At 62.6% G+C, this 56,815-nt stretch carries 52 protein-coding genes and 2 tRNA genes (2 of these 54 cut by a window edge); 32 read left to right on the top strand and 22 right to left on the bottom strand.

The window, feature by feature from the left end; translation table 11 throughout:
• The 4 genes from FQV27_RS03850 to alaS form a co-directional block, all read left to right on the top strand.
• Window positions 1–42, top strand: the 3' portion of a protein-coding gene (locus FQV27_RS03850; protein WP_147096472.1) for a DUF6446 family protein. 432 nt of this gene lie to the left of the window's left edge; 42 of the gene's 474 nt are visible here — the last part of the coding sequence; the start codon falls outside the window, past its left edge; its stop codon occupies window positions 40–42.
• A gap of 1 nt (window position 43) precedes the next feature.
• Window positions 44–2,338 carry a glycine--tRNA ligase subunit beta gene (glyS, locus tag FQV27_RS03845; protein WP_147096471.1) on the top strand — a complete coding sequence of 765 codons (2,295 nt, stop codon included), beginning with the start codon at window positions 44–46 and terminating at the stop codon, window positions 2,336–2,338.
• A gap of 62 nt (window positions 2,339–2,400) precedes the next feature.
• Entirely contained in the window at window positions 2,401–2,832 is a 432-nt protein-coding gene (locus FQV27_RS03840; protein WP_186827206.1) for a DUF4174 domain-containing protein, read from the top strand.
• A gap of 90 nt (window positions 2,833–2,922) precedes the next feature.
• Window positions 2,923–5,577: an alanine--tRNA ligase gene (gene alaS / locus FQV27_RS03835; RefSeq protein ID WP_147096469.1), complete on the top strand. Its 2,655-nt coding sequence runs from the start codon at window positions 2,923–2,925 to the stop codon at window positions 5,575–5,577.
• 111 nt (window positions 5,578–5,688) lie between these two features.
• Here alaS and FQV27_RS03830 read toward each other — a convergent pair whose 3' ends face one another.
• Window positions 5,689–5,907 carry a hypothetical protein gene (locus FQV27_RS03830; protein WP_147096468.1) on the bottom strand — a complete coding sequence of 73 codons (219 nt, stop codon included), beginning with the start codon at window positions 5,905–5,907 and terminating at the stop codon, window positions 5,689–5,691.
• Window positions 5,908–6,124: 217 nt separating this feature from the next.
• Between FQV27_RS03830 and FQV27_RS03825 the strand changes: the two genes are divergently transcribed.
• The 3 genes from FQV27_RS03825 to FQV27_RS03815 are packed head-to-tail and all read left to right on the top strand — an operon-like array spanning window position 6,125 to window position 8,297.
• On the top strand, window positions 6,125–7,417 hold the full coding sequence (locus FQV27_RS03825) for an adenylosuccinate synthase (protein WP_147096467.1): 1,293 nt from the start codon (window positions 6,125–6,127) through the stop codon (window positions 7,415–7,417).
• A 5-nt stretch (window positions 7,418–7,422) separates the two neighbouring features.
• Window positions 7,423–7,638, top strand: a complete 216-nt coding sequence (locus FQV27_RS03820) for a DUF2842 domain-containing protein (protein ID WP_147096466.1) — start codon at window positions 7,423–7,425, stop codon at window positions 7,636–7,638.
• Window positions 7,635–8,297 (top strand): thiamine diphosphokinase, encoded by a 663-nt coding sequence (locus FQV27_RS03815; protein ID WP_186827229.1) that lies wholly within the window; start codon window positions 7,635–7,637, stop codon window positions 8,295–8,297. The genes FQV27_RS03820 and FQV27_RS03815 overlap by 4 nt, the downstream gene beginning before the upstream one ends.
• Here FQV27_RS03815 and FQV27_RS03810 read toward each other — a convergent pair.
• Window positions 8,275–9,324, bottom strand: coding sequence for a dipeptidase (locus FQV27_RS03810; RefSeq protein ID WP_147096464.1), 1,050 nt, complete (start codon window positions 9,322–9,324; stop codon window positions 8,275–8,277). The genes FQV27_RS03815 and FQV27_RS03810 overlap by 23 nt on opposite strands.
• 117 nt (window positions 9,325–9,441) lie before the next feature.
• Between FQV27_RS03810 and FQV27_RS03805 the strand changes: the two genes are divergently transcribed.
• The 3 genes from FQV27_RS03805 (at window position 9,442) to FQV27_RS03795 (ending at window position 10,886) form a co-directional block, all read left to right on the top strand.
• Window positions 9,442–9,765, top strand: coding sequence for an antibiotic biosynthesis monooxygenase family protein (locus FQV27_RS03805; RefSeq protein ID WP_147096463.1), 324 nt, complete (start codon window positions 9,442–9,444; stop codon window positions 9,763–9,765).
• 76 nt (window positions 9,766–9,841) lie between these two features.
• Window positions 9,842–10,477: a ParA family partition ATPase gene (parA, locus tag FQV27_RS03800; protein WP_147096462.1), complete on the top strand. Its 636-nt coding sequence runs from the start codon at window positions 9,842–9,844 to the stop codon at window positions 10,475–10,477.
• A 106-nt stretch (window positions 10,478–10,583) separates the two neighbouring features.
• Window positions 10,584–10,886, top strand: a complete 303-nt coding sequence (locus tag FQV27_RS03795; RefSeq protein ID WP_186827205.1) for an I78 family peptidase inhibitor — start codon at window positions 10,584–10,586, stop codon at window positions 10,884–10,886.
• Window positions 10,887–10,917: 31 nt separating this feature from the next.
• Here FQV27_RS03795 and FQV27_RS03790 read toward each other — a convergent pair whose 3' ends face one another.
• The gene (locus tag FQV27_RS03790; RefSeq protein ID WP_147096460.1) at window positions 10,918–11,229 is read right to left on the bottom strand and encodes a hypothetical protein; all 312 of its coding nucleotides are present in this window, start codon (window positions 11,227–11,229) and stop codon (window positions 10,918–10,920) included.
• Between the two features lie 123 nt (window positions 11,230–11,352).
• On the opposite strand from FQV27_RS03790, the gene FQV27_RS03785 reads away from it, so the two are divergent.
• Complete coding sequence (locus FQV27_RS03785) at window positions 11,353–11,625, top strand: I78 family peptidase inhibitor (protein ID WP_186827204.1); 273 nt, start codon at window positions 11,353–11,355, stop codon at window positions 11,623–11,625.
• A 7-nt stretch (window positions 11,626–11,632) separates the two neighbouring features.
• Here the strand turns inward: FQV27_RS03785 and uvrB are convergent, their stop codons facing one another.
• On the bottom strand, window positions 11,633–13,819 hold the full coding sequence (gene uvrB / locus FQV27_RS03780; RefSeq protein WP_147096458.1) for an excinuclease ABC subunit UvrB: 2,187 nt from the start codon (window positions 13,817–13,819) through the stop codon (window positions 11,633–11,635).
• Window positions 13,820–14,047: 228 nt separating this feature from the next.
• On the opposite strand from uvrB, the gene FQV27_RS03775 reads away from it, so the two are divergent.
• From FQV27_RS03775 to FQV27_RS03760, 4 genes are all read left to right on the top strand, one after another.
• Entirely contained in the window at window positions 14,048–14,359 is a 312-nt protein-coding gene (locus FQV27_RS03775; protein WP_147096457.1) for an ETC complex I subunit, read from the top strand.
• Window positions 14,347–14,817, top strand: a complete 471-nt coding sequence (locus FQV27_RS03770) for a GNAT family N-acetyltransferase (RefSeq protein WP_147096456.1) — start codon at window positions 14,347–14,349, stop codon at window positions 14,815–14,817. The genes FQV27_RS03775 and FQV27_RS03770 overlap by 13 nt, the downstream gene beginning before the upstream one ends.
• A gap of 273 nt (window positions 14,818–15,090) precedes the next feature.
• On the top strand, window positions 15,091–18,186 hold the full coding sequence (locus tag FQV27_RS03765) for a Hint domain-containing protein (protein WP_147096455.1): 3,096 nt from the start codon (window positions 15,091–15,093) through the stop codon (window positions 18,184–18,186).
• Between the two features lie 88 nt (window positions 18,187–18,274).
• A tRNA-Arg gene (locus tag FQV27_RS03760) sits at window positions 18,275–18,351 on the top strand.
• Window positions 18,352–18,357: 6 nt separating this feature from the next.
• On the opposite strand, the gene FQV27_RS03755 is transcribed toward FQV27_RS03760, so the two are convergent.
• From FQV27_RS03755 to FQV27_RS03735, 5 genes are read right to left on the bottom strand one after another with little or no spacing between them, the layout of a single operon-like run.
• Window positions 18,358–19,059, bottom strand: a complete 702-nt coding sequence (locus tag FQV27_RS03755; protein WP_147096454.1) for an ABC transporter ATP-binding protein — start codon at window positions 19,057–19,059, stop codon at window positions 18,358–18,360.
• Window positions 19,052–19,834 carry an ABC transporter ATP-binding protein gene (locus tag FQV27_RS03750; RefSeq protein ID WP_147096453.1) on the bottom strand — a complete coding sequence of 261 codons (783 nt, stop codon included), beginning with the start codon at window positions 19,832–19,834 and terminating at the stop codon, window positions 19,052–19,054. The genes FQV27_RS03755 and FQV27_RS03750 overlap by 8 nt, the downstream gene beginning before the upstream one ends.
• Window positions 19,831–20,787 (bottom strand): branched-chain amino acid ABC transporter permease, encoded by a 957-nt coding sequence (locus FQV27_RS03745; RefSeq protein WP_147096452.1) that lies wholly within the window; start codon window positions 20,785–20,787, stop codon window positions 19,831–19,833. The genes FQV27_RS03750 and FQV27_RS03745 overlap by 4 nt, the downstream gene beginning before the upstream one ends.
• A complete protein-coding gene (locus FQV27_RS03740; protein WP_147096451.1) occupies window positions 20,787–21,659 on the bottom strand; it encodes a branched-chain amino acid ABC transporter permease in 873 nt (290 codons plus the stop codon). The genes FQV27_RS03745 and FQV27_RS03740 overlap by 1 nt, the downstream gene beginning before the upstream one ends.
• Window positions 21,660–21,717: 58 nt before the next feature.
• A complete protein-coding gene (locus FQV27_RS03735; RefSeq protein WP_147096450.1) occupies window positions 21,718–22,857 on the bottom strand; it encodes an ABC transporter substrate-binding protein in 1,140 nt (379 codons plus the stop codon).
• A 253-nt stretch (window positions 22,858–23,110) separates the two neighbouring features.
• Between FQV27_RS03735 and paaG the strand changes: the two genes are divergently transcribed.
• The 6 genes from paaG to FQV27_RS03705 all read left to right on the top strand — a co-directional run bounded on the left by paaG (window position 23,111) and on the right by FQV27_RS03705 (window position 27,160).
• Window positions 23,111–23,905 carry a 2-(1,2-epoxy-1,2-dihydrophenyl)acetyl-CoA isomerase PaaG gene (gene paaG / locus FQV27_RS03730; protein WP_147096449.1) on the top strand — a complete coding sequence of 265 codons (795 nt, stop codon included), beginning with the start codon at window positions 23,111–23,113 and terminating at the stop codon, window positions 23,903–23,905.
• A 14-nt stretch (window positions 23,906–23,919) separates the two neighbouring features.
• Window positions 23,920–24,345: a hydroxyphenylacetyl-CoA thioesterase PaaI gene (paaI, locus tag FQV27_RS03725; protein ID WP_222611668.1), complete on the top strand. Its 426-nt coding sequence runs from the start codon at window positions 23,920–23,922 to the stop codon at window positions 24,343–24,345.
• Between the two features lie 12 nt (window positions 24,346–24,357).
• The gene (paaK, locus tag FQV27_RS03720; RefSeq protein ID WP_147096447.1) at window positions 24,358–25,674 is read left to right on the top strand and encodes a phenylacetate--CoA ligase PaaK; all 1,317 of its coding nucleotides are present in this window, start codon (window positions 24,358–24,360) and stop codon (window positions 25,672–25,674) included.
• A gap of 86 nt (window positions 25,675–25,760) precedes the next feature.
• Window positions 25,761–26,357: a TetR/AcrR family transcriptional regulator gene (locus FQV27_RS03715; RefSeq protein ID WP_147096446.1), complete on the top strand. Its 597-nt coding sequence runs from the start codon at window positions 25,761–25,763 to the stop codon at window positions 26,355–26,357.
• An 84-nt stretch (window positions 26,358–26,441) separates the two neighbouring features.
• Complete coding sequence (locus FQV27_RS03710) at window positions 26,442–26,861, top strand: protein tyrosine phosphatase family protein (RefSeq protein ID WP_147096445.1); 420 nt, start codon at window positions 26,442–26,444, stop codon at window positions 26,859–26,861.
• Window positions 26,861–27,160: an RNA-binding S4 domain-containing protein gene (locus tag FQV27_RS03705; protein ID WP_147096444.1), complete on the top strand. Its 300-nt coding sequence runs from the start codon at window positions 26,861–26,863 to the stop codon at window positions 27,158–27,160. Before FQV27_RS03710 ends, FQV27_RS03705 begins: the two co-directional genes overlap by 1 nt.
• Before the next feature lie 3 nt (window positions 27,161–27,163).
• Here FQV27_RS03705 and FQV27_RS03700 read toward each other — a convergent pair whose 3' ends face one another.
• Complete coding sequence (locus tag FQV27_RS03700) at window positions 27,164–27,577, bottom strand: hypothetical protein (RefSeq protein ID WP_246132984.1); 414 nt, start codon at window positions 27,575–27,577, stop codon at window positions 27,164–27,166.
• Between the two features lie 115 nt (window positions 27,578–27,692).
• Complete coding sequence (locus tag FQV27_RS03695; protein WP_147096442.1) at window positions 27,693–29,186, bottom strand: alkaline phosphatase; 1,494 nt, start codon at window positions 29,184–29,186, stop codon at window positions 27,693–27,695.
• A gap of 214 nt (window positions 29,187–29,400) precedes the next feature.
• On the opposite strand from FQV27_RS03695, the gene FQV27_RS03690 reads away from it, so the two are divergent.
• Window positions 29,401–30,162, top strand: coding sequence for an ABC transporter ATP-binding protein (locus FQV27_RS03690; protein ID WP_147096441.1), 762 nt, complete (start codon window positions 29,401–29,403; stop codon window positions 30,160–30,162).
• On the top strand, window positions 30,155–31,465 hold the full coding sequence (locus tag FQV27_RS03685) for an FtsX-like permease family protein (RefSeq protein ID WP_147096440.1): 1,311 nt from the start codon (window positions 30,155–30,157) through the stop codon (window positions 31,463–31,465). Before FQV27_RS03690 ends, FQV27_RS03685 begins: the two co-directional genes overlap by 8 nt.
• A gap of 62 nt (window positions 31,466–31,527) precedes the next feature.
• On the opposite strand, the gene FQV27_RS03680 is transcribed toward FQV27_RS03685, so the two are convergent.
• Window positions 31,528–31,603 (bottom strand) — tRNA-Ile (locus FQV27_RS03680).
• 107 nt (window positions 31,604–31,710) lie between these two features.
• Here FQV27_RS03680 and FQV27_RS03675 point away from each other — a divergent pair.
• From FQV27_RS03675 to FQV27_RS03645, 7 genes are all read left to right on the top strand, one after another.
• Window positions 31,711–32,280, top strand: a complete 570-nt coding sequence (locus FQV27_RS03675) for a DUF2306 domain-containing protein (protein WP_222611655.1) — start codon at window positions 31,711–31,713, stop codon at window positions 32,278–32,280.
• Window positions 32,281–32,360: 80 nt separating this feature from the next.
• Window positions 32,361–33,407, top strand: a complete 1,047-nt coding sequence (purM, locus tag FQV27_RS03670) for a phosphoribosylformylglycinamidine cyclo-ligase (RefSeq protein WP_147096439.1) — start codon at window positions 32,361–32,363, stop codon at window positions 33,405–33,407.
• A complete protein-coding gene (purN, locus tag FQV27_RS03665; RefSeq protein ID WP_147096438.1) occupies window positions 33,404–34,000 on the top strand; it encodes a phosphoribosylglycinamide formyltransferase in 597 nt (198 codons plus the stop codon). The genes purM and purN overlap by 4 nt, the downstream gene beginning before the upstream one ends.
• Window positions 34,001–34,051: 51 nt before the next feature.
• Window positions 34,052–34,804: a (Fe-S)-binding protein gene (locus FQV27_RS03660; RefSeq protein WP_147096437.1), complete on the top strand. Its 753-nt coding sequence runs from the start codon at window positions 34,052–34,054 to the stop codon at window positions 34,802–34,804.
• Window positions 34,804–36,213, top strand: coding sequence for a LutB/LldF family L-lactate oxidation iron-sulfur protein (locus FQV27_RS03655; RefSeq protein ID WP_147096436.1), 1,410 nt, complete (start codon window positions 34,804–34,806; stop codon window positions 36,211–36,213). Before FQV27_RS03660 ends, FQV27_RS03655 begins: the two co-directional genes overlap by 1 nt.
• Window positions 36,210–36,863, top strand: coding sequence for a LutC/YkgG family protein (locus tag FQV27_RS03650; protein ID WP_147096435.1), 654 nt, complete (start codon window positions 36,210–36,212; stop codon window positions 36,861–36,863). Before FQV27_RS03655 ends, FQV27_RS03650 begins: the two co-directional genes overlap by 4 nt.
• 136 nt (window positions 36,864–36,999) lie before the next feature.
• The gene (locus FQV27_RS03645) at window positions 37,000–38,214 is read left to right on the top strand and encodes an NAD-dependent epimerase/dehydratase family protein (RefSeq protein ID WP_147096434.1); all 1,215 of its coding nucleotides are present in this window, start codon (window positions 37,000–37,002) and stop codon (window positions 38,212–38,214) included.
• 36 nt (window positions 38,215–38,250) lie between these two features.
• Here FQV27_RS03645 and FQV27_RS03640 read toward each other — a convergent pair whose 3' ends face one another.
• From FQV27_RS03640 to FQV27_RS03600, 9 genes are all read right to left on the bottom strand, one after another.
• Complete coding sequence (locus tag FQV27_RS03640) at window positions 38,251–38,907, bottom strand: trimeric intracellular cation channel family protein (RefSeq protein ID WP_147096433.1); 657 nt, start codon at window positions 38,905–38,907, stop codon at window positions 38,251–38,253.
• A 302-nt stretch (window positions 38,908–39,209) separates the two neighbouring features.
• The gene (locus tag FQV27_RS03635) at window positions 39,210–40,367 is read right to left on the bottom strand and encodes a CmpA/NrtA family ABC transporter substrate-binding protein (RefSeq protein WP_147096432.1); all 1,158 of its coding nucleotides are present in this window, start codon (window positions 40,365–40,367) and stop codon (window positions 39,210–39,212) included.
• Window positions 40,364–40,951, bottom strand: coding sequence for an ANTAR domain-containing response regulator (locus FQV27_RS03630; protein WP_147096431.1), 588 nt, complete (start codon window positions 40,949–40,951; stop codon window positions 40,364–40,366). The genes FQV27_RS03635 and FQV27_RS03630 overlap by 4 nt, the downstream gene beginning before the upstream one ends.
• Window positions 40,952–41,129: 178 nt before the next feature.
• Entirely contained in the window at window positions 41,130–42,761 is a 1,632-nt protein-coding gene (locus FQV27_RS03625) for an alpha-D-glucose phosphate-specific phosphoglucomutase (RefSeq protein WP_147096430.1), read from the bottom strand.
• Window positions 42,758–44,854, bottom strand: a complete 2,097-nt coding sequence (glgX, locus tag FQV27_RS03620) for a glycogen debranching protein GlgX (RefSeq protein WP_147096429.1) — start codon at window positions 44,852–44,854, stop codon at window positions 42,758–42,760. The genes FQV27_RS03625 and glgX overlap by 4 nt, the downstream gene beginning before the upstream one ends.
• A gap of 7 nt (window positions 44,855–44,861) precedes the next feature.
• Window positions 44,862–46,436 (bottom strand): glycogen synthase GlgA, encoded by a 1,575-nt coding sequence (glgA, locus tag FQV27_RS03615; protein ID WP_147096428.1) that lies wholly within the window; start codon window positions 46,434–46,436, stop codon window positions 44,862–44,864.
• Entirely contained in the window at window positions 46,433–47,701 is a 1,269-nt protein-coding gene (gene glgC, locus FQV27_RS03610) for a glucose-1-phosphate adenylyltransferase (protein WP_147096427.1), read from the bottom strand. The genes glgA and glgC overlap by 4 nt, the downstream gene beginning before the upstream one ends.
• 23 nt (window positions 47,702–47,724) lie before the next feature.
• On the bottom strand, window positions 47,725–49,953 hold the full coding sequence (glgB, locus tag FQV27_RS03605) for a 1,4-alpha-glucan branching protein GlgB (RefSeq protein WP_147096426.1): 2,229 nt from the start codon (window positions 49,951–49,953) through the stop codon (window positions 47,725–47,727).
• A complete protein-coding gene (locus FQV27_RS03600) occupies window positions 49,901–52,351 on the bottom strand; it encodes a glycogen/starch/alpha-glucan phosphorylase (RefSeq protein ID WP_377768713.1) in 2,451 nt (816 codons plus the stop codon). Before FQV27_RS03600 ends, glgB begins: the two co-directional genes overlap by 53 nt.
• A gap of 88 nt (window positions 52,352–52,439) precedes the next feature.
• Between FQV27_RS03600 and FQV27_RS03595 the strand changes: the two genes are divergently transcribed.
• Window positions 52,440–54,041 (top strand): alpha-amylase family glycosyl hydrolase, encoded by a 1,602-nt coding sequence (locus FQV27_RS03595; protein ID WP_147096424.1) that lies wholly within the window; start codon window positions 52,440–52,442, stop codon window positions 54,039–54,041.
• Between the two features lie 46 nt (window positions 54,042–54,087).
• Here FQV27_RS03595 and prpF read toward each other — a convergent pair whose 3' ends face one another.
• Window positions 54,088–55,248 (bottom strand): 2-methylaconitate cis-trans isomerase PrpF, encoded by a 1,161-nt coding sequence (gene prpF / locus FQV27_RS03590; protein WP_147096423.1) that lies wholly within the window; start codon window positions 55,246–55,248, stop codon window positions 54,088–54,090.
• Window positions 55,249–55,638: 390 nt separating this feature from the next.
• Here prpF and FQV27_RS03585 point away from each other — a divergent pair, with 390 nt between their 5' ends.
• Window positions 55,639–56,815 carry the 5' portion of a hypothetical protein gene (locus tag FQV27_RS03585; protein WP_147096422.1) on the top strand. 629 nt of this gene lie beyond the right edge of the window, so the window shows 1,177 of its 1,806 coding nt (coding positions 1–1,177); its start codon is at window positions 55,639–55,641; the stop codon falls past the right edge of the window.

The raw sequence follows: 56,815 nt of genomic DNA, 5'->3' as shown, positions 1-56,815 counted from the left end.
CAGATCAACGACAAAACCCCGGAACGCGGAGTGATGGACTGATATGCCCGACTTGCTGATCGAACTCTTTTCCGAGGAAATTCCCGCCCGGATGCAGGCCCGCGCCCGCGAGGATCTGAAAAAGCTGGTGACAGACGGTCTGGTCGAGGCGGGTCTGACTTATGCGTCTGCGGGTGCCTTCTCGACCCCGCGCCGTCTGGCGCTGTCGGTCGATGGGCTGACGGATGCGTCGAAAGCGGTCAAGGAAGAACGCAAGGGCCCCCGCACCGACGCGCCGGAAAAGGCGCTGGAGGGCTTTTTGCGGTCAACGGGTCTGTCGAAGGACCAGCTTGAGGTTCGCGACGAGAAGAAGGGGCAGGTCTATTTCGCCGTAGTCGAAAAACCCGGTCGCCCGGCGGCAGAGATCGTGGCCGAAGTGCTGGAAACCACGATCCGCAACTTCCCCTGGCCCAAGTCGATGCGTTGGGGTTCCGGCACGCTTCGCTGGGTGCGCCCGCTGCATTCGATCCTGTGTATCCTGACGGATGAGGCAGGCGCGCAGGTCGTGCCGCTGGAGGTCGACGGTATCCAATCGGGCGACAGCACGTGCGGCCATCGCTTCATGGCGCCGGACGCGTTTTCCGTCACGAATTTCGATGATTACGCCGCAAAGCTGCGCCGCGCCAAGGTCATGCTCGACCCGGCAGAGCGTGAGGCCGCAATTGCGCAAGAGGCCGCAAATCTCGCCTTCGCGCGGGGATGGGAGATTGTCGAGGATAAGGGTCTTCTGACCGAGGTCGCGGGTCTGGTCGAATGGCCGGTGCCTTTGATGGGTGCGATTGAAGAACGTTTTCTGGCCCTGCCGCCGGAGGTGTTGCAGACCTCGATGAAGGAACATCAGAAATTCTTCTCGGCCCGTAATCCCAAGACCGGCCGGATCGAAGGTTACGTGACCGTCGCCAATATTGAGGCCGCCGATGACGGCCAGATGATCCTTGCGGGCAACCAGCGGGTGCTGGCGGCGCGGCTGTCGGACGGGCTGTTCTTCTGGGAAAACGACCTACGTGAAGCGAAGGCAGGCATGTCGGATTGGGCCGAGGGGCTGAAATCCGTTACCTTCCATAACAAGCTGGGCAGCCAAGCCGACCGCGTGGCCCGCATCGCGGCTTTGGCGCGAGAGATCGCGCCTCTCGTGGGTGCCGACCCGGATCAGGCAGCGCGCGCGGCGCAACTGTCCAAGCTGGACCTGCGCAGCGATATGGTCGGCGAGTTCCCCGAATTGCAGGGGGTGATGGGCCGTTACTACGCACTTGCGGCTGGCGAACCCGAGGCCGTGGCCGACGCTGCCCGCGACCACTACTCGCCACTGGGTCCGTCGGACGATGTGCCAAGCGCGCCGGTTTCGGTCGCCGTGGCACTCGCCGACAAGATCGACACGCTGACCGGCTTCTGGGCAATTGATGAGAAGCCCACGGGTTCAAAAGACCCCTTTGCGCTGCGGCGGGCGGCGTTGGGGGTTATTCGGTTGGTGTTGGGGAGTGGGGGGCGCTGGCACATGCGCGATTCCCTCTGGGCGCATATAATGCACCAGAAGGGCGTTTTGTTCTGGTTTGCTGAGCATTTAGACGAGCAAGGCGCGATCGTTGACAAGGAAAATGGCGACGAAAATGAGGGAAGAAGCCTTGCTCAAGTTATATTATCAGCTGTCGATTCCGGCTCGATTTCGGAGCGCACTGGCGTTGAGGCTCTTTCTGCAATGGAACAGCGACTAGATGCGGATAACGTTCAAGAGCGAGAGAAAATCGAGCGCGCGAGAGCGAGTATCGGGCAGGCCTCCGACCTCCTCTCCTTCCTCCACGACCGCCTGAAGGTCTATCTCCGTGACCAAGGCATCCGGCATGACATCATCGACGCCGTGCTCGCTCAGCCCGGCAATGACGATCTGGTGCTGGTGGTGAACCGGGCGACGGCGCTGAACGATATGCTGAAGACCGAGGACGGGCAGAACCTGACGCAGGGTCTCAAGCGGGCGTCGAATATTCTGGCGCAGGCCGAGGAAAAGGACGGCGTCGAATACAGCTTCGGGGCCGATCCGAAATTCGCCGAGACGGAAGAAGAACGCGCCCTGTTCGCCGCGCTCGACACCGCCGAACCGGCGATCAAGGCCGCCGTGGCGAGCGAAGATTTCCCCGCCGCCATGTCCGCCATCGCCGCCCTTCGCGCCCCCATCGACGCGTTTTTCGATGCCGTGCAGGTGAACACCGACAACCAGATCGTGCGCCGCAACCGGTTGAATCTGTTGTCACGCATCCGCGCCGCCGGGCGCGAGATCGCGGATTTCACGAAGGTAGAGGGCTGATACAGCCGGGGGCGGCGCAACTTTTGCCGCCTCTGCCACGTTCCCTGACCATGAAACATCTCATGGCAATCGCAGCGTTTGGCGCGCTGATCGCAGGGGGCGCTATGGCAGCCGATCTGAAAGAATGGCGGCAAGCGAAAGCTGCGCCCGTCAACGCAGCCGACACCGATCTGGGTGATTTCCGGTGGGAAGCGCGGCCCGTCATAGTCATGGCTGACCGCGCCGATGACCCGGATTTCACCGCCCAGATGAAGGTTTTCCGGGATGAGGCGGAAGGCGTCGCCGACCGCGACATGCTGATCGTCACGGATACCGATCCGGGCGCGCAGGGTGATCTGCGCGGGCAGTTGTCGCCCGATGGGTTCGGCGTCTATCTGGTCGGCAAGGATGGCGGGGTGAAGTTTTCGTCGCAAAGCCCAGTCAGCATGGCGCGTTTCGCCGAAATCATCGACGCCATGCCCATGCGCCAGCGCGAGATGCGCGACGGCGGCTGACAGGACCGCCGCAAGGCGTGGACAGCGGGGCCGGGGCGCATTACATCTGCTGCAATTCAGCAATCAACGGCCCCGCCGCCAGGATGACGCATGCCCAGCCTTAACGATATCCGCTCGACCTATCTCGATTTCTTCAAGCGCAACGGGCATGAGGCCGTGGCGTCTTCGCCGCTGGTGCCGCGCAACGACCCGACGCTGATGTTTACCAACTCGGGCATGGTGCAGTTCAAGAACCGCTTTACCGGGGTCGAGAAGGGCGATTACCAGCGTGCGACATCCTCGCAGAAATGCGTGCGCGCGGGCGGCAAGCATAACGATCTGGACAATGTCGGATATACCGCTCGGCATCATACCTTCTTCGAAATGCTGGGGAACTTCAGCTTTGGCGATTATTTCAAGTCCGAAGCGATCCCCTTTGCGTGGGAGCTGCTGACCAAGGATTTCGGCATTCCGAAGGACAAGCTGCTGGTCACGGTTTACCATACCGATGACGAGGCGGCGGATCTGTGGAAGAAGGTCGCGGGCCTGACTGACGACCGCATCATCCGCATCCCGACCGACGACAATTTCTGGCGCATGGGGCCGACCGGCCCCTGCGGCCCCTGCACCGAGATCTTTTACGATCACGGCGATCATATCTGGGGTGGCCCCCCCGGCAGCGCCGAGGAAGACGGCGACCGCTTTATCGAGATCTGGAACCTCGTTTTCATGCAATACGAGCAGTTCGAAGACGGCTCGATGCGCGATCTGGACATGCAGTCCATCGACACCGGCATGGGGCTGGAACGGATCGGCGCGCTGCTGCAGGGCAAGCACGACAATTACGACACCGACCTGATGCGCGCGCTGATCGAGGCATCCGCCCATGCGACCAGCAGCGATCCCGACGGGCCGGGCAAGGTCCATCACCGGGTGATCGCGGATCATCTGCGGTCCACCAGCTTCCTGCTGGCCGATGGGGTGATGCCGTCGAACGAAGGGCGCGGCTATGTGCTGCGCCGGATCATGCGCCGCGCGATGCGCCATGTGCATATGCTGGGCGCGCAGGACCCGGTGATGCACAAGCTGGTGCCTGCGCTGGTGCGGCAGATGGGCGCGGCCTATCCGGAACTTGGCCGTGCGCAGTCGATGATCGAGGAATCGCTGCTGTCCGAGGAAACCCGCTTCCGCAAGACGCTGGACCGGGGTCTGCGCTTGCTGGATGACGAATTGGGCAAGCTGCCGGAAGGCGCTGATCTGCCGGGCGAAGCGGCATTCAAGCTTTACGACACTTACGGCTTCCCGCTGGACCTGACGCAGGACGCGTTGCGTGAACAGGGCCGCAACGTCGATACGGCGGGCTTTGATGCGGCCATGGCCGAACAGAAGGCGCAGGCCCGCGCCGCCTGGGCCGGCAGCGGCGAGACGAAGGATGCGGCGATCTGGTTCGAACTGGGCGAGAAACACGGCGCGACCGAATTTCTGGGCTATGACACCGAAAGCGCCGAAGGGCAGGTGCTGTCGCTGGTCCGCGACGGAGCGGCGATCGAGGTCGCGAAGGAAGGCGAGGCGGTGCAGGTCGTGGTGAACCAGACCCCGTTCTACGCGGAATCCGGTGGTCAGGTTGGCGATGTCGGCACGATCCAGACCGAAAGCGGGATGGTGCGCGTCTCGGACACGAAGAAGTCCGGCGGCGTCTTTATTCATATCGGCGAAGTCACGATGGGCCAGATCACCCGTGGTCAGGCCGCGAAGCTGGAGGTCGATCACAGCAATCGCAGCAATATCCGTGCGAACCACTCGGCGACGCACCTGCTGCACGAGGCGCTGCGCCGCGCGCTTGGCGATCACGTTGCGCAGCGTGGCTCGCTGAACGCACATGACCGGCTGCGCTTCGATTTCAGCCACAACAAGGCGCTGACGGCTGAGGAAATCGCGCAGGTCGAAGGCGAGGTGAACGAGTTCATCCGCCAGAACTCGCCCGTCGATACGCGGATCATGACGCCCGACGATGCCCGCGCCATTGGTGCACAGGCGCTTTTCGGCGAGAAATACGGCGACGAGGTGCGCGTTGTCTCGATGGGCAAGCTGAACGGGTCCGGCAAGGGTAGCGACAAGCAGACCTATTCGTTGGAGCTTTGCGGCGGCACCCATGTCGCGCGGACCGGCGATATCGGAATGTTCGCGCTGACCACGGAAACCGCATCCGCTGCCGGTATCCGCCGGATCGAAGCGCTGACCGGGCAGGCGGCGATGGCAGAACTGCGCCGTGTTGACCGAGAATTGTCGGAAATCGCCGGTATCCTGAAGGCGCAGGCGGGCGATGTCGTGGGCAAGGTCAAGGCCCTGTCCGACGAACGCAAGACGCTGGCGAATGAGGTCGCGCAGCTGAAGCGTCAGCTTGCAATGGGTGGCGGCGGCGCGTCCGAAGCCAAGGACATCGCGGGCGTCAAGTTCATCGGGCGCAAGGTCGAAGGCGTCTCGGGCAAGGATCTTGGCGCGCTTGTCGATGAAATGAAAAGCCAGCTTGGCAGCGGCGCGGTTCTGGTTCTGGCCGAAAGCGACGGCAAGGCAACCGTCGCGGCGGGCGTGACCAATGACCTGACAGAGAAGCTTAGCGCGGTGTCGCTGGTTCAGGCGGCGACGGCGGCGCTTGGCGGCAAGGGCGGTGGCGGCAGGCCAGATCGTGCGCAGGGCGGCGCGCCCTCGCTCAATGCGGCGGATGCGGCGTTCGAGGCGGCCGAAGCGGTGATCGGCGCGGCCTGATCGGGCGCGCGAAGGTCATTCGCCTTCGGTCCTGCGGACAGAACAGGAAAAGAAAAACCCGCCCGACAGTTCGGGCGGGTTTTCAGATTGAATGGTGCTTTCGCGCAGGCCTTACAGCCAGGCCCTGTCACGGAACACGTGATAGGGGATCTGATCGCGGGTGATGCCCAGCTTAGCCAGCTCTTCGTCGGATTTCGACTGCAGGGCCTGAATCTGATCTACGCGGGCGTGCATTTCCATCGCGCGCGACAGGCTCTCTCCGGCACGGATGAACCATGCGCCAATGCGGGCGCGCAGCGACGGGGTGAATTCTGTGGTTTGAACCGACATTGGAAACCTCTTCGGAGTTACGAACGGTTTCCTCCCATGCCCACGAAGATAGGTCACATCTGCTGGCCTAACCAGTCGCTTCTCTGCAATGCAGCATTGCACCAGGCGGGACGCTTGCAATCTGTTATATGAATGAAAAGGCGTCGAATACGCTTTCCCCGCAGAAGCCGCGCGACTATACCGTCTGCGGCATTCTTGATCGCGGAAGGGAAGCATAATGGCCAATGTCGTGGTGGTCGGCGCGCAATGGGGCGACGAAGGCAAGGGCAAGATCGTCGACTGGCTGTCGGAACGGGCCGAGATCATCGCCCGCTTTCAGGGCGGTCACAATGCGGGCCACACGCTGGTTATCGGCAATGAGGTTTACAAGCTGTCGCTGCTGCCATCAGGCATCGTGCGCAAAGGCAAGCTGGCGGTGATCGGCAATGGCGTGGTGCTGGACCCCTGGGCGTTGTTTTCGGAAATCGACAAGCTGGCGAAGCAGGGCGTCGAAATCTCGACCGATAATCTGATTATTGCGGAAAACACGCCGCTGATCCTTCCCTTGCATCAGGATCTGGACAAGCTGCGCGAAGAAGCTGCGGGTGCCGCGAAGATCGGCACGACAGGGCGCGGCATCGGTCCGGCTTACGAAGACAAGGTCGGTCGCCGCACCATTCGTCTTGCCGATCTGGGCGACGAGGAAACGCTGGATTCGCGTCTCGACAGGCTGCTGGCCCATCACGACGCCCTTCGTCAGGGCCTTGGCGCGGCACCGATTGACCGGGCCGACCTGAAGGCAAAGCTGCTTGAGATTGCGCCAAAGCTGCTGCCCTACGCTGCGCCGGTCTGGAAGGTGCTGAACGAGGCGCGCCGCGCCGGCAAGCGCATTCTGTTCGAGGGCGCGCAGGGGTCGTTGCTGGATATCGACTTCGGAACCTATCCCTACGTTACCTCATCGACCGTCATCGCCGGGCAGGCGGCGGCAGGAACGGGAATGGGACCGAGCGCCATCGACTTCGTCCTTGGCATCGTCAAGGCCTATACCACCCGCGTCGGCGAAGGCCCGTTCCCGACCGAGCTGGAGGACGAGGACGGCCAGCGTCTGGGTGAACGCGGCCATGAATTCGGCACCGTCACAGGTCGCAAGCGCCGTTGTGGCTGGTTCGATGCGGTTCTGGTGCGCCAGACCTGCGCGATTTCCGGCGTCAACGGCATCGCTCTGACCAAGCTTGACGTGCTGGACGGGTTCGAGACGCTGAAGATCTGCACCGGTTATGAAATCGACGGACAGGTTTACGACTATCTTCCGACGGCGGCCGCATTGCAGGCCAAGGTGACGCCGATCTATGAGGAGATGCCCGGCTGGTCGGAATCGACCGCAGGGGCGAGAAGCTGGGCGGAATTGCCGGCAGAGGCGATCAAATATGTCCGCCGGGTCGAAGAACTGATCCAGTGCCCGGTTGCGCTGCTGTCAACGTCGCCCGAACGGGACGACACCATTCTTGTGACCGATCCCTTCGCGGACTGACAGAGATGAACCTCAAGACCCGAAAGCGTCTGTCGTTGCTGATCCTGCTTCTGGGTCTGCCGGGCTATCTCATCATCGCGTGGATGCTGTTGGCATGGCTTTACGACCGTTTCGGCGATCTGCCGATGCTGGTCGAATTGCTGGTGGTCGTGGTTCTGGGAATCGTCTGGATCATGCCGTTCAAGCGTATCTTCACCGGCATTGGCAAGGACGAAGGGTGAGCGAGCCTCGCCGAAGCGATGGCGTCACCCTGATCGGGGGCGGGGCCGTCGATGCTGCCGATCTGGACCTCGCACTGGCCTTCGCGCCCAGGTTGATTGCGGCGGATGTGGGCGCAGACGCGGCCGTGGCACTTGGCGCGCTGCCGGATCACGCCATCGGCGATTTCGATTCGATTTCGGACCAGACCCGCGCCGCGCTTGGGCCGGCGCGGCTGACCCATGTTGCCGAACAGGACAGCACCGATTTCGCGAAGGCCCTGACCAGAATAAAGGCGGATTTCGTCATCGCGGTCGGCTTTTCAGGGCGCAGGCTGGATCACACGCTGGCCGCACTGAACGTCATGGTCCGTCACCCGAGCCCGCCTTGCATCATGCTGGCCGCCGAGGACATCGTCTTTCTGGCCCCCGACCATCTGGACCTTCCCCTTATTGCCGGAACGCGCGTTTCGCTTTTCCCGATGGGGCAGGCGCGGGGCCGCAGCACGGGGCTTCGCTGGCCGGTGGACGATATCGAATTCGCGCCCGATCAGCGCATCGGAACCTCTAATCAGGCGCTTGGGCCGGTGCGATTGCAGATCGAGGGTCCGATGATGATCATGCTGCCGCGGGAATGCCTGCGGCTTACGCTTGATGCGCTCAGCGTTCCCACGTCCGCTTAAGCACGCTCATCCAGTTCTTCCACGCGATTTTCTCGACCAGTTCTGCCCCATAGCCATGTTCTGTCATGGCGGCCAGAAATGCCGGCAGAGCAGCCGCGTCTGGCAGATGCGTCGGCATCAGCGCCCCGTCGAAATCGGACCCGAGCGCGACGCCATCCTCCCCCAGCTTTTCCAGCAGGTGATCGAGATGGCGCAAATAGGGGTCGAAGCCATCGAATGGCAGGCGGCGGCCATCCGGGCGCACGAAGCCGGCGGCGAAATTCAGTCCGACCAGCCCGCTGGTCGCAGCGATCATATCAAGCTGCGCATCTGTCAGGTTCCGGCTGGACTGCGCGACGGCATGGGCGCCGGAATGGGTGCTGACCAAAGGTGCGTTGCTGATTCTGGCCACATCCTCGACCCCTTTCGCGTTCAGATGCGCCAGATCGACCAGAACGCGCAGACTGTCGCATTCCGCGACAAGCCTTTTGCCGGCCTCGCTCAGCCCCGGCCCGCTGTCAGGATCGCCCGGAAATGCGAAGGGAACGCCGTGACCATAGGCATTCTGCCGTGACCAGACCGGACCGAGCGATCGCAGCCCCATCCGGTGCCACGCATGAAGCGTTTCAGGGTCGGCAATCCCCTCGGCGCCCTCCATATGCAGGATAGCCGCGATGCGCCCGCCGTCCTTGGCATCCGTGATTTCGGCCACGCTGCGACAGATTGACAGGCTGCCGGCACGTTCCAGCGCATCAAGACGACCGGCAAGGCGCATCATGTGTTCGGTCGCAGCCCCGGTGTCGATGAGCCCATCCAGCGGCACCGCGTAGGGCGGGTTTTGCTGACGCGCCTTCCAGTCGATCCCATCGGCAGGGTCGGGCGTGGGCGCCCAAAGCGCGAAGAAACCGCCGAACATGCCGCCCGCTTGCAGGCGGCGCAGGTCGATATGTCCCGTACCGTCGCCTTCGCCCCAGATTTTTGCGGTATCTGCGCCTTCGACCACCAGCCGCTGCAGAAAATCGTTATGGCCGTCGAATACGGGAATCATGGCGGGCTCCTTCATGTTTGGCGCATCCTGCGGCGGGTGGTCGCGGCTCGCAAGCCGCTTTGCGCGCGCGCCGATCCGTGGCAGGCTGACCCCGCAGACAAGCCGACGGAGAGCCAGATGCCCCAGATTCGCGACGACTTCGACGGTCAGACCGTCATCACCACGTTCGAGGTGACGCCGGGCACCGCCCACGACCTGCTGGATGCGCTGACCGCCGCATGGGCCGAGGTCATCAGCCAGCAACCCGGCTTCATCGGCGGCGCTGTCCATCTGAACGATGCCCAGACCCGGATCGCGACCTATTCGCAATGGAATGCGCGCACCGATTATCAGGCCATGCTTCGCACACCAGAGATGCGAGAGCGTAATCGCGTCATCAACCAGCTCTGCCGCAGCTTCGAGCCGGTGATGTACGAGGTGCAAAGCGTCTATAACACATGATCTAGGTGCAGAAAGGCCGTGCAAAGCCATATATGCCTCGCTAGGATCGGCGCAGCAGGGATAGTCAGGGGACAAAATGGCCGGACGTATCATTACCGTGGCCCAGCAGAAGGGCGGCTCGGGCAAGACAACGCTCGCTGTCAATCTGGCCATAGCGCTGCGCCAGCGCGGGCTGAGCGTGGCGCTGATTGATACCGACCCGCAGGGCAGTCTGGGGCGCTGGTATATCGAGCGGCTGGGTCGCAAGGGCGAGGATGACGAGCTGGAATTTTCCACCTCATCCGCGTGGGGCGCATCCTACGAAAGCGAAAAGCTGAAGAAGCGTTTTGACGCGGTCATCATCGACACGCCGCCGAAAATCGACAGTGACCTGCGCCCGGCATTGCGCGCAGCCGATCTGGTTGTCGTGCCCGTTGCGTCAAGTCAGGTCGATCTTTGGGCCACGGAAGGCGTGCTCGATCTGGCGCGGCGCGAAAAGGCGCCGGTTCTTGTCGTCATGAACCGCGCCCGCCCCAACACGCGGCTTGGCGCCGAAGTGGCGCAAGGTGCCGCCGAATTGGGGGCGAGTGTGGCAGACGTGCAGATCGGGAACCGCGTCGCCTATGCGGAAACGCTGGGTCAGGGTCTGGCGGTCTGCGAACGCAGCGATGCCAAGCCCGCTCGCGATGAACTGGATCTGCTGACCGACGAAGTCCTGGCCGCCTTCGAGTGAGCCGCCGGAACTTTTGTTTGTCCTGCGACTTTTGCTGGCAGCAAGGTGCGCGCCGATGCTGACGGCGTGGGCAACCTGCGATATTGGAGGACTAAAGGGGAAAGCCATGATTTCACTGAACAAGATTGCCATTCTTGCTGCGCCGCTGGCGCTGCTGGCCTGTTCCGTCGATACCAGCGACGACGTCGTTATCCCAGATGCCGAGGCCGTTGCCACACCCGGTGATGCCTGCGGCGCATCGGCGTATCAGCAATATGTCGGTCAGAAGTCGCCCGCGATCTCGTTGCCGGCTGGCACGGTCGCCCGCGATTATCGCACCGGCGATCCGGTCACGATGGATCTGTCGCCGACGCGGATCAACTTTGAATATGACCGCAGCGGGACGCTCGTGAAGGTCAGCTGCGGCTGATAGGATGGGGGCGGCGCAGGCCGCCCTTTTTCTAATGCGGGCCTGCCGCGAAAGGGGCGGTCAGTTCGGCCGTTTTGTCCTGCTTGTCATAGATGCAGATCATCCGGTCGGCGCTGTCATCGGCCAGCGTCACAGTCATCAGTGCCGCGCCGAATTTTTCGGACCCGAACGGGTTCACTTCGGTTTCAAGCGTCGCGTCATCCGGCATCTCGACCAGTTTTTCGCATTCGGTTTTGACAGCGGTGCGGAACTCCTCCCACGCATCTTCGGAAGACGAATATGCGGGCAGGGTTGCACACAGCGCGATCGGGACGGTCAGGGCAGCGATCAGTTTCGGGGACATGGTTTCTCCGTCAATGGTTCTGCGGGTAACGCGGCCCCACCCCTCACGGATGCGTCACAATCCCGCAAGCTTTATTGACGGATGGGACGGGGCGCTGTCTGCTTGGAAAAAAGGATGTTTCCAATGCGACTGCTTTTGCCACTTGTTCCAGCATTGGCCCTGACGGGTTGCACCGAACCGACGCAGGGGCCGGCCCCGACGCCGGGCTTCCCGAACCGCTGCGGGCCAGAATATGATGTCATGGTCGGGCGAAATATCGGTGAGTTCCGGCTTCCGCCCGGTCTGCCCCATCGCATCGCGCAACCCGGCGCTGCCCTGACCGAGGATTACAACGCCGCCCGCCTGAACGTGTTCGTCGATGACAAGGGCTGGGTCCAGAAGGTCGAGTGCTGGTAAGCGACGCCTAACGCCGCCGCTTCGACCGCTTGTTTCCGCCACGCTGCCCGGCGCGCCCCGCGCTGGATCGACCGGACGCCTTCACCGCATCTTCAGCCGCCTGTTCGACTGCGGACTGGCGCGCCAGCGGATCGTCTGCCACGGCCAGCTCGACCGCTTCCAGCCGCTTGACCTCGTCGCGCAGTCGGGCGGCTTCCTCGAACTCCAGATTCTCGGCGGCCTTGCGCATCTGCGCGCGCAGCGCGTCCAGATGCGCGGCGAGGTTCGCGCCCACCATGGGCTTGTCGACCTTGGTGGTGATCCGCGACTGGTCGGTGTCGCCCTGCCAAAGGCCGGCCAGCACATCTTCGACATTCTTGCGAACCGTCTGCGGCGTGATGCCATGTTCTTCGTTATATGCCATCTGCTTGGCACGCCGCCGATCCGTCTCGGCTATCGCGCGTTCCATGCTGCCGGTCATGTGATCGGCATACAGGATGACACGCCCATCCGCGTTGCGCGCTGCCCGACCGATGGTCTGGATCAGAGAGGTTTCCGAGCGCAGGAAGCCTTCCTTATCCGCATCCAGAATGGCAACCAGACCGCATTCGGGAATATCGAGCCCTTCGCGCAACAGGTTGATGCCCACAAGCACGTCAAATGCGCCAAGGCGCAGATCGCGAAGGATCTCGATCCGCTCGATGGTGTCGATGTCGCTGTGCATGTAGCGGACCTTGATGCCCTGCTCGTGGAGGTATTCGGTCAGGTCTTCGGCCATGCGCTTGGTCAGCGTGGTGACGAGCGTGCGATAGCCCTTCGCAGTGACCTTGCGCACCTCGTCCAGCAGGTCATCGACCTGCATGTCCACGGGGCGGATTTCGACCTGCGGGTCCAGCAGGCCGGTGGGCCGGATGACCTGTTCGACAAAGACGCCGCCGGTCTGATCCAGCTCCCACTCTTTCGGTGTCGCAGAGACGAACACCGACTGGGTGCGCATGGCATCCCATTCCTCGAACTTGAGGGGGCGGTTATCCATGCAGGAGGGCAGGCGGAACCCGTGTTCGGCAAGCGTGAACTTGCGCCGGTAGTCGCCCCGATACATACCGCCGATCTGCGGAACGCTGACATGGCTTTCATCAGCAAAAACAATGGCGTTATCGGGAATGAACTCGAACAATGTCGGCGGCGGCTCGCCCGGCGCGCGGCCGGTCAGATAACGCGAATAGTTCTCGATCCCGTTGCAGACGCCGGTGGCTTCCAGCATTTCCAGATCGAAATTCGTGCGTTGTTCCAGCCGCTGCGCTTCCAGCAGCTTGCCCTCGTCATTCAGCTGTCCAAGGCGGATGCGAAGCTCCTCCTTGATGCCCTTTATGGCCTGCTGCATCGTCGGGCGCGGGGTCACGTAGTGGCTGTTCGCATAGATGCGGATCTGTTTGAAATCGTCCGTCTTTGCGCCCGTGAGCGGGTCGAATTCGGTGATCTTTTCCAGCTCCGGCCCGAAGAAGTCGAACCGCCAGGCCCGGTCCTCAAGGTGGGCGGGCCAGACCTCGACCACATCGCCGCGCACGCGGAAGCCACCGCGCTGAAATGCAGCGTCAAGGCGGCGATATTGCTGCGCCACCAGTTGCCCGATGAACTCGCGCTGATCGTACATCTGGCCCACGATCATGTCCTGAGTCATCGCCGAATAGGTTTCGACCGAGCCGATGCCGTAAATGCAGCTGACCGAGGCCACGATGATCACATCGTCGCGTTCCAGAAGCGCCCGCGTGGCAGAGTGGCGCATCCGGTCGATCGCCTCGTTTATCTGCGATTCCTTTTCGATATAGGTATCGGAACGCGGCACATAGGCCTCGGGCTGGTAATAGTCATAATAGCTGACGAAATATTCGACCGCGTTATCCGGGAAGAAGCCCTTGAACTCGCCATAGAGCTGCGCGGCCAGCGTCTTGTTCGGGGCAAGGATGATGGCCGGGCGCTGCGTCTGTTCGATCACTTTCGCCATGGTATAGGTCTTGCCGGTGCCGGTCGCGCCCAGCAGAACCTGATCGCGCTCTCCGTCCACCACGCCCTGCGAAAGCTCTGCAATCGCCGTCGGCTGGTCGCCCGCGGGCTTGAATTCCGACTGCATCACGAAGCGCCGCCCGCCTTCCAGCTTGGGGCGGGTGACTTCAGCGAAGCGTGCGACAGGAGCGTTGGTATTGTTATGGCCCATGGTTTCACCTTTGTTCCGGTCCCCAATCTGGCCATTCCCCGCCGCGATGCAAGGGGCCAGGTCGCGAACTGCGACCTCTGTTCAGGGAGGACCTGAAGCAGACATACAGAACGGGACCGGGGCGTCGGGGCCTCGCGCGTGGCCCGGACGCTGCCGATCCAGCCGGGTCTTGCACGCTTCGGCGCGTTGGGGGATATAGAAGGTAAGTGAAATTACGGGAACACAGCCATGCGCGTCCGCATTTACCAGCCAGCCCGCAACGCGATGCAATCCGGAACGGCGCGCACGAAACTGTGGGTGCTGGAATATCCGCAGGCGGACAAGCGCGATATTGACCCGCTGATGGGTTGGACCAGTTCCGACGATACGCAGTCGCAGGTCCGCCTGCGCTTTGCCACCCGCGAGGAGGCAGAGGCCTATGCCCGCGAGAAGGGGCTGGACTATTCGGTCAGCCAGCCGCAGACGCGCGGCCAGAACGTCCGCGCGCGCGGATATGGCGAGAATTTCGCGAGCGACCGCATCGCGCCATGGACGCACTGACCGTCGCGGCTGAAAGCCCTCTGGACGGCGATCTGGACCTCCTGTTCGCGCGTCATCACGCACATTGCCACGCCGACACGCCGCCGGAATCCATCCATATGCTGGATCGCTCTGCCTTGGTCGGTGAAGAGTTCAGTTTTCTTGTGTTGCGCGACCGCGGGCGGCCCGTCGCAATGGGTGCGCTGAAGCAACTTGGCGACGGCACAGTCGAACTGAAGTCGATGCATGTCCTTCAGGAAGCGCGCGGCACCGGCGCGTCGCGGCGGCTTCTGTCCGCGCTGATAGACGAGGCACGGCGTCGAAATGCGGTGGCGATCAGCCTCGAAACCGGCGCGCAGCCCAGTTTCGCCCCGGCGCGTTCGCTATATGCGCGTGCCGGTTTCCGCGAATGCCCCCCGTTCGGGAATTACCGCGCCGATCCGATGAGTTTTTACATGCGGCTGGATTTGCAGGAATAAGTTCTTGCAACCAAACGGTTAACTTGCCGCTATGAACTTGCCGAGGCAATGCGGGATACGCGCAGACATCTCTGCGTATCCCCACGTTATACGCCATTTTATGGACATAAATATTGCAAACGCGATTGGCAGGACCTACGCGGTCCCGTAGCGTCCGCTTATGGGCGCAAGCACGGCTTGCCGGTCTTTGGCGCAGCAGAAGCGGCCTCCACCCGCCCGCGCGACTGCGACGCTGAACCTCGGTCCCGTGCAGGTTTGTGAAGGAAATTGTCGATGGTAAATATCTCTGGCACGACAGGTAACGACACGCTGAACGGCGGCAGCGGCGACGATTCCATTTCCGGCGGCGACGGGAATGACGAACTGTTCGGCGGTGGCTCGCGCGCATCCAGCCAGACAGGGACGGGCAACGACACCATCGACGGCGGAAATGGCAACGACGCCATCTATGGCCAGGACGGCAATGACAGCCTGATCGGCGGCGCCGGAAATGACCAGATCGACGGCGGGCCCGGCAGCGACGTCATGGATGGCGGCGACGGCAATGACAGCTTCCTGATCCGCGATACCGATACGGCGGGTGCTGACACGATCAGCGGCGGCGCCGGGACTGACAGCCTCGTTTTCATCAATAACGCACCTAACTACGTCTTGCTGTCCGGCGCGGCCGGGCAGGGAAGTTCGACAACGACCGGCAGTGCCGCAACGACGAGCTTTACCGGCATCGAAACCATCCTGACCTCGGATGGCGACGACACGATCGATGCGTCAGGCTCTGCCGGTGCTGCAAATGTGCGCATGAGCGGAGGCAGTGACCGCTTCACCGGCAGTGATTATGCCGATGCCGCCAATCTGGGGCAGGGCAACGACTATGCGCAGGGCGGCGCGGGCAACGATACGATTGATGCAGATGCAGGTGACGACACGGTCGAGGGCGGCGCGGGCGATGACCGCCTTGAGATGCGCGCAGGTAATGACGTCGCTGACGGTGGCGCCGGCAATGACCTGATCGCGGGATGGGAGGGCGACGACACCCTTTTTGGCGGGTCAGGGAGCGATCAGATCTTCGGCGACGCGGCCTCGTCGGATTCGACGATTGCAGGCAATGACATCATCGACGCAGGCGACGGAAACGATACCGTCTTTGGCGGCGCGGGCGATGATTCCGTCATTGGGGATTATGGCAATGACGTCCTGCGCGGCGAGGCGGGAAACGACACGCTGGACGGCGGCCTTGGCGATGACACGCTGTATGGCGGCGCGGGTAACGACACGCTGACCGGCCTGAATGGCAACGACGTACTGGACGGTGGCGACGGTTCGGACTTCATCAGCGGCAGCTGGAATATCGACACGATTTATGGCGGTCTGGGCGATGACACGCTGTGGGGCGGTGGGCAGAACGATTACGTCTATGGCCAGGACGGCAACGACCTTATCTATGGAAGCGAGGCGAATTACGATCATGGCTCGCCCGACACGCTGGACGGTGGCGCAGGCGATGACACGATCTATGGCCAGAACGGCGATGACAGCCTGACAGGCGGCGCCGGACAGGATTCGCTGATCGGCGGCAACGGCAACGACACGGTGCTTGGCGGCGCGGGCAATGACACGATCGATGCCGGTGCCGGCAACGACATCGTCGACGGTGGCGATGGCGACGATTCGATTGACGGCTATTTCGGCAGCGATTCGATTGCCGGCGGGGCTGGAAATGACATCATTCGCGGCGGGATCGAGAATGACACCATTTCCGGCGGTGACGGAATCGACACGATCTACGGTGACGATCAGAACGATTCGATCTCTGGTGGCGCGGGCGGCGACTTCCTGTATGGCGGTAATTCCGCCGACTACGTGACCGGAAACACCGGCAGCGACTATATCGACGGGGGCAGCGGCGACGACACGCTCGAGGGTGGCTATGGCGGCGCGTCCAGCACCGAACCCGAAAATGACACGCTTATCGGCGGCGCAGGGAATGATTCGATCAACGCGAATGTCGGCGACGATTCGATCCTTGGCGGTTCTGGCGCGGATTCGATTTCCGCCGGGCTGGGCAATGACATCGCCTATGGCGGGACCGAGAATGATACGATCTGGGGCAATGACGGCGCCGACACGCTTTATGGTGAAAGCGGCAACGATTTCGTCGCGGGCGGTGCGCAGGATGACTTTGTCTCTGGCGGTGACGGCAATGACGATTTGCGCGGCGACAACTTTGCCGGCAGTGCTTCGATGGCGGGCAATGACACGCTGGATGGCGGTTCCGGCGACGACGCGCTTGCCGGTGGATATGGCGATGACAGCCTGTCCGGCGGTTCCGGCAACGACACGCTGAATGGCGGTGCCGGGGCGGATACGCTTCAGGCCGGGACCGGTCGCGATTATCTTGACGGCGGGGCGGATGCCGATTTGCTGACCGGGGGCGAGGGCTTTGACACCTTCGTCGCGGGCGATGGCGACACGATCAGCGATTTCAACTTTGCCGCCGGTCAGAATTTCAACAATGACGACCAGACCGACAACGATTTCGTTGACCTCAGCGGCTATTATAACGACGCCAATCTGGCCACCTATAACGCTGCCGCTGCGGCAAATGGTGACGACACCTATAACAACCCGCTGCAATGGCTGCGCGCCGACCAGGCGGATGGGGTGCTGGACGACGTCACGGGTTATACGGTCACCATCCAGAACGGCGGCGCGGCGGTTGCGGGCGGCGATCTGACGCATGACAACACCAATGTGATCTGCTTCGGTTCTGACGCCCTGATCCGCACCGCGGCAGGAGAGGTTGCGGCCGGCGATCTTGCGGTGGGCGATCTGGTCCAGACCCGCGATGCCGGGCTGCAGGCGATCCGCTGGATCGGGCGGCGGGTGCTGGATCAGGCGGCGCTTGACGCCAATCCGAAGCTGCGCCCGATCCGCATTCGCAAGGGTGCGCTCGGGGCCGGGCTGCCCGAGGCGGATCTGATCGTCTCGCCGCAGCACCGGATGCTGGTGCGTTCGAAAATCGCGATGAAGATGTTCGGCGCGATGGAGGTTCTGGTCGCGGCCCGCCAGCTTTGCCAGCTTGACGGGATCGACGTGGCCGATGACCTTCCGGAGGTGAGCTATGTCCACTTCCTGTTCGACGACCACCAGATCGTGCGGGCGAACGGGGCGGCATCGGAATCGCTCTATACCGGGGCAGAGGCGCTGAAATCGGTCGGCCCCGCGGCGGTCGAGGAAATCTTCGCGATCTTCCCGGAGCTGGAAACGCAGACCGAGGCGCCCGTCGCGGCGCGCGAACTCGCCTCGGGGCGGATGGCGCGCAAGCTGGTGGTGCGCCACATTCAAAACCGCAAGCCGCTGGTGATGTGATAGCCAGGGCAGACAGACGGAAAGGCCGGGCTCAGCCCGGCCTTTTTCATTGCAGCGCGGCATTATTTCAGCCATCAACAGCGCGCGCGGGCTCGTAGCTCAACTGGATAGAGCAGGGACCTTCTAAGTCCAAGGTTGGGGGTTCAAGTCCTCCCGGGCCCGCCAGTCCTTCTATATCCCCAGATAGGCTTCGCGGATGCGGGGATCGGCGATCAGGTCTGCGGCGGGGCCGTCCATGGTGATGCGCCCGGTTTCCATGACATAGCCGCGATCCGCGATTTTCAGCGCCCCGAAGGCGTTCTGTTCGACTAGCAGCACGGTCACATCCAGCGATTTCAGGTTCTGAACCACATCGAAAATCTGCTGCACGAGGATCGGCGCGAGGCCCATCGACGGCTCATCCAGCAGAAGGCAATTGGGCCTTCCCATCAGCGCGCGCGCAATGGCCAGCATCTGCTGCTGCCCGCCCGACAGCCCGCCCGCAGTCAGGTTGCGTTTCTCTCGCAGGATCGGGAACATCTCGAACGCGTCCTGCATGTCCTTGTCCACGCGGTCGTCCTTGAACAGAAACGCACCAAGGCGCAGGTTTTCCTCGACCGTCAGGTTGGTGAATATCTGCCGGCCTTCGGGGGACTGGGTGATGCCGCGACCGATGCGTTTGAAGGCGGGCACGGTGGTGATCGCGTCGTTTCGGAATTTTATCTCGCCGCCCGATACCGGCTGCGTGCCAGAGATGCAGCGCAGCAGGGTCGTCTTGCCCGCGCCATTCGCGCCGACCACAGTCACGATCTCGCCCTGCTGCACGTTCAGGTCGATGCCGTGCAATACCTCGATCCGGCCATAGCGGGAACGGAGTTCGCTGATCTCAAGCATCGGCATCCTCCGCGGCTTCGGTGCCAAGATAGGCGGCGATGACGGCCGGATCGCGGCTGACGGTGGCCGGGTCGCCCTCGGCGATCTTTTCGCCGTGGTCCAGCACGACAATGTGGTTCGAAATCCGCATCACCATCTTCATGTCATGCTCGACCAGCAGGATTGCGACGCCGGATTTCGCGACCTCGGCGATCATCTGGTCGATCTCCTCGGTCTCGACGGCGTTGCAGCCTGCGGCTGGTTCATCCAGCAGCAGCACCTTGGGGCTCAGCGCCAGTGCGCGGGCGATTTCCAGCCGCTTCAGCTTGCCATAGGACAGACTCCCGGCATTCGTTTCGGCCGAGGCTTCCAGCCCAACGCGTTCCAGCAAGCGCATTGCACCCTGATGCGCGGTGCGGGCGCGGCCGCGCGATCCGGGCAGGCGCAGCAGGTCGGCGAAAAGGTTGCCGGATTCGGTCAGGTGAAAGCCCGCGATGGCATTTTCCAGCACGGTCATGTTCTGAAAGATCTGCAGGTTCTGGAAGGTCCGCGACATGCCGCGATGGGCCAGCAGGTCGGGGCGCATGCCGGTGACGTCCTGACCCTCCAGCACGACCTTGCCGCTGCCGGGCTGATAGACGCCAGAGATCATGTTGAACAGCGTCGTCTTGCCCGCGCCGTTCGGGCCGATCACCGACAGGATTTCGCCCGGCTTGACGCTGAAGCTGACATCATGAACGGCGCGCAGGCCACCAAAGGTGATGCCCAGATTTTCGACCGACAGAAGCGCGCTCATTCGTCTTTCCCCCGGATGCGCCGCATGATGGATGGCAGCAGCCCGTCGCGCATGAAGATCATCACCAGCATCATGATCAGACCCAGCAGAAGCTGTTCATATTCGGCGAAGGCCGTCAGCACCTGCGGCAGCGTGGTCAGGATTGCTGCGCCGAAGATCGCGCCAAGGACGGACCCAGCACCACCCAGCACGGTCATCGTCACCCATTCGATGGAATGCATATAGCCCGCCACATCCGGCGTCACGAATTCGTTCTGCAGCGCCACCATCGACCCCGCGACAGAGGCATAGACGGCGGAAATCACGAAGGCCTGCAGCTTATAGCGCGCGACATCGACGCCCACAGTGCGCGCCGCAACCTCAGACCCGTGAACCGCGCGCAGCGCCCGACCCGTCGGGCTGTCCTGCAGGTTCATCGCCAGCCAGACCCCGATCACCAGCACGATGGCGCACATCCAGTACCAGAACTGCGAGTTCTTCAGGTCGATGCCAACCGCTTCGGCCATGTCGCGCAGGCCGGAATCATTCACGCTCATCCCGTCGGGGCCGCCGGTCAGCCATGTCTCATTCGTCAGGACCATGTAGACGAGGATGCCGAACCCCAGCGTCGCGACGGCAAGGTAATAGCCTTTCAGCCGCAGGATCGGGCGCCCTACCAGCCATGCCAGCAGGGCAGAGATCACCGCCCCCAGCACCGCAGCCGCGACGGGCGGGATGCCCCAGTGAACGGGCATCAACGCACAGCTATACGCTCCTATCCCCGCGAAGCCGGCATGGCCAAGGCTGATCTGCCCGGCATAGCCGATCAGGATGACCATGCCCGTCACGGCCAGCCCGTTGATGAAGATCAGCGAGCCGACGCGGTAATAGAAGTTCGACGGAAAGAAGATCGGTGCCAGCACGATCAGCGGGATCAGCACCAGCAGGGTGGCGGTCTTGTGGGAAAGCCGCATCACACACGCTCCGTCTGTTTGGCGCCGAACAGGCCCTGCGGCATGATGAACAGGACCAGCAGGATGACCACAAAGGCGGCCGCGTCCTTGTATTGCGATGAGAGATAGCCCGCCGTCATCGCCTCGATGATGCCGAGCAGGATGCCTCCGACAAGCGCGCCTTTCGGGTTGCCCATGCCGCCCAGCATGGCGGCGGCAAAGCCTTTCAGCGCCAGCGCGATGCCCACGTCATAGGACGTGTTGGTGATTGGTGTGACCAGCACGCCTGCCAGCGCGCCGATGCCTGCCGACAGCGCGAAGGACAGCGTCATTACCCAGTTCGTGTTGATCCCGACAAGCTGCGCGGCCAGCCGGTTGTTCGACGTGGCAAGGACTGCCTTGCCTGTCAGCGTCTTGGTGAAGAACAGGTATAGCGCATAGAACACCGCCAGACCGCCCGCGATGACCCAAAGCGATTGCGGCAGGATCGTGGCCCCGCCGATGCGGAAGGGCGTATCGCCCGAGAATGAGGGGAAACGGTGGATCTGCTTGCCGAACAGCACCTGCGCTACCCCGCGCAGAAAGATCGACGCGCCGATGGTGATGATGATCAGCGACACCACGGGTGCGCCGCGCGCGGGTTCGATCGCCAGTTTGTTCAGCGCCACGCCGACCGCCGCTGTCACGATGATCGCGACAATGGCGGCAAGGATCAAAGGCAGGCCCGCCGCATAGGCGAAAACCGTCAGCATTCCACCCAGCATGACGAATTCGCCCTGCGCGAAATTCACCACGTCGGATGCGTTGTAGATGATGGTGAAGCCAAGCGCCACGAGCGCATAGACCGCGCCGACCGTCAGCCCCGAAAACAGGAATTGCAGCAGTTCCGACATGGCCCCCCCCCCGGATTGCGAAAGGGGCGCGGGGGGTAAGGCCCGCGCCCGGATCAGCTTATTCGGCGACGATGGTCCATTCGCCGTCCTTGATCTCCAGCATCTCGAACGCGTCGAGCGTCAGGCCAAGGTGGTCTTCGGGCGTATAGTTCACCTCGCCAGCCGTGCCGACGAAACCGGTGGTCTGTTCCAGCGCATCGCGGATGGCGGCGGGTTCGGTGCTGCCGGCCTTTTCGATGGCGGCTTTCAGGATATACAGCGCGTCATAGGCGTGGCCCCCGAAAGTCGAAACATCCTCGCCCGTCTCGGCCTCGTATTCGTCGCGATAGCCCTGAACGACCGGCTTCTGCGGGTTGTCATCGGCCAGTTGGTCGGCGACCAGCAGCGCGGCTGCGGGAAGGCGCACGCCTTCGGCTGCTTCGGTCCCGGCCAGTTCGATGAACTGCTTCGACGCCACGCCATGCGACTGATACAGCGGCGCGTCGATGGCAAGCTGGGTGTGGTTCCGTGTCACGACGGCTGGCCCCTGACCCATGCCCGAATTCAGGATCGCTTCTGCGCCCGAGCCTTTGATATTGGTCAGTTGCGGCGTCATGTCGGCATCCTGCGGGCCGTAAACCTCGTCCGCGACGATTTCCACGCCCGCCGCTTCCGCCACGCCCTTGCACTGCGCCTGCATCGACTTCCCGAACCCGTCAGAGCCGGAAATCATACCGACCTTGCTGAAGCCCTGCGCCTTCATGTCGGCGAAAATCTTCTCGCAGGCCATGCGGTCGGTATGGGGCGTCTTGAAAACCCAAGGGTTCACCGGCTCGATGATTTCAACCGCGCCGGCAAGGCTGATGAAGGGAATCTCGGCATCCTCGAAGACCGGGATCATGGCCATAGTCGGGCCGGTCGTGGTGCCGCCGATGACGGCGACCACTTCGTCATCTTCGACCAGGCGGGTGGCGAAGGTCTTGGCTTTGTTTGCATCGCCCCCGTCATCATAGATGATCAGGTTGATCTGTTCGCCATTGATGCCACCTGCGGCATTGATCTTGTCGACCTCCATGCGCAGGGTCTTGGCCTCGGGGTCGCCCAGAAAGGCGGCCGGGCCGGTTTCGGCCAGCGAGGCGCCGATATTGATATCGGCCATTGCCGGTGCGGCAAGTGCAGACAGCGCGGCGGCAGTGGTCATCAGGGTGCGGATGGTCATTCAGCGTTCCTCCCAGTTGCTGAATTATGCCGCGCATTGGCGGCGAATTGTCTTTCCGATTGGGGAAAAAGTGGCCACAGTGAAACACGGTCAAGCCGCGTTCCCGCAGTTATATCTTGCCCACCGCATCCGGCGCGCAAGATTCGGCAAGCCTGCCTCCTCCCGTCCTCTCAAAGATAATTGACTGACCGGTCGGTTTATGCAACATCTTTTTTCAGCCCGCGAGGAGGGAAAGCGGGCAGGGGGATTCGGTATGAGCGACGAAACGACCGTTCTTGAGACGCTGGAGGACGGCGTTCTGAAGCTTGTTCTGAACCGGCCTGACAAGCTTAACAGTTTTAACGCTGACATGCATCTGGCGCTGCGGGCTGGGCTTGAACGGGCGGAGCGTGACCGCGAGGTCCGCGCGGTTCTGTTGACCGGCGCGGGGCGGGCGTTCTGCGCCGGGCAGGATCTGGGCGACCGCGATCCGCGCAAGGGTGGCTCCGCGCCGGATCTGGGCGCGACGCTGGATACCTATTACAACCCCAATCTGCGGATGATCCGCGGGCTGCCCAAACCGGTTATCTGTGCGGTGAACGGCGTCGCGGCGGGGGCAGGGGCGAACATCGCGCTTGCCTGCGACATTGTGCTGGCGGCGAAATCCGCGCGCTTCATTCAGGCGTTTTCGAAGATCGGCCTGGTCCCGGATGCGGGCGGGTCATGGTCGCTGCCGCGCATATTGGGCGAGCCGCGCGCCAAGGCGCTGGCGCTGCTGGCAGAACCGTTGGGGGCTGAAAAGGCGGCGGATTGGGGGCTGATCTGGAAGGCCGCCGATGATGACGCCCTGCAGGATGAGGCCATGGCGATTGCGCGAAAGCTGGCGGCCGGACCGACCGTTGGGCTTGGGCTGACCAAGCAATTGATCCAGCAGGCGGCGGAGAACGGTCTTTCTGCGCAACTGGATGCCGAACGCGACGCGCAGCGGCAGGCAGGACGGACGGCGGATTACCGCGAAGGCGTGACCGCTTTCCTTGAAAAGCGCCCGGCAGAGTTCAAGGGCAAATGAAGCCCATATCCGAAATGACCCCGCAGGAAATCGCGCAAGGTTCAGCAGACGCAATGTGGGCCACCGACCGTGCCAGCCAGCGGCTTGGCATGAAGATTGAACATATCGCACCCGGTCAGGCCACGCTGTCGATGACCGTGACCGAGGCGATGACCAACGGCCACGAAAACGCGCATGGCGGCTATATCTTCACGCTCGCCGACAGCGCCTTCGCCTTTGCCTGCAACACCTATAACGCCGTGACCGTGGGGCAGCAGGCGTCCATCAACTATGTCGCGCCGGGCCGCTTGGGCGATGTGCTGACCGCAACCGCGCGCGAGGCTTCGCGCAGCGGGCGCAGCGGCGTCTATGACGTGAATATCACCAATCAGGACGGGCAGCAGGTCGCGCATTTCCGCGGCCTCAGCCGTGCCGTCAAAGGCACTTACCTGCCCGAGTAGGAGGAATTTCGCATGGAAGACCTGACGCCAGACCCCAAGACGCTCGACCCGATCGAGCGGGCATCGCGCGACGAGATTGCGGCGCTTCAACTCGACCGTCTGAAGTGGTCGCTGAAGCATGCCTATGAAAACTCGCCCTTCTACCGCCAGCGGTTTGATGATGCGGGCGTCCATCCGGACGATCTGCAAAGCCTGTCCGACCTGTCGAAATTTCCCTTCACCTACAAGCAGGACCTGCGCGACAACTATCCGTTCGGGATGTTCGCGGTGCCGCGCGAACAGCTTGTGCGCATCCATGCCTCATCCGGGACGACCGGCAAGCCGACCGTGGTGGGTTACACGAAGAACGATATCGACAACTGGGCCGATCTGATTGCGCGTTCGATCCGCGCTTCGGGGGGGCGTCCCGGCGATATCTGCCATGTGGCTTACGGCTATGGCCTGTTCACCGGCGGGCTTGGCGCGCATTACGGGGCCGAAAGGCTGGGCTGCACGGTGGTCCCGATCTCGGGCGGGATGACCGAACGGCAGGTCACCCTGATCGAGGATTTCAAGCCGCGCATCATCATGGTCACGCCCAGCTATATGCTGTCGATCTTTGACGAATATCGCCGCCGTGGGATGGACCCACGCGAAAGCTCGATCCAGGTGGGCATCTTCGGGGCCGAGCCCTGGACCAACCAGATGCGGCAGGAAATCGAGCAGGTTTTCGACATGCACGCCGTCGATATTTACGGCCTGTCCGAAATCATGGGGCCGGGCGTCGCGAATGAATGCGTCGAAACCAAGGACGGGCTGCATATCTGGGAGGATCATTTCTACCCCGAGATCATCGACCCGGAAACCGGCGAGGTGCTGCCCGATGGCGAGATGGGCGAGCTGGTCTTTACCACGCTGACCAAGGAAGGCCTGCCGATGGTGCGCTATCGCACCCGCGACCTGACGCGGCTGCTGCCCGGCACGGCGCGTAGCGTGCGGCGGATGGAAAAGATCACCGGGCGCAGCGACGACATGATCATCCTGCGCGGCGTCAACGTATTCCCAACCCAGGTCGAGGAACAGTTGCTGAAAATCGCGGCCCTCGCGCCCCATTTCCAGATCGAACTGAACACAGGCGCGAACCGCATGGACAATATGACCGTGCATTGCGAATGCCTGCCGGATCACGCCGATGTCTATGCGCGCGAGAATGCGGCGAAGGAATTGGCGCATCATATCAAGTCGGTTGTCGGGGTATCCTCGAAAATCATTGTGCATGACCCCGAAGGCGTTGCGCGATCCGAAGGCAAGGCAAAACGCGTCGTCGACAACCGCCCGAAAGAGCGCTGAGCCCCCGCCCGCGTCCGGGTGACAATCCCGGGAGTTGGCGCTAAAGCAGCCGGCGGCGCGCCCCGCGCCCCATCACAGGAGGCCAGATGGCCCGCACCAGAGCCAGCGATTTTGCCGAGAAGCAGCAGGACCTGCTGCGCAATGCGGCTGCGGTGATCGCCGAACAGGGCATGGACAAGGCGTCCATGTCCCAAATCGCGGACCGCGCGGGCGTGTCAAAGGCGCTGCTTTACCATTATTACCCCGGCAAGGATGCCCTGATCTTCGCGATCATCGAAACCCATCTGCTGGACGTTGACGAGGCGGTCGAGGCCGCCGACGACGCCTCGCTTGCGGACCGCGACCGGCTGCGCAAGCTGGTGGGTGCGGTGCTCGACATCTATCGCGGGGCCGATAACGAACATATCGTGCAGCTGAATGCCAAGCGCGCGCTGACGGCGGATCAGCAGCAGGCGCTGGCGGAAATCGAACGGCGGATCGTGCGGCGCTTTTCCACCGTGATCGACCGCATCAACCCCGATCTGCAAAATGGCCGCCCGTTGCTGATGCCGGTCACGATGTCGCTGTTCGGAATGATGAACTGGGTCTATATGTGGTTTCGCGACGGCGGCCCGGTCACGCGCGAGGATTACGCCGATATCGCGACGACCCTGATCCTCGAAGGCATCAAGGCGGTCCGTTAGGGCTGGCCGTCTCGTGAAGGTGAGTTGCGTCTGTGCACGCGCTGCGGCAAATGTTGGGGACGCATGAATTAGCAGGGGCGGCAGATGGATATCAGGAAGATCGACGAAAGCATTTCGGTGGCCCCGCAGCTTCAGCCTGAAGATTTCGCTGATCTGGCGCAGCAGGGCTATCGCGCGGTGATCTGCAACCGCCCCGATGGCGAAGCCGCCGATCAACCTTCGCAGCAGGAGATGGCCGAGGCCGCATTGGCTGCAGGGCTAGAGTTTCGCTATCTTCCGCTTGCCCCCGGTCAACTGACCCCGCAACTCGTCGATGAATTCGGTACCGCGATTGAGCAGATGCCCGGCCCGGTTCTGGCCTATTGCCGTTCGGGCACGCGCTCCGCGACGCTCTGGGCGCTCAGCCAGTCGGGTAAGCGCGCGCCCTCGGAAATTCTGAAGCGAGCGTCTGAGGCCGGGTATGATCTGGGTGGCATCGCTGGTGGCCTTGCCGAACCCGGCTGATGGTTGACGCGCCGGATTCGGTAAGGCTGGACAAGTTTCTGTGGGCGGCCCGCTTCTTCAAGACGCGCGCATTGTCACAGCAAATGATAGAATCGGGGAAAGTCCGCATTGACCGGCAAACGGTCAAACCCGCCCGCGCGATCCGCTGCGGCGTGCAGATCGAATTGCGGCAGGGGTGCACGCGCCGGCGGATCGAGGTGCTGGCCCTGTCGGAAAAGCGCGGCCCCGCTGCCGAGGCGCAGCTTCTGTATCGCGATCTCGACCCGCCCGAGACGGTGGGACTGTTCGACGAGGACTGATCTTCAGACCCGGCGGAAGGTCGCGTCGACAAGCCTGACCTTCGAGTAGAAGCCAAGCTCGGCATCGACAGCGTCGCCGAGTTCAAGCACGCCCCTGACTTCGATCGGAACGTTGAACGGGATCACCTCGACGATGCGCTTTGCATAGACGGCGAGGATGTCGTCGGGCCACGGCATTCCCGGCTCGCAGAACGGGCAGACCGCCATCGGACGGTTCGTCAGCACGAAGAATTCCGAATTCGCCTTCAACGGCGGTGCCATATAGCCCCATACGGTCAGCCTTTTCCCCTCGGCCTCAAGCGCTGCGTCGGAAAAGCTGAGATCCTTGTTGTAAAGATCCCGCAATCGGATCGCGTCCTCGCCCGCCGCTGCTGAGGGCAGTGCATGGCCAAGAAGCAGGGCGGCAGGAAGGATCATCAAATCTCGACGGTGCATTGGTTCTGCCGTTGGTTGTCGGTCTGCCGGCGACATGACCGCGCCGGGTGGGCGAGGCCCGGCAGGTTGCCGGACCTCGCGGGGACATGGGATGCGCTCACTCGGCGTTTACGGCATGATTCATCACGTGGAAGATCACATTCTGCTCGATCACGCCTCCGAACAGATGTGCCCAGGGACCGCGCGCAAAGACGGCGACATCCTCGCCCGAATGCGTTTCCGACTGCATCGGAATCAACGATTGCTGCAAATAGTCGATGTCGGTCGCATCCTCTTCGGTCAGGTCCGGGCGGCTGCCGGAATAGGTTCCGTCGGCCTGTTCGGTCAGCACCGAAGATACGCCGTTCAGATATCCGATCACCGTATAGGGCTTGCCGTCATCGGCGAGGTTCGGCTCGTCCGTATGTTCGATACCGGCCTCGTCTTCCTTCATGCACAGGCCCAGAATGTTCGAGCCGCGACCGCAATAGCCATTGAACGCGATGCCGTGTTCGTGGTCCGCGGTCACGATGATAAGCGTGTCATTCGGGTCGGTCATCTCGACCGCCTTGGCGATGGCATCCGCGAAGGCCTTCCCATCGGTCAGCATCCGGTAGGCATTCGTGTCGTGGTTGGCATGATCCACGCGACCGGCCTCGACTTCCAGATAGAAGCCGTTCTCGTTCGCGCCAAGCGCCTTGATCGAGGCTTCGGTCATTTCGGCCAGCGACGGCTCGCCCGTGCGGTCGGCCTCGTATTTCATGTGGCTCGACTCGAAAAGCCCCAGCACCGGCGCGTTATTGCCCATCGTCAGCGCGGTAAAGTCATCCTCGCCGAAAACCACCTGAGCGCCGGCGTCCTTGGCCTCGTCGATCAGGTTGCGCCCGTCGGTGCGCTTGCCCGCCTTGCCTTCGGAATCGGTAACGCTGTCGGGCAGAAACGCCGCGCGCCCCCCGCCAAGCGCGATGTCGATGACACCCGCCTTCATCTGGTCGATCAGCTGACTGGCAATGTCCTTCTGATCGCAGCCTTCGGGGATCAGCGTATTGTCTTCCCAGTCGCGGTTGACGGTTCGCGCATAGACCGCAGCCGGGGTTGCATGGGTGATGCGCGCGGTCGAGACGACGCCGACGGATTTGCCCATATCGGTCGCAATTTCGGCGAATGTCCTGGTCCCTGCCTCGGCCCCCGCGGCGCAATCGCCGACGGCTACGCTGTCCATGATGTTGATCATTCCGTTCTTGCCTTTGACACCGGAATTCATCGCCATCGCGGTCGGCGCGGAATCCGGCGTCTGGCCGTTCGAGGAATATGTCTTCACCAACGCGACATTCGGGAAGGTTTCCTGCGGCTGGACATAGTCGTCACCAAGACCGCCCGCCTGCTGACCTGAAAACAGCCGGATCGCGTAATTGGTGCCGACGCCATTGCCATCCGCGACGAACAGAATCACGTTTTTTGCACGCGTCGTGATGGGCTGGTTCTCCAGCCGCTGCGCGACCGTTGCGGCGCCGCTTTCGTACCAGGCCGACGATGCCTGTGGCAGGTCCTGCGCCAGCGCGGCCCCACCAATGCTTACGAGCGTGGCCGTCGAAAGAAGGAAATGTCTCATGATTGATCCCTATGGGTTCCGATGCTTCCGGCGCGAACGGCTATCAGCCCGCGGCAACAGATTTGCGACAGTTTGCGGAAGGTCCGGTCGGATGTTGCGCGGAACGGCGGCCCCGTTGGAAGGCTCTCACATATTGCTGTTACATTCCGGGGTGTATCTGAGCGCGGGAGACGACACCGAAGCCATTCGAACCGATACACCAGACGGAGCAGACATGTCCGCAGCGACTTCCCTTCCCGAGCCGTATGCGCAAAGCCCAGTCGATGCTCAGCCGGGCGGGATGCCCTTGCGCATAGACGGCCTGCTTGTTCAGGGCGATCAGGGTCGGGCGCTTCTTTCGGTGCCTCGGCTGGAGATTGCAGAAGGGGCATCTCTTTCGGTGCGTGGACCTTCGGGTGCGGGGAAGTCCACCTTTCTTCTGGCGATTGCAGGGCTTTTGAAAATCGATTCAGGTCTGGTTCGCTGGGGCGACCACGATCTGTCGGCGATGCCCGAATCCGGTCGCGCACAGTTTCGGCGGCGCTGGGTCGGCTTCGTCTTTCAGGATCATCACCTGTTCGAAGAGCTTTCGGCTGCCGACAACGCAGCCCTGCCTTCGCTTTATGCGCCCCCCGGCCTGCGCGCCGGGATCAGGCAGCGCGGCGCGGACGCCCTGCGCCGGTTGGGCATCGACCCGGCGTCGCGGCGTCCCGTCAGCAGCTTCTCTGGCGGAGAGCGGCAGCGCATCGCCGTGGCGCGTGCGCTTTCTACCGACCCTGCGATCCTTCTGGCAGACGAGCCGACCGCCAACCTTGATCGCGACAGCGCCGACCTGCTCGCGCGCGATCTTGTCGGGTTGGCAAGGACCGCACGACGCACGCTTATCGTCGTGACACATGATTCGGCGCTGCAGTCATCGACTGACCGGGTAATCGACATTCGCGACGGGGCGATGTTGCAAGGGGGCGGTGACATCGCCGCGCCGGAACTTGCCTGAGATTTGGGCCGGCCTGCCTGTCTGGGCGCAGGAAATCCTGCTTGTGCTGGCGCGCGTCGCACCGGCGGTCGTGCTTGGTTTTCTGGTCCTGCGCGGCTTTCGCATCGCGCCGCTGCTTGGCGGATTGCTGCGTCGCCAGGCGTGGATCAGCGCCGTCTTCTGCGCCCTGATCGCAGTCTCGGTCGCGCTGACGACCGGCATTCTTTCGCAGGAGCGGGGCATCCGCGAAGGCAGCGCACGCGCTGCGGACAAGTTCGATCTGATTGTCGCGGCACCCGGCAGCGAGATGACCGCGATGCTGGCTGCGGTCTTTCTGCAGCCCGCGGATATGGCGCTGCTGGACGGCGCCATCTTTGACCGCATCGCCGCCCGGCCCGAGGTTGATCTCGCCGCGCCCATCGCCTTCGGCGACAGTTGGCAGGGGGCGCAGGTCGTGGGCACGACCGCGCCCTTCGTGATGCATCTGAGCGGCGATCTGGCTGAAGGCCGGATGTTCGAAACCGAAACCGAGGCGATCGCCGGTGCGCGCGTTCAGCTTTCGCTGGGGGCGCATTTCTCGCCCGCACATGGCGAAGGCCACGCGGCAGAGGACGACGCGCATGGCGATTTCGAATATGAGATCGTGGGCCGGATGCCGCTGACCGGGACTCCGTGGGACCGTGCGCTGCTGGTGCCGGTCGAATCTGTGTGGTCGGTCCACGGTCTGGCCAACGGACATGATGCGTCTTCGCAAGACAAGCTTGGTCCGCCATTCGATCCCGCGTTATTCCCCGGCACGCCTGTCATTCTGGTCCGCGCGCGCTCGCTTGCCGCGACCTACGGGCTTCAGGCCATGTTTTCGCAACAAGACAGCATGGCATTCTTTCCCGGTGCCGTTCTGGGCAGGCTTCACGGCCTTCTGGGTGACATTCGCAAGGTCATGGGAGTCATGTCCGTCTTGACCCAGGTTCTGGTGACGGTCGGCGTGCTGGCCGGACTGATGATGCTGACCCGCCTGATCGCGCGCCGGCTGGCCTTGTTGCGCGCGATCGGCGCGCCGCGGCGCTTTGTCTTTGCGCTCGTCTGGTCCTATGCCGTCGTGCTGGTTGTTGCCGGAACGCTTCTGGGGCTGGTGATCGGCATTGTCGCCGCAAAGCTGATCTCGGCCGCGATCACTGCGCAGACCGACATTCTCGTGCAGGCACGACCCGGCTGGCCAGAGGTCCGCATGGCGGCAGCCTTTGTAAGCCTGACCTCGATCCTCGCGCTGCTACCGGCGTTCATGACCATGCGGCGGAACGTCGCGCGTGATCTTCGCGGCTGAGATCAGGCCATTCGCCGCGTCTTTTCCGATCACCTTGTGATCAGCTTGTATCGGAACGGGTTTGGTAGGCCCGGAGGGATTTGAACCCCCAACCAAGGCGTTATGAGCGCCCTGCTCTAACCGTTGAGCTACAGGCCCATCCGACTGATGATCTGACTAGTCAGCGGACGCAGATTGGTCAAGCGCAGCAAAGGTCGCGCGGCCAAAAGAATTCGGGCAGAAGATCGCGCAGGTCGCGGAACGTATTGCAATCGTTTTTGCATTTGCTGCCGCGCGTCGTACGGTGTCGCTCGCGGCCTTTCGTTTTTTGCCCGATTATCGCATTTAGCAGCAGGTATTTGACCGTGACTCTTCAGCCTCTCGCATCCGCCTCTCTGGAAATTCAGCTTCACACCATCACCGCCATTGCAGCTTTTCTTGTGGGCGTCATTCAACTTATTGCCCGCAAGGGCACGCCCTCGCATCGAATGCGCGGACGAATTTGGGTCGCGCTGATGGCGGTGACGGCGGTTTCCTCGCTTTTTGTGAACACGAACTGCGTCTGGGGGCCTTTCGGGCCAATTCATTTGCTGACGCTGCTGACGCTCATAATGCTGCCGATCGGCGTTATCTCGGCGCGGCGGGGCAATATTGGGCGCCACGCGCGGATCATGACATTCCTGTTCATCGCTGCGCTGCTGATCGCGGGAGCGTTCACCTTCATTCCCGGCCGGATCATGCATGACGTGGTTTTCGGAACAACCTCTACGCACGAACGCTGCTGGCCGGTCGATCCTGACCAGACAACCCTGTTGCAGACGCGTATTCCTGTCTAATCCAGCAATAGCACCTGCTGCCGGATTGCCTGCCGGGCGACCCTGCGCTATCGGGGGGCAGCTTCACAAAGGGGATGGTGATGGTCGAGGGCAAGAACGGTCTTTCCTACGCGGATGCGGGCGTGGATATCGACGCCGGAAACGAACTGGTCGAGCGGATCAAGCCTGCCGCTGCCGCCACCAGGCGCCCCGGCACGATGGCGGGATTGGGCGGTTTCGGCGCGCTGTTCGATGTGAAAGCGGCCGGCTACAGCGACCCGGTTCTGGTTGCGGCGACCGACGGCGTGGGCACGAAGTTGCGCATTGGCATCGACACGGGCGAGCTGGACGGGTTGGGCATCGACCTTGTCGCCATGTGCGTGAACGATCTGGTCTGTCAGGGGGCCGAGCCGTTGTTCTTCCTTGACTATTTCGCGACAGGCAAGCTGTCGGTGGACGAAGGCGCCCGCGTCATCAACGGCATCGCTGAAGGCTGCAAACGGTCCGGCTGTGCCCTGATCGGGGGCGAGACGGCGGAAATGCCCGGCATGTATCACGACGGCGATTTCGATCTGGCGGGCTTTGCCGTGGGCGCGATGGAACGCGGCACCGAGCTGCCGAAGGGCGTCAGCGATGGTGATGTACTGCTGGGACTGGCGTCGGACGGGGTGCATTCCAACGGATTTTCTCTGGTGCGCCGCGTGGCCGAGGCAGCGGGTCTGGCGTGGGGCGATGCGTCGCCATTTTCGGACGGTACGCTGGGGCAGGGGCTGCTGGTCCCGACGCGGCTTTATGTTCAGCCGGCGCTTGCCGCAATCCGCGCGGGCGGCGTGCGCGGCCTTGCCCATATCACCGGCGGCGGGCTGACCGAAAACCTGCCGCGCATCCTGCCCGATGGGCTTGGTGCGCAGATCGATCTGTCAGCATGGTCGCTGCCCCCGGTCTTCAAATGGCTTGCGCAGGCGGGCGGGATTACCGCGCCCGAGATGCTGAAGACATTCAATTGCGGCATCGGCATGGTGCTGGTCGTCGATCCGGCGCGCGCTGACGAACTCTCGGGCCTGCTGGGCCAGATGGGCGAAAATGTCGTGGCGCTTGGTCATGTCGTGCCGGGCGCGGGGGTGCATTATTCCGGCAATCTGACGTGAAGCGCACAGCGATCCTGATTTCGGGCGGCGGGTCGAACATGGTGAAGCTGGTCGAAAGCATGACCGGCGATCACCCCGCGCGCGCCGTTCTGGTCGGCGCGAACGATCCGGCGGCGGGCGGTCTGGAAAAGGCCGCAGCGATGGGGATCGACACGTTCGCCGTCGATCATCGCCCCTTCGGTCGTGATCGCGCAGCATTCGAGGCCGAACTGATCCGCCATCTGGACGCGGCCGAACCCGACATCATCGCGCTCGCTGGCTTCATGCGTATCCTGACGCCCGACTTCACCCGCCATTTCGCGGGCAGGATGCTGAACATCCACCCCTCGCTGCTGCCGAAATATCCGGGCCTGCATACCCATGCCCGCGCGATCGAGGCAGGGGATGCCGAAGCGGGTGCGACCGTGCATGAGGTGACGGCCGATCTGGATGCTGGTCCAATTCTCGGGCAGGCGCGGGTGCCGCTGCTGCCGGGGGATACGCCCGACGACCTCGCGGCGCGGGTTCTGGTTCAGGAACATCGGCTGTACCCGGCAGTGCTGCGGCGATTTGCGGCAGGCGACCGCGCGCGGCTCGACCTTTCACCCCGTTGAACGCTGGCCCAATTTGCGGCAGGCTTCGTCCATCCAGCCGGGGGACGCCAGATGACCAAGCCGAGAGTCGGTCTTTTCGTGACATGCCTCGTCGATGCGATGCGCCCGCAGATTGGCTGGGCCACGCTGCGCCTGCTGGAACGCGCGGGATGTAACGTCGAAGTGCCGCGCGCGCAGACCTGTTGCGGCCAGCCCGCCGGAAACAGCGGCGACAAGCGCGGCGCGGAAAAGCTGGCACGGCAGGTGATCGAGGCGTTCGAGGGCTATGATTATCTGGTCGGCCCGTCCGGTTCCTGCGTCGGTCAGATCAGATCATATCCCACGCTGTTCAGCGATCAGGGTTGGCGCAGTCGGGCTGAAGGTCTTTCCCGGAAGTCATTCGAAATACTGGGTTTCCTTAATGACGTGATGGGCTGGAAGCCGGAAGGTGTCCGGCTGGACGCGACGGCCACCTATCACGACAGCTGCTCGGGCCTGCGCGAATTGGGGGTGCAGGAACAGCCTCGTGCGCTGCTGGAAGGCGTCGAGGGGTTGCAGATGCGCCCGCTGGATGGTGCCAATGTCTGCTGCGGTTTCGGCGGTACCTTCTGCGTTAAATATCCCGAGATCTCGACCGCGATCGTCAGCGAGAAGGCCGCGAATATCGTGGATACCGGGGCCGATCTGCTGCTGGCGGGCGATCTGGGCTGCCTGATGAATATGGCCGGGCGGCTGCACCGCGAGGGGGCCGCCACTCGCTGCTTTCACACCGCCGAAGTGTTGGCCGGCATGGCCGACGGCCCGGCAATAGGGGAGGAAGGCTGATGGGTGCTTCTGCCTTCACGCAACGCGCCCATGATGCGCTTGCCGATCCGAACCTGAAAACCGCTATCGACCGCACCACCGGCACCGCTGAAACCAAGCGCGCGGCGGCGGTGGGCGCCTTTCCGGAATTTCAGGCGGCACGCGCAAGGGGTGCCGCGATCAAGGATCACGTCATCGCCAATCTCGACCACTACCTGGTCGAGTTTGAACGCAACGCCCAGGCGGCCGGCGCGCATGTCCACTGGGCGCGCGACAAGGCCGAAGCGGCGGAAATCGTGACGCGCATCTGCAAGGACGCGGACGCAAAGCTGGTCACCCGCGCCAAATCCATGCTGGGCGAGGAAATCGGCCTGCCCCATGCGCTTGACGATGCGGGGATCGAGCGCGTGGAAACCGATCTGGCCGAACATATCATTCAGCTTGCCCATGAACGGCCCAGCCACATCATCTGGCCCGCCATGCACCGCACGCGCGAGGACGTGGCGACGCTGTTTTTCAAGGACCATCACCCGCCACCCGATGCCGACGACCCGGCATCCATGGTGGCGTCGGCCCGACGCATCCTGCGCGAGAAATTCATGTCCGCAGATGTCGGCATTTCCGGCGCGAATTTCCTGATTGCCGATACCGGGGCGACCTGCACCGTGACCAACGAAGGCAATGCGGAACTGTCCACGACACCGCCACGCGTCCACATTGTCACGGCGGGGATCGAAAAGCTGGTGCCCTCGACCGATCACGCCATGGCGCTGCTGCGGCTGCTTGTCCGCTCGGCCACGGGCGGCGAGGTCACGCAATACACGACCTTCCATTCCGGCCCGAAACGACCAGGCGATGCCGACGGGCCCGAGGAAATGCATATCGTTCTGGTCGATAATGGGCGCTCCCGAATGGTCGGGGACGAGTTCCGCCAGATGCTGCGCTGCATCCGTTGCGGGGCCTGCATGAACCATTGCGTGGTCTATCGCCAGATCGGCGGTCACGCATACGGCGGCACATATCCCGGCCCGATGGGCGCGGTGCTGACCCCTGTTCTGGACGGGCTGGCGCAAAGCCGCGATCTGCCCCATGCCTGCACGATGAATGGCCGCTGCGAGGAAGTTTGCCCGGTCCAGATCCCCCTGAAAACGCTGCTGAAAGCGTGGCGGGTCAGATCATGGGACAGCCAGCAAGAGGTCGGTCCGCTCCGCATGGGCCTTGGTTTGTGGGGCTTTGCCGCCCGCCGCCCGCGCCTTTACCATTTCGGCACAAGGCTGGCGCTGCCGGTCATGCGGCTGTTCGGCAAGGGCGGCTGGATCAGGCGGATGCCATTTGCCGGCGGCTGGACCGACACCCGCGACCTGCCCAAACCCGCCGCGCGCAGTTTCATGTCGCAACACGCTAACCACGGCAATGAGGGCCCGAAATGAGCGCGCGCGATGATATTCTGGCCGCAGTTCAGAAAGGCCTGACACAGGGGCAGGGCGGCGCTGTCCAACGGCGCAACCCGGATGCGATCCGGGCCGAGGCCGCGCAGCTTCTGGCAAATCTGGATGAAATCCGCCCTGATCTTGCGGCGGGGGACCCGGTTGATGCCTTCGTTGCGAAATGCGCGAACCCGGCGCTTGGGGTGACGCTGGACCGCGTCGCCAACTGGCAGGCGTTGCCTAGGGCAGTTATCGCCTATCTCGACCAGCACGATCTGCCGCACCGCCTTTCGGTCAGCGGCGATCCGCGCCTTGACGCGCTGACCGGGATAGAGGCCCATCAACCCTGCGCCCCGGATGAAGCCGCGGCGATCAGCGTCGCCGACTGGGGCGTGGCCGAGACGGGTTCGGTGGTGATTCACTCTGCCCCCGATCAGCCGATCCTGAACGCCATGCTGCCGCGCCACTGGCTGGTCGTGGTCGAGGAAAAGAAGATCCTGCCCTTCCTTGACGACTATGCCACCTATGCCGCATCGCGCCCTCGCAATGCGGTGCTGATCACCGGATCGTCGGGCACCACGGATATCGAAGGTTTCTTCGTCCGGGGTGCGCATGGTCCGGGCTTCGTTCATGTCCTGCTGGTCGCCGGCTAGGCACCGATCCGCCCCGTCACCCGGCCGTCACATATCTGTCTTGCGACCGTCATACGCGGCCTTTACTGATCTTTGCAAATGACAGCACCGGCTGCGGAACTTGCGGCCGGGACCTGCGGTAAGGAAAGGCTTCTTCATGCGTATTGCGGTTCTTGGCGGCGACGGTTTTGTCGGTTGGCCGACCTCGCTTCATCTGTCCAATCTGGGGCACGAGGTTCACATCATCGACAATCTCTCGCGCCGCTGGATCGACACCGAACTGGGCGTGCAATCGCTGACCCCGATGGATTCCATCCAGGAGCGCTGCCGGATCTGGAAGCAGGAAACCGGCAACACCATCCATTTTCACCTGCTGGATCTGTCGAAGGAATTCGAGCGTCTGAAGCAGTGGTTTGCTGAAAACAAACCCGACGCGGTGATCCATTTCGCCGAACAGCGCGCCGCGCCTTATTCGATGAAATCCGACCGCCACAAGGTCTATACCGTCAACAACAACACCAATGCGACGCATAACGTGCTGGCGGCATTGGTCGAAACCGGCATCGACGCGCATCTTGTGCATCTGGGAACGATGGGCGTTTACGGCTATTCCAGCGTCGGCGCGCCGATCCCGGAAGGCTATCTGGATATCGAGATCGACACGCCCAACGGCAAGAAGGCCCAACAGGTGCTGTATCCGACGCGGCCCGGTTCGGTCTATCACATGACCAAGAGCCTCGATCAGATCATGTTCCAGTTCTATGCCCAGAATGACGGGCTGCGGATCACTGACCTGCATCAGGGGATCGTCTGGGGCACCCATACCGACCAGACGCGCCGGCATGAACAGCTGATCAACCGCTTCGACTATGATGGCGATTACGGCACGGTGCTGAACCGGTTTCTGATTCAGGCGGCCATCGGCTATCCGCTGACGGTCCACGGCACCGGCGGTCAGACCCGCGCCTTCATCCATATCCAGGACTGCGTGCGCTGTATCGAGCTGGCCTTGGCCGATGCCCCTGCGGCGGGCGAGCGGGTGAAGATCTTCAACCAGATGACCGAAACGCACCGCGTCCGCGACCTTGCTGCGCTGGTGGCGCGGCTGTCGGGGGCAAAGGTGATGAACCTGCCCAACCCGCGCAAGGAAGCCGACGAGAACGACCTGATCGTGAAGAACGACCAGTTCCTGGCGCTTGGTCTGAACCCGATCACGCTGGAAGACGGGCTTCTGGAAGAAGTGGTCGAGGTGGCCAAGAAATACGCCCACCGCATTGACCGCAGCCGCGTGCCGGCGGTGTCGGCATGGACGAAGGAAATCGCTGCCAAGGTCGACCACGACCCGGAATCGCATTTGGCCGACGCGAAGTAAGGCCGATCAACCGGGCCAGCGGTGCGATGCTGGCCCTTACCCCCGTGTGCGTGGCGGGCGGGGTTTATAGACCGGCAGGCTCCACCCCCAGATCAGCGTGCCCGCGCGCAGAAGGAAGGTGGCAAAGCCGCCGCCGATCAGTGCCACGGGCCGGGGCAAGCCCAGCCATGCCAGCATAAGTGCTATGACCGCGCCGCCAAATGCGCAGGTCAGATAAAGCTCGCTGCCTTTCAGGATCAGCGGGACTTCGTTGCCAACGACATCGCGGATCAGCCCGCCCATCGTGCCTGTAATGACCCCTGCGATGATAATGATGACCGGGCCGAAATCGCCCGCCATGGCCACGCCCACGCCCGCAGGCACGGCGACGCCAAGCGCGATTGCATCCAGCCACAACAGCCAGCGATAGCGGCTTTCCAGCAGATGCGCGGTCCAATAAACGACGAAGGCCGCGCCTGCCGCGATGACGACCAGTTCGGGCTGTGCGACCCAGAAGACCGGGTCGCGGCCCAGCACCAGATCGCGGACCGTGCCGCCGCCCACGGCGGTCAGCGCGGCCATGAAGATGAAGCCGATGATGTCCAGTTGCTGGCGCGAGGCGACAAGAGCGCCGGTCAGTGCGAACACCAGAACCGAGCCGTAATCCAGCGCCCAGATATAGGCGCTGATCTTGGTGACGATTTCCGGGGTCATGGCCTGCTCCGCATTCAGTTGCGGGGGCTGTGCCAGATTTTCCGGCTTCGGGGAAGGGGGCAGGCGATCTGTGCCCTTGCCGCCCGCGCCGCGACACCTGAAGAAGCCGCCGAAGCACCTGACGCTGGGGAGGAGGGAGCGCGTGCAGGGTTCGGCGGCTTTGCCAGGTGCCCGATCTTCCGGGCGGGAGGAGATAAAGGAACGACATGGTTCCTGCTTTCAGCCTGCGCCCGCGCTGACGGCCCGTCATCTTTTCTGTGCCGGATTGATGCTGCGACGCGGCGGTTTTGCCGGAAATTTCGTCACGCGGGCGCGGAAAGATCAAAAATGCGGCCGTCGAAGAACGCATTGCGGCCCAATGTAACGGTGCCTCGATTCGCGCCGGCCGTGACCGGTTCGGGATTCGCGCCCTCGACCTTGGCCGAGGCGGCCGGCAGAACGGCATCTTCGCCCAGATGCAGGCGGAAAAGGTCCGGTCGCCAGCAGCTGCTTGCGGTGTCGGCGGCAGCGGCGCCGTCCAGCCCGTGACGCCGTCCCATATTCCAGCCAAGCCATGCGGCCTGCGAACGCCAAGGAAAATTCGCCGCGCCGTCGTGAAAATTGATGAAGCCGGGGCTGTCGATCACAGCACCGTTTTGCGACAGCAGCAGGTGGCCCGACAGCGCACGCTCGATCATCTCGGGATCGACATTCAGCGCGTCGGTATGGGCCAGAAGGTCGGACGCCGCCGCACGGACATCAGGCTGCGAAATCCAGCGGCACGCCCGCCAGATCGCGCGCAACAGCCGCCCGGCCAGGTCCGGGTTTTCCTCCGCCCACCCCCGGCGCACGGCCAGCACCTTTTCGGGCGGTGCGGTCCAGATCGCGGTGCCGGGCAGGATCAGGTCGGCGGCCCCGCCAGCGACCGCGACCGATCCCCACGGCTCGCCCACGCAGAATGCTTCGATCTCGCCCGAGGCAAGGGCTGTGGGCATCTGGGCGGGCGGCACCGTCACGGTTGAAATCGGCAGCGTCCCGCCAAGCCACAGATGCAATAGCTCGGCATGCATCGAAAAAGGGAAGGGCACCCCGAAGCGCACGCCGTTGGGGCGGGCGCGGACAAGCGCCTCGCGCGTCGCGAGCGCATCGCTGAAGTCGGACACCAGACCGTTCAAGCGCATCTCGGCACCGAGCGCAGGCGACACGCCGATCACCTGCCCACCAAGCGACAGAACCAGCGGTGCGTCGAAATCCACTGCCGCACCGCCCAGACCCAGACGCCCGGCGATAGGCACGGCCGACAGCATCTGTGCTGCGGCGACATGGCCGCTGGACAGCATGTCGCGCAGAAGCGACCAGCTTCGCACAGGATGCAAACGCAGATGCAGGCGTTCTTCGGCGGCGAAACCCAGACGTTCGGCCAGGATCAGCGGGGCCGCGTCCAGCAGGGGAACGAAGCCCAGATCAACCTCGGTCGTCATTTCAGCACCTCGGCCGCGGTGACGATGGCGCGGGCGATATCGGCGATGCGACGGCCCTTTTCCATCGCATTGCGGCGCATCAGGGCATAGGCCTCGTCCTCGGATATGCCGCGTGCGCGCATGACGATACCCTTCGCGCGGTCGATGACCTTGCGGTCTTCAAGTGCCGCGCGCGTCGCGTCCAGTTCGGCACGGACCTTTTGCAGCATATTGAAGCGCGCGATTGCCGCATCGACCACGGGACCGACCCGGCCCGGCGTCAGCCCGTCAACGACATAGGCCGCCACGCCTGCTTCGATCATGGCGCGGGTCAGGGCGCTGTCGGACTGGTTCACGAAAACCGCGACGGGGCGTTCCATCGGGCCGGATGCAATGGTCAGTTCCTCCATCTCGTCCCGAGAGGCATTGTCCGCGTCGATCAGCACCAGATCAGGGCGCAGCGCCGCGATCCTGCGGGCAAGCGCGGGGCCGGGCGCGACAAGAGAGTATTTCGCGTCCGGCAGGCCCGCCGATCCGTCGCAGATCGTGCGCGCGCGTTCGGGATCGCTGTCGACAATAATGATCGTCAGGAGATGCGAGGACATATGCTGCCTGCTTGCTGCCATGTGACCAGCGATGCTGCGCTGCGGCATGAAGGTCAAGGCAGGGGCAGGCAATGATGCAGCCTTGGCAGAAAACGACTGCTCGACGGTCGTTTCATCGGCAGCGATGCCCGAAATTCAGGCAGCGCGCAGCCAGCAGTTGGTTGCGCGCTGCCGGATATCAGGTGGTCACGTCCGGCTTGTCGCGGCCGGTATATTCGCGGATATGGGCGATCTCCTCGGCCGCCTGAACAACCGGGGCGAGTGCATCTTCCACCGGCAGCGACAGTTCCCCGTCCGCAGGCTGATAGCGTTCCAGATAGACGCGCAACGTCGCGCCTTCGGTGCCTGTCCCCGACAGGCGCATCACGATGCGTGAGCCGTCGGTGAAGGCGATGCGGATACCCTGATTTTTCGATGTCGACCCATCGACGGGATCGAGATAGGCGAAGTCGTCTGCGTTTTCGACCGTAAGGCCGGCAAATTCCTGTCCCGGCAGCTCGCCCAGCATGCCACGCAGGCGGTCCACCAGCGCATTCGCATCATCTGTCGGCACCGCCTCGTAATCGTGGCGAGAGTAGTAATTGCGCCCGTATTCCGCCCAATGCGCATCCATGATGTCCTGCACGGACTGCTTTTTCGCCGCAAGGATGTTCAGCCACAGCAGCACCGCCCACAGGCCGTCCTTCTCGCGGACATGGTCCGATCCGGTGCCAGCCGATTCCTCTCCGCAAAGCGTCGCCTTGCCGGCGTCCAGAAGATTGCCGAAGAATTTCCAGCCGGTCGGTGTTTCATAGCTGCCTATCCCGGCCTTCTCCGCGACCAGATCGGCGGCGCGGGAGGTCGGCATCGACCGCGCCACTCCTGCCAGCCCCTTCGCATAGCCCGGTGCCAGATGCGCGTTGGCGGCCAGCACGGCAAGGCTGTCCGAAGGGGTCACGTAAGCCCCGCGCCCGACGATCATGTTGCGGTCACCGTCGCCATCGGACGCGGCGCCGAAATCGGGGGCGTCGGGACCGGTCATGACCTCCATCAGTTCATGCGCCCAGACCGGGTTCGGGTCGGGGTGACCACCGCCGAAATCGGGCAGGGGTTTTGCGTTCACGACGCTTCCCGACTTTGCGCCCAGCCGGTTTTCAAGGATTTCGCGCGCATAGGGCCCGGTCACGGCATGCATGGCGTCGAAACTCAGGCGGAAGCCATCTGCCAGCAGGGCGCGGATCGCGTCGAAATCGAACAGGGTTTCCATCAGCGCGGCGTAGTCGGTAACGGGATCGACGATCTCGATCTCCATCTCGCCAAGGGTGGCGCGACCGGGCTGTGACAGGTCCACATCCTGAGATTCCATGATCCGGTATTCGGTCAGTTCCTTGGTGCGCGCGAAGATCTTGTCGGTCACGCCTTCGGGCGCCGGGCCGCCATTCGCGCCGTTGAATTTCAGGCCGAAATCCTCGCTCTCGCCGCCGGGATTGTGGCTGGCGGACATGATGAAGCCGCCATCCGCGCCGCGCTGGCGGATCAGGTTCGATGCGGCGGGCGTGGACAGGATCGCGCCGGTCCCGACGATCACCTTCTTTGCGCCCTGTGCCGCGCACATGCGCAGGATAACCTGTGCCGCGCGGTCGTTGAAGAAACGCCCGTCGCCGCCAAGCACCAGCGTCTTGCCCTTCACGCCGCCGATCGCGTCGATGATGGATTGAACAAAGTTTTCAAGGTAATGCGGCTGCATGAAGACACGGGTCTTCTTGCGCAGGCCGGATGTGCCGGGCTTCTGGCCCTCAATCGGCGTGGTCGAAATCGTCGAGATGGTCATTCGCGGCCCTCCTCTGGCATGAATACGGCAATGGATTCGGCCGCAATTTCAGCCGAAGCGCCGGTTTCGGCCCGATCCTGCGCCAAGGCAGCGGCCGAGTCGAGAACCCGCATCCAGCCCCCATTGGCCAGCACGGGAAGGTTCATCTGCACGGGCGTCTGTCCGCCGTTGATGGCAATAAACGCCGCGTCGGTGGCATCGGTTGCGCGTTCGGGGGAATTGGCCGCCATGCGGATTTCCAGCGCCAGCGCGCGCAGGTCGGTCTTCTGCCAGTCATCGGGCGACGGCTCTGTCCCGTTCGGCAGATGCCAGACCAGATCGCGCCCGCCTTCGGGGATCGGCAAAGAGTGCAGGAAGCGGCGCTGATGCAGCACCGGATGCGCGTGACGAAGCGCGATCAGCCGTGCCGTGAAATCCGCCAGCGCCTGATCCGGGGCATCCCAACCGATCCAGCCGGTGGCGTTGTCCTGGCAATAGGCATTGTTGTTGCCGTCCTGGGTGTTCGCGATCTCGTCGCCGGCCAGCAGCATCGGCGTGCCCTGCGACAGCATGAGCGTTGCCAGCAGGTTGCGTCGGCGCAGTGCGCGTGCATCGTTGATCGCAGCATCCGCCGTCGGTCCCTCACTGCCCATATTGTCCGAGTAATTCTCGTTATGGCCGTCGCGGTTGCCTTCATGATTGGGCAGATTGTGCTTCTGATTATAGGCCGTCAGATCGGCCAGCGTAAAACCGTCATGCGCGGTGATGAAGTTCACTGTCGCCTGTGGCGCGCGGCCGTGATGATCGAATGTCGGGGCAGACCCCGTCATGCGCTCGGCCAGATCGGCAATGCTCCCATCGCCACGCCAGAAGCGGCGCACGCCGTCGCGGAATCGGTCGTTCCATTCCAGAAACGGGGGCGGAAAATTGCCAAGCTGATAGCCGCCGGGGCCAACATCCCACGGTTCAGCAATCAGGCGGATATTTGCCAGAACCGGGTCCTGACGCAGCGCCGACAGGAACCGGCCGTCACGGATAAATCCAGACGGCTCTCGGCCCAGAACCGGGGCCAGATCGAAGCGGAAGCCGTCGACGCCCATCTGTTCGACCCAATAGCGCAGGGAATCGAGGATCATGCGCATGACCATAGGATGCGCGCAATCGACCGTGTTTCCCGTTCCGGTATCGTTGACGTAGTAGCGCGGATTGTCCGCCATCAGCCGGTAATAGCTCGCATTGTCCAACCCGCGGAAGGACAGGGTCGGCCCAAGCTCATTCCCTTCGGCGGTGTGGTTATAGACGACGTCGATGATGACCTCGATCCCGGCCTCGTGCAGGCGGGTCACCATGTCGCGGAACTCTGCCGGGTCGCCTTCTGCGGTATAGCCGGTTTCGGGCGCGAAGAAGGCAAGGGTGTTATAGCCCCAATAGTTCGACAGCCCCTTGCGCAGAAGGAAGGATTCATCGGCATGGGCCTGCACGGGCAGCAGTTCCAGCGTCGTGATGCCAAGCTTTGTCAGATGCTCGATGATCGCGTCGGACGCGAGACCTGCGAAGCGACCGCGCAATTCCTCTGGCACGCCGGGATGGGCGGCCGTCAGACCTTTCGGATGGGCCTCGTAGATCACGACCTGATCGCGCGCCACGCGGCGGCCGCGCGGCAGGGCGGGCGCATCGGCGGTGACGACACCTTTTGGCATGAACGGTGCCGAGTCGCGCTGATCGACCGACATATCCGCCTGTGCGGCGCGGCTGTCATAGCCAAGCAGCGCGGTATCCTGAACCAGCCGGCCGGACAGGCGCCGTGCATAGGGGTCGATCAGCAGTTTCGCCGGGTTGAAGCGATGACCCAGTTGCGGCTCGTAGGGGCCGTAGGCGCGCAGCCCGTAAAGTGCGCCCTCGGGCAGGCCCGGAACGAAACCGTGCCAGATATCGCCCAACCGGTCGGGCAGGGTCATCTGCTGAAGCTCCTGCTTGCCGTCAGGCGAAAACAGGCAAATGTCGATCTTTTCCGCATTGGCTGAAAAGACGGCAAAATTCACACCATCCCCGACAGGATGCGCGCCGAGCCGGTCGGCATTGCCGGCTTCAATCGAATAGTTCTGTTGATTCATAGGGCCTTCAGCGTCCGGTCAGTCTGTCATAGAGCGCCGCGTAGTCGCGGGCCGAGGCGTCCCATCCGACAGGATGGGCCATCGCCCTTGCGGTCATCCGCTGCCAGATTTCCGGTTGCGCGTAAAGGCTTGCCGCCTTCTGAAGCGCGAGGTTCAGCGCATCGGCAGTAACTGGCGCGAATTGCAGCCCGGTTGCTACCTGATCGCGCAGTGCCGCGACATTGGCGTCGATAACGCTGTCGGCCAGCCCGCCGGTCCGCGCGACCAGTGGCAGAGTGCCATAGGCAAGGCCATACATCTGCGTCAGCCCGCTGGGTTCGAAGCGCGAAGGCACCAGGACCACATCGCCGCCCGCGAACATGCGATGCGACAGGGCTTCGTCATAGCCGATATGAACGGCCACGCGGCCTGTCCAACGCGCGGCGGCACGCAGATAGCCTTCCTGAAGATCGGGCTCTCCGGTGCCGAGAACCGCCAGTTGCCCACCGCGTGCGACCAGGCCCGGCAGCGCGTCAAGCAGCAGATCAAGGCCCTTCTGCCGGGTCAGGCGGCTGACGACGATAAACAGAGGGCCGCCCTGTGCATCCAGCCCGAATTCGTCGCGAAGTGCTGCGGCGCAGGCGGCCTTCCCGGTCATGTCGGCGGCCGAGTAATTGGCCGCGATCAACGGATCGGTGGCAGGGTTCCAGACTGACAGATCGACGCCGTTCAGGATGCCAGACAGAACGGATGCGCGGGCGCGGATCACGCCTTCCAGCCCGAACCCGAATTCGGGCGTCGTCAATTCGGCAGCGTAAGTAGGCGACACCGTGCTGATCGCGCCGGCATAGACCAGTCCTGCCTTCAGTGCCGAGACCTTGCCCCAATATTCATAGCCCTCGGTCCTGAACTCTGCCGCAGGCAGGCGCAGATCCTCGATCGCGCGGGCCGGTGCAATGCCCTGAAAGGCCACGTTATGGATGGTCATGACTGACGGAATATCACGCGCCCAAAGCGGCGCGAAGCCTGCCTGCCAGTCATGGCAGTGGAGCAGATCGGGAACCCAGCCATCCGACAGACCATGTTTCGCAATCTCTGCCGCCGCCCAGCTCAACGCAGCAAAGCGGCGCGGGTTGTCGGACCAGTCCGACCCGGTTTCGTCGAGATATAGCGAGCCCGCACGGTCGAACAGATGCGGCGCATCCAGAAGCAACAGCTCCAGCCCCGCGATCTGCCCGGCCATGACGCGGGCCGGGCCACCATAAAGATCGGGGTCCGACCACATCTCGACCGGGTTTTCCAGCTTTGCCAGAAGCCCGCGATAGGCGGGGATGAGCGTGCGGAACTGCCAGCCAAGCGGCGCGAGCGCGGCGGGCAGGGCGCCCACCACATCCGCAAGCCCGCCCGTCTTGACCAACGGCGCGCATTCGGATGCGACCGAAAGCACCTTGCCGCCCCGCGACCGCGCCGCGACGGGTTGGTCCGTCGTCGCGGGCGCTGACGATGGCGGCGCGCTTACGGCTGCCTTGCCCAAGGCCTTTTTCGGCGCGCCGGCGCGTTTCGTCCCGGTGGGCTTTTTCGATCCGGCCGGCGCAGCGCTCATTTCGATGCTGCCAGGCGGTCGATCATGGATTGCGTAATCAGCGTGACGCCGCCCTCGCTGACACGGAACCACTTGGCGTCCTCGTCCGGGTCTTCACCAACAACCAGCCCTTCCGGTATCTCGACGCCGCGGTCGATGACGACATTGCTCAGTTCGGCATGGCGTCCGATATTGACGTAAGGCAGCGCGACCACCGATTTCAGCGAAGAATAGCTGTTCGCCTTCACCCCGGTGAACAGCAGCGAATTGCGCACTTCCGAGCCGGAAATGATACAGCCGCCCGACACCATGGAACTGACTGCATGGCCGCGCCGGTCCTCGTCGTCATGGATGAACTTTGCAGGTGGCGTGATCTCTCCGTAAGTCCAGATCGGCCAGCTATTGTCGTAAAGATCGAGTTCCGGCGAGAAATCCGTCAGGTCGATATTGGCCTTCCAGAATGCGTCGATGGTTCCGACGTCGCGCCAATAGGCCGGGGCCTCGGTGCTGGACCGGACGCAGCTGTCGCTGAAGCGGTGCGCGACGGCCTTCCCGTTCTTGACGATGTCGGGGATCAGGTCATTGCCGAAATCATGGCTGGAATTCGGGTCCGACGAATCCTTCAGCAGCAGTTCGCGCAGGAATTTCCAGTCAAAGACATAGATCCCCATCGAGGCCAGCGTTGAATTCGGATCGTCCGGCATCCCCGGCGGATCGGCCGGCTTTTCAAGGAAGGAAATGATGCGCCCGTCGGCATCGACATCCATCACCCCGAATGCCGAAGCCTCTTCGCGCGGGACGGTCAGGCAGCCGATTGTCACATCGGCACCGGAATCGACATGCTGCTGCAGCATGATCTCGTAATCCATCTTGTAGATGTGGTCGCCCGCCAGAACGATCAGATAATCGACATGATAGCTGTCGATGATGTGGATGTTCTGGGCCACGGCATCGGCGGTGCCACGATACCAGTTTTCCTCGTCCAGCTGTTGAGAGGCAGGCAGAATGTCCAGAAATTCGTTCCGCTCGGACCGGAAGAAGGACCATCCCCGGTTCAGGTGGCGGATCAGACTGTGGGCCTTGTATTGTGTGGCCACGGCCATTTTCCGGATGCCCGAATTCAGCGCGTTCGACAGCGCGAAGTCGATGATCCGGGACTTGCCGCCGAAATAGACGGCCGGTTTCGCGCGCCGGTCCGTCAGCTCTTTCAGGCGAGAGCCGCGCCCGCCGGCCAGAACATAGGCCATGGCGCGGGACGAGAGGCGTTGCGGTCGTTTGGTCTGCATGGAAATCCCCCCAGGATGAAAATTCAGACGGCCTCGTAGATGAGGACAGAAAGCGGCGGCAGATCAATCAGTGCGGACTGGTCATAGCCGTGCCAGGCATCGCCATCGGCAGTCGTCACCGGCGTGGTCGGCATGTTAGAGCCGCCATAAACCCCCGCATCGCTGTTCAGCCGAAGCTTCCACTTGCCGTCGCGCGGCAACCCGACACGCCAGCCGTGGCGCGGAACGGGTGTGAAATTGCACACGGCGACGACGGGCGCATCGCCGTCCTCGCCATAACGCGCATAGGCAAGAATGGATTCCTGTGCCGCCCCGCCCTCGATCCAGCTGAAGCCTTCGGGAACATTGTCGCGCCGATGCAGTGCCGGCAATTCGCGATAGAGGTTGTTCAGGTCCCGGATCAGCGACTGCACACCTTTATGGCGCGGATCGTCCAGCAGGTGCCAGTCAAGCGAGGCATCGTGGTTCCATTCCTTCCACTGCGCGAATTCGCAGCCCATGAACAGCAGCTTCTTGCCCGGATGGGTCCACATGAAGCCGTAATAGGCGCGCAGGTTGGCGAACTTCTGCCAGACATCGCCTGGCATCTTCTCGATCATCGAGCCTTTGCCGTGGACAACCTCGTCATGGCTGATCGGCAGGATGAAGTTCTCGGAAAACGCATAGACCAGCCCGAAGGTCAGCTGATTGTGGTGGTGGCTGCGGTGAACGGGTTCGTGCTGGATATAGCTGAGCGTGTCGTTCATCCAGCCCATGTTCCATTTGAAGCCAAAGCCCAGACCGCCTGCATCTACCGGGCGCGAGACACCCGGAAATGCGGTCGATTCCTCGGCCACGGTCATGATTCCGGGCACTTCGCCATAGGCGACGGTATTGACGCCGCGCAGGAACTCGATCGCTTCCAAATTCTCTCGCCCGCCGTGGATATTGGGCACCCATTCGCCGTCCTTGCGGGAATAGTCGCGATAAAGCATCGAGGCGACTGCATCGACGCGCAACCCGTCGACATGATATTCCTGCAACCAATACAAGGCGTTGGCCGTCAGATAGTTTGAGACTTCGCGGCGGCCGTAATTGTAGATCAGCGTGTTCCAGTCCTGATGAAATCCCTCGCGCGGGTCGGCATGCTCGTAAAGCGCCGTGCCGTCGAAACGGGCAAGGCCATGCGCGTCGGACGGGAAGTGACCCGGCACCCAGTCCAGAAGCACGCCGATGCCGGCTTCGTGGGCGGCCTCGACCAGCGAGCGGAATTCTTCCGGCGTTCCGAAGCGTATTGTCGGCGCATAAAGCCCGACCGGTTGGTAGCCCCACGATCCGTCGAAGGGGAATTCCGATACCGGCAGCAATTCCAGATGCGTGAAACCCATATCCTTAACATAAGGGATCAGGTCGCGGGCATGTTCCAGATAGGACAGCGGGCGATTATCGTCATCGGCGACACGCCGCCAACTGCCCAGATGCACCTCATAGATCGAGATCGGGGCCTTGATGTTCTGCGCCTCGGACCGGGTCTGCATCCATTGATCGTCTGACCATTTATGACCAGCCAGATTACGCACCACCGAGGCTGTGGCGGGCGGATGCTCGGCACCGAATCCGACGGGATCGGCTTTTTCGGGCAAAGGCTCGCCATGCGCGCCTGTGATCGAGAATTTATACGGCGAGCCGTTGCCGATATTGGGAATGAATATCTCCCATACGCCGGTCGTGCCGCGTCGGCGCATGCCGTGACGACGCGCATCCCAGTTGTTGAAATCGCCCAGCACCGCCACGCGACGCGCATTCGGTGCCCAGACCGAGAAATGGGTTCCGCGCACCCCCTGATGGGATATCACATGCGCGCCAAGCGCTTTCCAAAGCTGGTGATGCGTGCCCTCGCCGATCAGATATTCGTCGATCTGGCCCAGAACCGGGCCGAAGCGATAAGGGTCTTCGTGTTCCCACTCGGTTTCGCCATCGGTGCCGCGCAGCAGATAAGGCATTGGCTCTGGCAGGAAACACGCGAACAGGCCGTCAGCCCCGGCGACCGGCTGCATCGGAAAGACGCCTTCGACGGTCGCGATAGACATTTCCCTTGCGCCGAAATCCATCGCAACGACGCGCCAGCCGCCAGCAACCGAATGCGGGCCAAGGACGGCAAACGGGTCGCTGTCGCGCCCTTCGATCAGGGCGCGCACGCGATCTGGCGGCAGTCGCAGCTCAAACGGCGATTGCGTTATCGGGTTGTCCTGATCTTGCTGCTGCTCGGCCATCTCGCATCTCCATGTTCCAGACCCGGTCCATGTAATCGCGGACCGACCGGTCGGATGAGAACCAGCCCATGCGCGCCGTATTCAGCGCCGCCATGCGATTCCACTCCGCCCTGTCCCCATAAGAGGCATCAATACGTCGTTGAGTCGATTGGTAATCTGCAAAATCCGAGCAGACGAGATAGGTATCCCAGTTGGTCAGAATATCGACCAGCCGCCCATAGCGCGCCGGATCGCCGCCGAATGTGCCGAGCGCGATCAGGCTGATGGCGCGTGACAGCGACGGGCAGTCGGAATTTGCCTTGCGGGCGTGATCGGGAACCTGACGACGGGCCTCGACCTGTTCGGTGGTCATCCCGAACAGGAAGAAGTTTTCCGGCCCGACATGTTCGCGGATCTCGACATTCGCGCCGTCGAGCGTCCCGATGGTCAGCGCGCCGTTCATCGAAAGCTTCATATTGCCGGTGCCCGAAGCTTCCTTGCCCGCCGTCGAAATCTGTTCGGACAGGTCAGCCGCCGGGATCAGGCGCACCGCCATTGAGACGTTATAGTTCGGCGGGTAGGCAACCATCAGGCGCCCCTTCATCAACGGATCATTGTTAACAACCGTAGCTACGTCGTTGATGAGGTTTATTATTTCTTTCGCGACCGCGTATCCCGGCGCGGCCTTGCCGCCGAATATCTTGACGCGCGGCTGCCAGTCCGCGTCCGGGTTCTGCCGGATCTCGTCCCAGCGGGCGATCGTCTCAAGAATATTCAGAAGCTGGCGCTTGTATTCGTGAATACGCTTGATCTGAACGTCGTAAAGGGCATCGGGGTCGGGCGTGATGCCAAGCGTTTCGCCCAGCCAGTTCGACAGCGCCACCTTGTTGTCGCGCTTGGCGGCAGCATAGCGGTCCAGCCAGCCTTGATCGGTGACATGGCTTTCCAGCCCCGAAAGCTGATCCAGATGATCGACCCAGTCTTCGGACCCGAGCGTGTCCGTCACCAGCGCGGACAATGCCGGGTTCGCGGAATACAGCCAGCGGCGCGGAGTCACGCCATTCGTGACATTGACGATCCGGTCGGGATGAAGCTGGTTCAGGTCGTGGAATACCGTCTCTTTCATAAGTTCGGTATGCAGCGCCGAGACGCCGTTCACATGGCCGGACTGCATGAACGCCAGCGTGCCCATATGGACAGATCCGTGATGAATCGCCGACAGTTCCCACGGGCGCTTGGGATTGCGGCGCTTGTGATGGTCGTCGATGCGCTCGACCAGGTCCATGTGCCGGGGCAGGATCTTGCGGAACAGACCCTCCGACCATGCTTCCAGCGCCTCTGGCAGAAGGGTGTGGTTGGTGTAATTCAGCACACGGACGGCCATATCGGCAGCCTCGTCGAAGGGCTGACTGAAGTCGTCGATCAGAACGCGCACAAGCTCCGCGCCCGCGATTGCGGGATGGGTATCGTTCATCTGGATCGCCACGCGGTCGGGCAGCTTGGCGATGCTTTCGCCCTCGTAGACGAAGCGGCGCATGATGTCGCGCACCGAGGCGGCGGTGAAGAAATACTCCTGCTTCAGGCGCAGCTCTTTGCCGGCTTCGGTCGAATCGTCGGGATAGAGCACCCGGCTGATGGTGCGGGCCAGCGATTCGGCGGCACCGGCGGCGACATACTCGCCCCTGTTAAAACGGGCGAGGTCGAATTCCGCGACCGCCTTGCCTGACCACAGGCGCAGCGTATTGGCCCAACGGCCCTTCCAGCCGATGATTGGCGTGTCATATGCCGCAGCGATAACACTTTCCTCGGGGTGCCAGACCTTCTTGGCGCCGTCGCCCTCGACCCAGCCGCCGAAGCCGATCTCATATGCGGCTTCCGGGCGCTCGAACTCCCACGGATTGCGCGATTTCAGCCAGCTGTCGGCAGTTTCAACCTGCCGGCCGTGGTCGAAGCGCTGCCGGAACAGCCCGTGCTCGTAGCGCAGGCCATAGCCATAGGCGGGGATGCCGACCGTCGCCATCGATTCCATATAGCAGGCGGCCAACCGGCCCAGCCCGCCATTGCCAAGCGCCGCTTCGGGTTCGTCATGGATCACTTCGTCGTAATCGACACCAAAGCCATGCAGCGCCTCGCGCGCGGCATCGTCCAGACCCAGATTGACCACCGAATCTTCCAGCAACCGGCCGATCAGGAATTCCATCGACAGATAGTGGACGCGCTTGAGATGTCTGTCATAGGTCGCGCGTGTCGACGCGAACCACGGCTCGACGATCCTGTCGCGGATCGCCAGCGACAATGCGACACGCCAATCATGCACCGATGCATGGCCCGCATCCTTGCCGATCGAATAGGTCAGGTGGTCGCGGATGGACTGCCCGAGTTCCTTTGGGCTGGCGCTCGTCGCTGGCTGAGTCATCATTGCGTTCCATATGTCTATAATGTTAGCGGCAACATTACGGCGGTATGGCGCGCTGTTCAATGCCGCGAATTCGCGAGGAGGTATGACGATGACGAATGACTGGTGGCGGGGTTCGGTGACTTATCAGGTCTATCCGCGTTCCTTTCAGGACAGCAACGGCGACGGCATCGGCGATCTTACCGGGATCACCGAGCGGCTGCGTTATGTCGCGAGCCTTGGCGTGGACGCGGTCTGGCTGTCGCCGATCTTCGTCTCGCCGATGGCCGATATGGGCTATGACGTGTCGGACTATACCGATATCGACCCGCTTTTCGGCACGCTGGACGATTTCGACATCATGGTCGCCAAGGCGCATGAGATGGGCCTCAAGGTCATCATCGACCAGGTGCTCAGCCATTCTTCGGACCAGCATCCGTTCTTTGTCGAAAGCCGCAAGGGGCGCGATAATCCGAAATCGGATTGGTATGTCTGGGCAGACGCAAAGCCCGACGGGACGCCGCCGAACAACTGGTCATCTGTTTTCGGCGGATCGGCCTGGGAATGGGACGGGCATCGCAAGCAGTATTACCTGCACAACTTCCTGACTTCGCAGCCCGATTTCAACTTCCACAACAAAGAAGTGCAGGACTGGCTTCTGGAGACCATGCGCTTCTGGCTGGAACGCGGGGTGGATGGCTTCCGGCTCGACACGGTGAACTTCTATTTCCACGACGCCAGATTGCGCAATAATCCGGCGCGCCGGGGTGAGCCGCAGGTCAATCCGTATGAAATGCAGCTGCATAAATATTCCAAGACCCGGCCCGAGAACCTGGATTTTCTGGCCCGGATGCGCGACCTGACCAACGAATACGGCGCCTCGATGGTCGGAGAGGTGGGCGATTCGACGCGCGCGGTCGAGATCATGGCCGAATACACGTCGGGCGACAGTCACCTGCAGCAGGCCTACAGCTTCGACATGCTGGGGCCCGAATTCACGCCAAAGCATTTCCGTTCGAAGATCGAAACCTTCTTCAAAAAGGCCCCTGATGGCTGGCCGACCTGGGCATTTTCGAACCATGATGTGATTCGCCACATGTCGCGCTGGCATGATTACGGTGCCGATCAGGACAGCCTTGCCAAGCTGGCCTGCGCGATGCTGCTGTCCTTTCCCGGATCGGTTTGCATCTATCAGGGCGAAGAGCTTGGGCAGACCGAGACTGAGCTGGAGTTTCACGAGCTTACCGACCCGCCCGGCATCCGTTTCTGGCCAGATTACAAGGGTCGCGACGGCTGCCGGACACCGATGGTCTGGGACAACGCGACCAACACGCATGGCGGCTTCACCACGGGCGTGCCCTGGCTGCCGATCAAGGAGCCGCAGCTTTCGCGCAATGTCGCGGCGCAAGAGGCGAACGCCCATTCAGTGCTGCATTTCTATCGGCACATGCTGGAATTCCGCTCGGAACGGGCAGAGTTGCATGGCCGGGACATGGCGCGTTTCCTGCGCGCGCCCAATCCGATCCTGCTGTTCCGGCGCGGCAATCTGCTTTGCGCGTTCAATCTCGGCACAGAGACGCGGCGCATCAGCCTGCCACGCGGCGCGGCCGAGGCGTTGACCGGGCCGTCACAGGCGGCGTCGATCAGCGGATCTTTGACCGGGCGAAAGCTGGAACTGGGTCCGAACGGCTTCGGCTTCGTGGAACTGAGCTGATAAACAAGCATAGGTCGAAGGTGCGCCGCGCGGGCGTCGCGCGCCTTCAGCCGAAGGCCTGTTCGGGCACCAGCACGACCCCCTCCATCAGACGGCGGGCACTTCGGCTCATCCTCACGGTTGTGACCACCCAGCCACCATCCCTGATTTCCGCGGTGGCGCCGACCTCCAGCCTGCCCGAAGGGTGGCCGAACCGAAGCGATTGCTTCGGCTGTTGAAGCACGCGGCTGACAAGCGTGCCGGGAACGGCGGCTGCGGCCGCAAGCGCGACGGCGCCGGTGCCGGTCATGGCGTGATGCAGCTTTCCCATCGAGAAGATGCGTGCATTCAGATCGACCGACGACTTCTCCACGCGCGCGCCGCTGGAGGCGATATATTCCGCAGGTGCTGCGACAAAAGCCAGCTTCGGGGTATGAGGTCTGTTTGCGGTCGCCTCATCGGCAGAGGCCGCAAGCCCCATGCGCACCGCGCCAAGCGCACGGATATCCTCGACGCGGCGCAGCAAGTCCGCGTCGCCATTCACATCCTTCTGCAACTCGGTTCCGGTCAGTCCCAGCCGCGCCGCATCGACAAAGATCGTCGGATTTCCGGCATTGATAAGCGTCGCCTCGATCTGGCCCACGCCCGGAAGGTCAAGGACATCCAGCATGTGTCCGGTCGGAAACATCGCGCTTCCCGCCGAGGGATCATCCGCAGCAGGCTGCACGAATTCGATTGCGATTTCCGCCGCCGGAAAGGCCACGCCGTCCAGCATGAAGCAGCCGTCCTCGACCACTTCACCGCCCGAAACGGGGACATGTGCAATGATCTTTGCCTGTATATTCGCCTGCCAGATGCGCACCTTGACCATACCGTCGCATGCCGGTGTCACGAGGCCCTGGGCAATCGCGAAGGGGCCGACCGCCGCTGTCAGGTTGCCGCAATTCCCTGACCAGTCGATGAGCGGACGATCAATCGCGACCTGACCGAAGCGATAATCGACATCGCAATCCGTCCGCGCGGAGGGCGACAGGATGACCACCTTGCTGGTGCTGGACGTCGCGCCCCCGAGCCCGTCGATCTGCTGGCCATACGGATCGGGGGTGCCGATCACACGCGTCAGAACACGGTCGCGAATGGATGGATCGGCGGGCAGCCAGTCGTCGCGAAAGAACACGCCTTTGCTGGTCCCGCCACGCATATAGACCGCTTTCACCTGACGCTGCATGGTGCGTATCTCCCTGTTGCTGCCTGCCCGGATCATGTGGGGTCTGATGCGAAAAGGATAGTGCCTCGTACGACCCTTGGCGGTTCTGATGATTTGCCGCAAGCGTGGAAGTATGTGCAGGGCGGCGCCGCATTCCGCCTGCCATATATTGTGGAAGCAATTCCATTGACCAGAAGATATTCGAACTTTTCTGCTGAGAAGAAAATCTGTCTTGCTGAAAGTTTTTGTGTTAACATATGTTTTAATGGAAGGGGTGTTATTATGCGTTTTATTTCGTATCTTGCAATCGTTGCAGCTTTCGCTACGTTCATGGGGTCCAGCACCGGATCAGACAGGCAGTTTGCCGGCCCCTGTAATCCGGAAGTTCAAACCTGCATCTGATGAATTGTCATGAATTGGGCGTATTGGATGGCGTGCCTCGCGGGCGCGGTGGTCTTGGCCGTTCAGGCTTTGGAGCAATTCAGAAAGCGCGGGGATAATACCGCTTTCGAGCGATTTACAATCTTGCGCGGTGTTGAAATTACCTCTCTCTGCACCTTCGGAGAGCGCCTTCGCGGTGCGCTGTTCTATATTATTTCTTACCTCGTCATTTACGTTTTTCTGCTTGCTTCGGAAATGGGGCTTGAGCTCTTTCTTTCCCTTACAGGCGAAAGGGCAGGTCCGACCGGCGCAAGATTTCTTGACGATGAGTCGCTGGTTGTAGACGGGATCGATTTCGGAAAACCCTTCTACCTAGCCGCGATCATCACCGTCGTCATGGCGACGGGCGTGCTGGCTCCGTTGGAGAGGGTCATTCGCGACATCGCGCATCGCGCTGCGAATATCCCGAATGGCGTTTTCAAGATTGCCGAGGAACTGGACCAGTTCTTCGAAGCAGACCAGAGCGGCCTGAAACCGTCCCGACAGGAGCGTCGTTTGCTGTTGGACGAATTTGAACAGAAATTCCCAAGGGGGAAAAACTGGGAGGCCACAGTAGACTTAACGGAACTGCACACCGCATTGACGCAGATCGATGTTCTGCATAGTGCCGTTATCGGAATCGGGCGCTATCGCCTTTTCAGCACCGCAACAAGCGGACCGCTCAGCGCACTTCATAGCGAGCTGAAACTTGCACATGAGAAAGTGAGGTCAGATCTGTCCGCGCTTGATACGTCAGATGCAGAGGCGCAGGCCAGGTTCCATCAGACCGCAGCCGAGCTCAGTGACAACATGAAGGCCATATTCGCGGTCCAGTTCATCCGCAATGGGCGCTCGCTGGCTGCGCTCCCGTTAAAACCGCTAACGTCGCGCGACAAGATGTTTTCGGAGTTGAACGGAAAACTTCGGAAGCATCATGAGAAGAATACGGATGCGCTTGTGGGTGCAACGCTGATATGCGCGGTGGGGACTTTTCTGTTCTCGGCGCTAGTGATCCTTGCCTATCATTGGGTGAATCCTGGCGATTGGCCGTACCGCTTTACCCGGTCGCTGATTGTCGAGTCTGTTCAGCTTGCGCTGACCATGACGTTGCTTTGTTGCGCTGTCGGATACTTCTCGCTGATGATCAGGGAAATAAGGACAGAACAGG

Source organism: Paracoccus aurantiacus, from assembly GCF_007993065.1.
Taxonomy (GTDB): Bacteria; Pseudomonadota; Alphaproteobacteria; order Rhodobacterales; family Rhodobacteraceae; genus Paracoccus; species Paracoccus aurantiacus.
Note: the sequence above shows the minus strand (reverse complement) of the source record. Positions and strands in the feature narration are given on the sequence as shown.

Excerpts from the sequence above, each read along its gene's own strand:
- glyS (WP_147096471.1), top strand. The coding sequence starts at position 44 with ATGCCCGACTTGCTGATCGAACTCTTTTCCGAGGAAATTCCCGCCCGG.
- FQV27_RS03840 (WP_186827206.1), top strand. The coding sequence starts at position 2,401 with ATGGCAATCGCAGCGTTTGGCGCGCTGATCGCAGGGGGCGCTATGGCA.
- alaS (WP_147096469.1), top strand. The coding sequence starts at position 2,923 with ATGCCCAGCCTTAACGATATCCGCTCGACCTATCTCGATTTCTTCAAG.
- FQV27_RS03830 (WP_147096468.1), bottom strand. The coding sequence starts at position 5,907 with ATGTCGGTTCAAACCACAGAATTCACCCCGTCGCTGCGCGCCCGCATT.
- FQV27_RS03825 (WP_147096467.1), top strand. The coding sequence starts at position 6,125 with ATGGCCAATGTCGTGGTGGTCGGCGCGCAATGGGGCGACGAAGGCAAG.
- FQV27_RS03820 (WP_147096466.1), top strand. The coding sequence starts at position 7,423 with ATGAACCTCAAGACCCGAAAGCGTCTGTCGTTGCTGATCCTGCTTCTG.
- FQV27_RS03810 (WP_147096464.1), bottom strand. The coding sequence starts at position 9,324 with ATGATTCCCGTATTCGACGGCCATAACGATTTTCTGCAGCGGCTGGTG.
- FQV27_RS03805 (WP_147096463.1), top strand. The coding sequence starts at position 9,442 with ATGCCCCAGATTCGCGACGACTTCGACGGTCAGACCGTCATCACCACG.
- parA (WP_147096462.1), top strand. The coding sequence starts at position 9,842 with ATGGCCGGACGTATCATTACCGTGGCCCAGCAGAAGGGCGGCTCGGGC.
- FQV27_RS03795 (WP_186827205.1), top strand. The coding sequence starts at position 10,584 with ATGATTTCACTGAACAAGATTGCCATTCTTGCTGCGCCGCTGGCGCTG.
- FQV27_RS03790 (WP_147096460.1), bottom strand. The coding sequence starts at position 11,229 with ATGTCCCCGAAACTGATCGCTGCCCTGACCGTCCCGATCGCGCTGTGT.
- FQV27_RS03785 (WP_186827204.1), top strand. The coding sequence starts at position 11,353 with ATGCGACTGCTTTTGCCACTTGTTCCAGCATTGGCCCTGACGGGTTGC.
- uvrB (WP_147096458.1), bottom strand. The coding sequence starts at position 13,819 with ATGGGCCATAACAATACCAACGCTCCTGTCGCACGCTTCGCTGAAGTC.
- FQV27_RS03775 (WP_147096457.1), top strand. The coding sequence starts at position 14,048 with ATGCGCGTCCGCATTTACCAGCCAGCCCGCAACGCGATGCAATCCGGA.
- FQV27_RS03770 (WP_147096456.1), top strand. The coding sequence starts at position 14,347 with ATGGACGCACTGACCGTCGCGGCTGAAAGCCCTCTGGACGGCGATCTG.
- FQV27_RS03765 (WP_147096455.1), top strand. The coding sequence starts at position 15,091 with ATGGTAAATATCTCTGGCACGACAGGTAACGACACGCTGAACGGCGGC.
- FQV27_RS03755 (WP_147096454.1), bottom strand. The coding sequence starts at position 19,059 with ATGCTTGAGATCAGCGAACTCCGTTCCCGCTATGGCCGGATCGAGGTA.
- FQV27_RS03750 (WP_147096453.1), bottom strand. The coding sequence starts at position 19,834 with ATGAGCGCGCTTCTGTCGGTCGAAAATCTGGGCATCACCTTTGGTGGC.
- FQV27_RS03745 (WP_147096452.1), bottom strand. The coding sequence starts at position 20,787 with ATGCGGCTTTCCCACAAGACCGCCACCCTGCTGGTGCTGATCCCGCTG.
- FQV27_RS03740 (WP_147096451.1), bottom strand. The coding sequence starts at position 21,659 with ATGTCGGAACTGCTGCAATTCCTGTTTTCGGGGCTGACGGTCGGCGCG.
- FQV27_RS03735 (WP_147096450.1), bottom strand. The coding sequence starts at position 22,857 with ATGACCATCCGCACCCTGATGACCACTGCCGCCGCGCTGTCTGCACTT.
- paaG (WP_147096449.1), top strand. The coding sequence starts at position 23,111 with ATGAGCGACGAAACGACCGTTCTTGAGACGCTGGAGGACGGCGTTCTG.
- paaI (WP_222611668.1), top strand. The coding sequence starts at position 23,920 with ATGACCCCGCAGGAAATCGCGCAAGGTTCAGCAGACGCAATGTGGGCC.
- paaK (WP_147096447.1), top strand. The coding sequence starts at position 24,358 with ATGGAAGACCTGACGCCAGACCCCAAGACGCTCGACCCGATCGAGCGG.
- FQV27_RS03715 (WP_147096446.1), top strand. The coding sequence starts at position 25,761 with ATGGCCCGCACCAGAGCCAGCGATTTTGCCGAGAAGCAGCAGGACCTG.
- FQV27_RS03710 (WP_147096445.1), top strand. The coding sequence starts at position 26,442 with ATGGATATCAGGAAGATCGACGAAAGCATTTCGGTGGCCCCGCAGCTT.
- FQV27_RS03705 (WP_147096444.1), top strand. The coding sequence starts at position 26,861 with ATGGTTGACGCGCCGGATTCGGTAAGGCTGGACAAGTTTCTGTGGGCG.
- FQV27_RS03700 (WP_246132984.1), bottom strand. The coding sequence starts at position 27,577 with ATGATCCTTCCTGCCGCCCTGCTTCTTGGCCATGCACTGCCCTCAGCA.
- FQV27_RS03695 (WP_147096442.1), bottom strand. The coding sequence starts at position 29,186 with ATGAGACATTTCCTTCTTTCGACGGCCACGCTCGTAAGCATTGGTGGG.
- FQV27_RS03690 (WP_147096441.1), top strand. The coding sequence starts at position 29,401 with ATGTCCGCAGCGACTTCCCTTCCCGAGCCGTATGCGCAAAGCCCAGTC.
- purM (WP_147096439.1), top strand. The coding sequence starts at position 32,361 with ATGGTCGAGGGCAAGAACGGTCTTTCCTACGCGGATGCGGGCGTGGAT.
- FQV27_RS03660 (WP_147096437.1), top strand. The coding sequence starts at position 34,052 with ATGACCAAGCCGAGAGTCGGTCTTTTCGTGACATGCCTCGTCGATGCG.
- FQV27_RS03655 (WP_147096436.1), top strand. The coding sequence starts at position 34,804 with ATGGGTGCTTCTGCCTTCACGCAACGCGCCCATGATGCGCTTGCCGAT.
- FQV27_RS03650 (WP_147096435.1), top strand. The coding sequence starts at position 36,210 with ATGAGCGCGCGCGATGATATTCTGGCCGCAGTTCAGAAAGGCCTGACA.
- FQV27_RS03645 (WP_147096434.1), top strand. The coding sequence starts at position 37,000 with ATGCGTATTGCGGTTCTTGGCGGCGACGGTTTTGTCGGTTGGCCGACC.
- FQV27_RS03640 (WP_147096433.1), bottom strand. The coding sequence starts at position 38,907 with ATGACCCCGGAAATCGTCACCAAGATCAGCGCCTATATCTGGGCGCTG.
- FQV27_RS03635 (WP_147096432.1), bottom strand. The coding sequence starts at position 40,367 with ATGACGACCGAGGTTGATCTGGGCTTCGTTCCCCTGCTGGACGCGGCC.
- FQV27_RS03630 (WP_147096431.1), bottom strand. The coding sequence starts at position 40,951 with ATGTCCTCGCATCTCCTGACGATCATTATTGTCGACAGCGATCCCGAA.
- FQV27_RS03625 (WP_147096430.1), bottom strand. The coding sequence starts at position 42,761 with ATGACCATCTCGACGATTTCGACCACGCCGATTGAGGGCCAGAAGCCC.
- glgX (WP_147096429.1), bottom strand. The coding sequence starts at position 44,854 with ATGAATCAACAGAACTATTCGATTGAAGCCGGCAATGCCGACCGGCTC.
- glgA (WP_147096428.1), bottom strand. The coding sequence starts at position 46,436 with ATGAGCGCTGCGCCGGCCGGATCGAAAAAGCCCACCGGGACGAAACGC.
- glgC (WP_147096427.1), bottom strand. The coding sequence starts at position 47,701 with ATGCAGACCAAACGACCGCAACGCCTCTCGTCCCGCGCCATGGCCTAT.
- glgB (WP_147096426.1), bottom strand. The coding sequence starts at position 49,953 with ATGGCCGAGCAGCAGCAAGATCAGGACAACCCGATAACGCAATCGCCG.
- FQV27_RS03600 (WP_377768713.1), bottom strand. The coding sequence starts at position 52,351 with ATGATGACTCAGCCAGCGACGAGCGCCAGCCCAAAGGAACTCGGGCAG.
- FQV27_RS03595 (WP_147096424.1), top strand. The coding sequence starts at position 52,440 with ATGACGAATGACTGGTGGCGGGGTTCGGTGACTTATCAGGTCTATCCG.
- prpF (WP_147096423.1), bottom strand. The coding sequence starts at position 55,248 with ATGCAGCGTCAGGTGAAAGCGGTCTATATGCGTGGCGGGACCAGCAAA.